The following is a 41,700-nucleotide window of genomic DNA, read 5'->3' as shown; positions in this document are numbered from 1 at the left end:
ATCGCGGCGGGGTATGACGGCGGGCGGCGCGGCGGCGACGTCCGGCGCAAATGGGGGCGACCAGATCGACGACTAAAACGCCCAGGTTCTGCGCTGGCTGGAGACGCACAAGCGGCACCCGGGCGGCGTCACGGGCCTGGTGACGGTGGCCTTCACATTGGATCGTCGCGGGCGGGTCAGCAACGAACGCATATTGTCGGGTAGCGGTCGAGCGCCCTTGGACGCCGCGACTTTGAGCCAGATCAGGGCCTCAGAGCCCTTCCCACGCCCGCCGGCGGACACGACCTGGCGCACGCGCGAGTTTCGGGTGCGGCTGGACTATCGCCCGCGCGACCGTGCCCGCGAAGCGCGTTGAAGTTCAGACCGCGACGGCGGTCGTGTCGCGGATGAAGCCGCCGCCTAGGACGCGGTCGGGGTCCGTGGGGTCGTACAGGGCGCAGGCCTGGCCGGGGGCGACGCCTTCCTCGCCTTCGTCGAAGACGACGCAAACCTGATCGTCGATCAAGGCGAGGCGGGCGGGCGAGGGCGGTCGGGTCGAGCGGACGCGGGCCAGGACGGGCAGGTTCGCCTGGGCCGCCTCCATGATGGTGGCTTCGTCGCCCAGCCAGTTGGTTTCTTCCAGCGTCAGGCGGGCGGTCAGCAGGGCCTCGCGCGGGCCGACAATGACGCGGCGCGCCTCGGGGTCCAGCTTGATGACGAACAGGGGTTCGCCCACGGCGACGTTCAGGCCCCGGCGCTGGCCGATGGTGTAGTCGGTGATGCCTGCGTGGGTTCCGAGAACCCGACCGTCCATATGCACGATCTCGCCGGCCTCGCGCCCCTGCGGACGCAGCCGGTCGATCAGGGTGCGATAGTCGCCCGAGGGGACAAAACAGATGTCCTGGCTGTCCGGCTTGGCGGCGATCTTCAGCCCCAGTTCGGCGGCGACGCCGCGCACCTGGGGCTTTTCCAGATCGGCCAGGGGGAAGCGCAGATAGTCCAACTGGTCCTGGGTGGTGGCGAAGAGGAAATAGGACTGGTCGCGCGAATGGTCGATCGCCTTGCGCATCTGCGAGCGATTGCCGACGGCGGCGCGGCGGACGTAGTGGCCCGTCGCCATGGCCTCGGCGCCCAGGTCGCGGGCGACGTCCAGCAGGTCGCGGAACTTCACGGTTTGATTGCAGCGGATACAGGGGACCGGGGTCTGGCCCTTCAGATAGGAGTCCGCGAACTGGTCGATCACCGCGTCCTTGAACCGGCTTTCGTAGTCCAGGACATAGTGGGGAATGCCGATCATCTCGGCGGCCAGGCGGGCGTCGTGAATGTCCTGGCCTGCGCAGCAGGCGCCCTTCTTCTTCAGGGCCGCGCCGTGGTCGTAGAGTTGAAGCGTCACGCCGACGACGTCATAGCCGGCCTTGTGCAGCAGGGCGGCGACGACGGTGGAGTCCACCCCGCCCGACATGGCCGCGACGACGCGCGCCCCGACCGGCAGGCCCACCGCCGCCCGCGCGCTCTCGACCGCCGCATCCATGTCGGTGCGGCGAATGTCTGGAACGGGGCAGATGTCTTCGACCAGGGTCATTGCGGCCATTTAGTGCGTAACCCGCGCGATTTCGAGGCCCGCAAACGAAAAGGGCCGCATCCGTTTCCGGATGCGGCCCAGGCCGTCTTCGGGGAGAACCGTCTTAGGAGCGGTAGCTCTGGATCCGCGTCGTGCGCAGACCCTGCATGCCCCAATTGTCTATGGCCTACTGCCAAGCAAGGAATTCTTCCGCCGTCAGTCGATACTTTGCCAGGGCGTCGTCCAGGCTGAGCAGGCCGCCGCGAACGGCGGCGACGACCTCAGCCTTGCGGCGGATCACCCACCGGTCCGTATTGGACGGCGGCAGATCGTTCAGGGTCAGGGGCGTGCCTGTCGGTCCGACCACGTATTGTTCGCCTTTGCTATTCAGGCGTCGCTCTTGCAACATGGGCTTATGCCTCTTTCACCAACACCGTAGTGTCATGAATGTAGGCGCGGCCCGCTAAGGTCGGTTTAAGGGTCGTGGTGAAGGAACTGATAAAACCCGTCCCTCCCCGAACCATTTCGTAAACCTTGCTTGAACGACGATTCATTGAGACTAACGCTTACTTACTCGCCGATCAGCGTTTGATGTTGATCAGTTCGGCGAGCATTTCGTCCGCCGTGGTGATGATCTTGGACGAGGCGGAATAGGCCCGTTGAGTGGTGATCAGGCCGGTGAACTCGGCCGACAGATCGACGGTGGACGATTCCAACTGCTGGGCCGCGATCGTGCCGGCGCCGCCGGTTCCGGCTGCCTTCAGGTTGAAAGTGCCGCTCTCAAGGCTGACCGCATAGGCGTTGCCGGAAACCTCCTTCAAACTGTCGGGGCTCGGGAAGGTGGCGATGGCGACTTGGGCGATGCGGCGCATTACGCCGTTGTCGAAGATTGCGGTGACGAAGCCGCTTTCATCAATGGTGATCTCGCTCAGATTGCCGAAGGCCGTGCCGTTGGTGACGGTCGATTGCACCACGGACGCGGTGTTCAACTGGCTGAGGCCGCCGGCGGAGGTGTTGAGGTCCAGGGTCACCGTCTGGGCGGCGATGCCCAGACCGTCGGCCCATTTCACCTTGCCGTTGTCCGACGGGTCGGCGGGATCGATCGTGTTATTGGGGTCTGACTCCAGGAAGGAGAGGGTGGCCTGGGTCGGGTCGTCGAATAGACCCGTGCCGGCCGGCCAGCTCTGCATGGTCTCGATATCAAGGCGACCGGAGGGGGTGAAGGCGATCAGGCCGGTCTTGATCTGGCCGTTCGAGTAGGGGGCGCCGGTCACGACGTCATCGGCAGGCACAGCGACGATTTCAGCATACCACTGGTTCGGTTCTGCGCTTTTCAGGAACCGAATCTCCAGATTGCGCTGACCACCCTTGGAGTCGGACACCGGGATGTTCATCTTGAAGTCCGGCTTGACGCCCACCGGCGTGTCGTCGTCGGCGTTGTACATCGCCATGGAGTTGACGGAGGGATCGTATTTCGTCTGGGCGATGCCGTTCGTCGCCATGCCGATTTCCGCGAAGTCGATCGCATAGGGCGTGCCGTTGACAGGCGGCGTGCCGCTGGTCGGGGTGATCGTCAGAGTGGTGGCCGTCGCGGTCGCCGATCCATTGGCGCTGGAAGCGGCGCTTGGAACGAAGCCGGTCAGGGCGCCGGCCGCGTCGTAGGTGGCCGTGCCGACGATCTTGGTGATGCCCGACTTCAAGGTGACTTCGAACGTATTGGCGCCGGTGCGCTCATAGGCGACGCTGATGTCGTGCGCGACCGGCGGAACGGCGGCGTCCTCGACCCCTTTGTAGGTGTTGGGGCCAGCGGCGCTGGATACGGTCTGGGTCGAGCGCAGGTTGGCGTTGATCTGGACGCGGGTGGTGGGTTCGGCCGTGCCGCCGACCGAACCGATATTGACCGAGCGCAGACGGGAGAGGTCCGACGGGTCGGTCGAGATATCGCCGTTGGAATCCACCGGCCAGCCCTGCAGGTAAAGGCCGGCGCTGTTCTGCAGATAACCCAGGTTATCGACACGGAAGGCGCCGGCGCGGGTGAACAGGCGGGTGTCCGTGGCGCCGACGTTCTCGGCCTGGGTCGTGGTGACGAAGAAGCCCTGACCGTTGACGGCGAGATCGGTGCTTGAGGTCGTGCGCTGGAGCTGACCTTCCTGGCTGACGAAGGACCGGGTGTTGGCCATCACGCCGCCGGCCGAATAGGAACCGCCAGCGCGAGTCTGGCTGTTGACCAGGGTCTGGAACTCGCCCTGGGACCGTTTGTAGCCGACGGTGTTGACGTTGGCGATGTTCTGGGAAATCGCCGCCAGGGCGGCGGAGTTGGCGGCCAGGCCGGACACGCCGGCCAGCATTGCGCTGTTCAAGCTCATGAAGACGCTCCTTGAATGGAATTCATCGGGAAGGCGGCGGAGCGCATCATGCGGCCGCCTCCTCGGGGGGGACGTTCGGATTCTCCGTATCGTCATTGTCTGCGTCGGCGGCCATCTCGTTCAGCGAGATGACGGTCGAAAGCGGGAGTATGGAGTCGCCGATCACCAGATAGGGGGCGCCGTCGTACATCTCGACGCCGGTGACGCGACCGCGGATCAGAGCCTGGCTGTCCACCTTGGCGCCCTTGGCGTCCGTCGCCGTGACCTTCAGCGTATAGACGCCGCCGTCCTCGGCCGTGTCGCCGTTGGTCATCTTGCCGTCCCAGGCAAAGTCGTGAAGGCCCATCGTCTTTTCCGGCCCGTCGCCTTCCCAGACGACCTTGCCGGTGCTGTCGACGACCTGCAGCTTCACCTTGTCGGCGCTGGCGCCCAGTTCGTAGCTCCAGTTCGCCTTGCCGTCTTCCAGCGAGGTGGCCGTCCAGGCGGCGGTCACCTGCCTGCCGATGTAGTTGGCGGCGTTGTCCAGACCGCCCGCCGACTGGGCGGCGACCAGGCTGGTCAGCAGGTCGTTGGTCAGCAGTTGCTGCTCCACCCCTGACATCTGGGTCAGCTGGGAAGTGAACTCGTTGGAGTCGAGCGGCGACAGCGGGTCCTGGTTCTTCATCTGGGTGGTCAGAAGGGTCAGGAAGGTCTCGAAGTTCGAGGCCAAGGTTTGGGTTCCACTGGTCAGGCGGCCTTGGGCGTCGACTGAGGAAACGGCGGTAGCCATGGGGTCAGACCCTCACATCGACGCGATCACGCGTCTGGGAATGGTTGGTCCAGGCGCCCTGTGGGGGCGTGATGGAAAGATCAGGCTGGGCGGTCAGGCGCGCGCCGCCTGCGAACAGGCTCTGGCGCTGCTGCTGCTGGCGGTCGAACCCGCCGCCGGACGAGGTGTCGCGTTGGGTGAAGTCGAGCGAGTCGCCCGTCAGCTGGAAACCGGCGTCCTGAAGTTGGCGACGCAGTTCGTCCGCGCGGCCCCGCAACTCGGCGGCGGCGGCGGGATTGTCGAAGGCCAGGCGTGCGGCAAGCTGGCCGTCGGCGCCGATCTCAAGGCTGACGTCCACCCGGCCCAGATCCTCTGGCGTCAGCACCATGTCGAAGCGGGTGGAGCGTCCCTCCAGCTTGCGGGCGATCTGTGCTGCGAGATGGGCCGTCGTCTCGATGGTGGCGCGCGACAGGGAGGAGGTGGTGGTCGCCTGAGTGGTGGTCGTGGCGGCATCGAGCGCGCGGGTTTCCGTCGCGCCTTCAACAGGCCTGGCGGGGTCAAGCGACGCCATCGCCGCATCAAGGGTTGGAACGGTCGTGGTGGGCGCGGCTTCGGCGGAGCCGGCGCCCTGGGCCAGGGTCTGGCCGGCGTCCGCCATGGCGATGTGGTCGGCGAGCGCGGGTTGCGCCACGTTCTGACCCAGGCTCGCCTCGGCAGGCGCGGTCTTGGTCGAGGCCGTGTGGGGCTGGGCGGCGGTCGTCACGGGCGTCGTGGCCGCCTTGGCTGGGGCGTTCTCAGTCGGTTGCGATGTCGCGATGACGGGTGCTGACTCTGTGTCAGACGCTTCAGCCGGGACTTCGACCTCTGCATCTATGGCCTGGATCGCTTCGGCGACTGCGAGGCTCGAGATTACTGCGACGGTCTGGACGGGCTGCGACGTGAAGTTCGCTGTTTGGATCGAGACTTTCACGTCCACCCTGGGCGCGACTGTCTCGACCTTGGGAGAAACGGCGTCGGCGCCGGTGGTTTGAGCGGGTTCCGAGACCGGCTTCGCCGCAGTCTTTTCGGCAGTCTTCGCCATGGGGGCAGCGGCCGCCACAGCCGAGGTGTCGGACGCAGCGAGCAAGGATGAGGCGTTCTTGACCTCAGCTGAAACCTGTCTCGTCGCATTGTCTTTGGCGACGGGCGGGGATGACGCTGCTGCGGGGATTTGCGGCGTCGTCAGAGGGGCGAGCGCCTTATCGGCGACATCCGAACTCTGGTCCATCGGGGGAGATGGAGGCGTGGATGCCTGGCCTGTCGGCACATCCGTGACGACGGGCGGTGGCGACGCCGCAGCCGTTTCGCTCTTCTGGGCGAGGCTCTGTTCGTTCGGGGAGGCCTCCGCCGTGATGGCGATCGACTTTTGCCCGGCTTCGTCCCGGATCGGCGATGAGGCAGGTCTTGTCTCGACCAGGGCCTTCTCGGCTTCGTTTGCGACGACCGCGCTCTGCTGAGCGGACATATCGGTGTCGCCTGCCACGACGCCTTGTTCAAGGTGCGCGGTTGTCTGACCCGGGCTTGCGCCGTCCGTAGCCGCTACTTCCAGCGATGGTTCGGACGGGGTCACAGCGACGGGGGCGACCACGGGAGCCGTTTGCGGGAGAGGAAGTGCAACCGCAGCCGCGAGGTCGGAAGGCGCGACGGCCGTGTCCGTCTGTTCGGCGTCTGACGCCGGAGCCTCAATTGCGACGAGTGCGTCAGGTGCGGCGTCGATCACTTCCGCCATGACGGGAGAAGCGTCAGGCGCACTCGCCGCTTCCAGATCTGTGTTGGAGATCACCGGCAGCGAGAGGCGGCCCGGCGTACGATGCGAAGTTTCGGTTTTCGCGACGTCTGATTTCACGCCCTGAATGGCGTCGGCCAGGTTTGAGGAGAACAGGCTGGCGGTCTCGCTGTCCGAACCGTTCGGCGCAGCGGCGACCGTTCCGGCGGAGGCCGGCGGTGCGGAGGCGAACATGGCGAATGCGGACGGCATGAGGGGGCAGGCGACTTTCAGGTGTGGGCGGCGCCTGCTGCGCCTGGTTCTTCCGGCAGCCCGTCGCAAGGGCCGGGCCAGTTGCCTCTCCATTGATTAGAAACAGAAAAATTGGAGTCGGTAGCAGGCGGGTCGTCGGGCGTGGGCCTTTCTTGCCGTGCGTTCGCTCTTTTTTGCCCGGCATGGAATGCGTCACATCTGTATCGAAATCGACGTCATCAGTCCCATGTCATGTCGTGAATGACATATTTGGCCCGGGGTTTGCGCACCTCACGGACCATGAAGACTGCGCGATCCGCGATGTCGTTTAAAAACAACGCTCTGGTTGAGCGGCGGCGGCGCGTGGCCGGGCAAGATCTGCGCATGGCAGGGCAGGGCTTGCCGGGTAGGGCGAGGGGAGCCGGTCCATGTCGCTGACGTCGATCATGAATATCGCGACCTCGGGCCTCCAGACGGCCCAGGCCCAGTTGCGCGTGACGTCGGACAATATCGCCAACGTCAATACGCCCGGCTATGTGCGCAAGACCGCCGATCAGACCGCCGCCGTAACCCAGGGCTATGGCTCCGGCGTCGATATCTCGCGGGTTCGGCTGGCGACCGATCGGTTCCTGCAGGCGGCGGGGATGAGCGCCAATGCGGACGCGGCGCGCGAGACCGTGCGGTATGAGCTGTACGACCAGATTCAGAACCAGTTCGGCGATCCCACCGGCGACGGCGGCTTCTTCGCGAAAATCGACAAGCTGTTCGCCAGCTATGCGACCCTGGGCGAAAGCCCCACCTCTTCAGCGGCGCGCCAGGACACGGTCTACAAGACCCAGGCCTTGTTCAATGAAGCCGCAGGAATCGCCGCCCAGATCCAGACGGCCCGCCAGGAAGCGGACGGGCGGCTTCAGAGCGCGGTCGAGACGATCAATCCGCTGCTGGAACAGATCGCCAAGCTCAACAAGACGATCGCCGCCGGTACGGTCATCAACCAGGATGTGACGGGCGCACAGAACGCCCAACAGACGCTGATCGACCAACTGTCCAAATATATGGACGTCAAGGTCGAGACCCGGGCGAACGGGGGCGTGACCTTGCGGACCGGGACGGGCACGACCCTGGTCGGCGAGGGGCATGCGACCCTGTCCTACAAGGCGGCGGGGACGGTGGACGCGACGACGGCCTTCTCCGACATCATGATCACCGAACCGAACGGCACGCGCTGGCCGCTGCTGGACGGGGTGTCGTCGGGCGAGATCCGCGGCCTGGTCGAACTGCGCGACATCGACGCCCCGGCCGCCGCCGCCCGTCTGGGCGAGCTGACGGCCAAGATGGCCGACGAATTGAACCGGGCCCACAACGCCAACAGCGCCGTGCCCGCGCCGACCAGCCTGACCGGCCGAAACACGGGCCAGTCGCTGACGAACGCCCTGACCGGTTTCACGGGCAGGACCACGATCACCGCGGTGGACAGTGCGGGCGTGATCCAGGCTTCGGCGGAGATTGTCTTCTCCGGCGCGACCATGACGGTCAACGGGGTGGCCGCCGATCCGACGACCTTCCTGGCTACGGTCAACGCCCAGCTGGGTGGTGCGGCGACGGTCAATTTCTCGAACGGAGAACTCAGGATCGAGGGCCAGGCCGGAAACGGAATCGCCATCGCCGACGACGCGACGACGCCCAGCAGCAAGGGCGGTCGGGGCTTCTCGCACTGGTTCGGGCTGAACGACCTGGTCAGCACCAAGACGCCGACCTTCTATGAGACCGGTCTGAGCCTGACGTCGCAGCACGGTTTCGATGCGGGCGAGAGCCTGACCTTCCGCATCGGCAGCGAGTCCGGCGCGCGGTTGCGGGACGTCACGGTGGCGGTGCCTGCCGGGACCGGGACCATGGGCGAACTGCTGTCGGCGCTGAACGATCCGGTCGCCGGCGTCGGCCGGTTCGGCGCCTTCAGCCTGAACGCCTCGGGCGCATTGAGTTTCAAGGCCTATGACGCCAGCGCCACGACCATGAGCGTGGTCAAGGACGGCACGACCCAGGATCCGTCGGGCGTCTCCATGTCGCAGCTGTTCGGCCTGGGCGGTACGGGCGCGACGCGGGCGGGCGCCTATAGCGTCCGCAGCGACATCCAGCAGGATCCGGGCAAGCTGGCCCTGGCCCAGTTGAACCTGTCGGCCGCCGCCGGAACGCCGGCCCTGAGCAAGAACGACGGTCGCGGCGGACTTCTGCTGGCGGACGCGGGCAAGAAAAACGTCAACTTCGCCTCCGCCGGCGGCAACAGCGGCGGGACCAGGACTCTGTCGTCCTATGCCGCGGACTTCGCCGGCGAAATCGGCGGCAAGGCCTCGGCGGCCAAGACGCGCAGCGAGACGGCGACGGCCCTGTCGCAAGAGGCCGACAGTCGCCGCACCTCGTCCGAAGGCGTCAACATGGACGAGGAACTGGTCAATATGACCACCTTCCAGCAAGCCTATAACGCCTCTGCCCGCCTGATCCAGGCGAGCAAGGACATGTACGACGTCCTGATCGGGATACTGTAATGACGCGTGTCGCCACCGCCGGAAACTATCAGTCCGCCCTCCTGAATCTGATGACGGCCCAAAGCCGCGCGGAACTGGCCCAGGAGCGGATCGGCAGCGAAAAGATCGCGACCGACATGTCCGGCTATGGCCGGGGCGCTGAACAGCTGACCAGCCTGACCTCGACCCAGGCCCGGCTGGAGGGATTCATCGGCGCCGGCGAAAGCGCGGCGGCGCGGCTGAGCGCCCAGGATCTGGCCATGGGCCGGATCTACGAAGGCGGCACGGGCGCCCGCGAAGCCATCGCCAATGGGCTGGCCGCCGGCAGCATCACCAATCTGATGACCGAACTTGAGCTGCACTATCAGAATGTTCAGGGCGGGTTGAACGCCGAGCATCAGGGCTCCTATCTGTTCTCCGGCGGGCGCGGCGACGTCGCGCCGGCGACGGCCAAGACCATGGCCGATCTGGCCGCCGCCCCCTCGACCGCCTCGACCTTTGCGAACGACAGCCTGAAGCAGAAGTCCCGCATCGACGAGAACACCATGGTCGAGACCGGCTTCCTGGCTGACGAGATCGGCGGGCCCCTGACCGAGGTGTTCCGCAACATGCAAGCCTATCAGAACGGCACGCCAGTCATCATAGATGGCGTGACCTATACGCCGACGGGCGTGGGGACCCTGACGGGCCAGCCGGGCGCGGGGGTCAAGGCCTTCCTGAACGCCCAGATGACCCAACTCGACAAGGCCAATCAGGGCGTGACCAATCAGAACGCCAAGAATGGGCTGGTGCAGAACCATGTCGAGACCGCCCTCGACGCGCACGAATCCCAGAAGATCGCGCTCGACAAGATGATGCTGGACAAGACGGGCTATGATCCGGCTCAGGCCGTGACCGACCTGCAGATGGCGCAGGTGGCGATCGAAGCCTCGGCCCAGGTGATCAATTCCCTACGCAGCACTTCGCTGCTGGATCTGCTGCGATAGTCTGACCTGCGGCGTCCTTGATGGCTGAGGCGTCGCCTTTCTGAAAACTAAATCTACGGCTCCGCTGGACGGCGGGCCGGATTGGAACGTACCATGAACAAATGGCGCGTCTCGATCTGCGGAAGAAGCTTTCGGTCCTGGCGGATGCGGCGAAATACGACGCCTCCTGTTCCTCGTCCGGCACGTCGAAACGAGACTCGGTCGGGGGCAAGGGGATCGGCTCGACCGAGGGCATGGGCATCTGCCACGCCTATACGCCGGACGGGCGGTGCATCAGCCTGTTGAAGATACTTCTGACCAACTTCTGCATCTATGACTGCGCCTATTGCATCAATCGGGCGTCGTCGAACGTGGAAAGGGCGCGGTTCGACGTGGACGAGGTCGTGGACCTGACTCTGAACTTCTATCGGCGAAACTATATCGAGGGGCTGTTCCTGTCGTCGGGCATCATTCGGTCCGGCGACTATACGATGGAGCAGCTGGTCCTGGTGGCCAAGACGCTGCGGGAGGTCCACGACTTCCGGGGCTATATCCATCTGAAGCTGATCCCCGAGGCGGATCCGAAGCTGGTGGAGATGGCGGGCCTGTACGCCGACCGGCTGTCGGCCAATATCGAACTGCCCCGCGACGAAGCCTTGGCGCGACTGGCGCCGCAAAAGGATGTCGCCGTCATCAAGAAGGCGATGAGCCAGGTGCGGCTGGGCGTCGAGGCGGCCAGGCCGGCCAAGCGCGACAAGATCAAGCCGCCGAAGTTCGCGCCGGGCGGCCAGAGCACCCAGTTGATCATCGGGGCCGACGGGGCGCCCGATACGGAAATCCTGGATCGCAGCGCCTCCCTGTACGGCGGCTATGGTTTGAGGCGGGTCTATTATTCGGCCTTCAGTCCGATCCCGGATTCCAGTTCGGTCCTGCCGCTGTCGAAACCACCGCTGATGCGCGAGCATCGCCTTTATCAGGCCGACTGGCTGATGCGTTTCTACGGCTTTTCCGCGCCAGAGATCGGGGAGGGGACGGCCGGGGGTATGCTGGATCTGGCGGTCGATCCGAAACTGGCCTGGGCCCTGAACAAGCGGGCGCAGTTTCCCGTCGATGTGAACCGGGCCCCGCGCGAAATGCTGCTGCGCGTGCCGGGGCTGGGGGTGAAGGCGGTCGACCGGATCGTGTCGGTGCGGCGGTATCGGACGCTGAGGCTGGAGGACGTCGGGCGGCTGACGCGGTCGGTGGCCAAGGTGAGGCCCTTCATCACCGCCCTGGACTGGACGCCGGGGGCGCTGACCGATGCGGCGGATCTGAAGGCGCGAGTGACGTCGCGGGCGCCAGAACAGTTGAGCCTGTTCTGATGAAGACGGCGGTGCTGGCGTCGGAGACGGATTTCGACGGGTGGCGGGTCGCGGCGCGGACGATGCGGCTGGCGGGTGTGGAGCCGGCCGCGGCGCGATTCATGGTCGCGGGCGCAGAGGGGCAGGGCGGGTTGTTTGACGCCCCACACTCCGCTCGTCCCCGCGAAAGGGAGGATGAGCGGAAAGAGAGAGAATTCACCGTTCCCGCCGCCTTTGTGGACCTGGCGCGAGACGTTATCCTGCATCGGTCCGCCGACCGGTTCGACTTGATGTATCGGTTGCTGTGGCGCCTCAGGGACGAGCCGGATCTGATCAAGGTGATCTCGGATCGGGACGTGGCCGAAGCGATGGAGCGGGCCAAGAACGTCAGCCGAGCGTCGCACAAGATGAAGGCCTTCGTGCGCTTTCGCCAGACGCACGACGCGCAGGGCGAGGCCTGGGTCGCCTGGTTCGAGCCGGCGCACCGGGTGGTGGCAAAGACCGCGCCCTTCTTTCAGCGGCGGTTCACGACCATGCGGTGGTCGATCCTGACGCCGGACGGCTCGGCCTATTGGAACACCGAGACCCTGAGTTTCGGCCCGCCGGCGACGCGCGACATGGCGCCGGCCGAGGACGAGGTCGAAGAGTTCTGGAAGACCTATTACGCCTCCACCTTCAATCCCGCGCGGCTGAAGCTGAAGACCATGCAGGGCGAGATGCCCAAGTCCTATTGGAAGAACCTGCCCGAGGCGGCGCTGATCCCGGGGTTGACCGCCGCATCCCAGGACCGGACCGAAGCCATGGTCGCAACCCCCGCGCCGGCGCCCAATGCGCGGTTCGTGCGGGCGGTGGCGCGGGACCTTCACGCCGCGCGGCCCGATGCGGAGGCGGTTCCGGCGGATGTGGCGGAGGTGGAGCGTGGGGTTCAGGCCTGTCGGCGCTGTCCCCTGTATCGCGACGCGACCCAGGGTGTGTGCGGCGAAGGGCCGAGGACGGCGCGCTTGATGATCGTGGGCGAACAGCCGGGCGATCAGGAGGATCTGGCGGGACAACCCTTCGTCGGGCCGGCGGGGCAGGTGCTGGATGAGGCGCTGGAAGAGGCGGGCGTCGACCGGGCCGACGTCTATGTCACCAACGCCGTCAAACATTTCAAACACGAGCCGCGCGGCAAGCGACGGCTGCACAGGACGCCGGATGCGGGCGAGGTGACGGCCTGTCGCTGGTGGCTGGACGCTGAGCGTCGCCTGATCAAGCCGAAGCTGGTGCTGGCCCTGGGGGCGACGGCGGGCCTGGCCTTGCTGGGCCGCAGGCCGGCGGTGACGAAGGAGAGGGGACAGGCCCTGGTGCTGGACGATGGATCGGTCGGGATGTTGACCGTTCATCCGGCCTATCTGCTGCGGCTGCCGGACAGGGCGGCCCAGGCCGAGGCGCGGCGGGCTTTCGTCGAGGATCTGACCGCCGCGCGACGCCTTATCGGTTGATAAACGAACGAATTCGGTCTGGCGGCGTTGCCGTTGTATCGCCAGCGTGGCGGTGAGGAATATCCCATGGGGGACGCAGGTCCGACACAGTGCGAAAGGAAAGCGCCGTGCAAATGTCATCGCGCGTTGACTTCCTCCATGGGCTTGACCATGAGGCGTGTCGGGTTTTCGGCTGTTCCTTGCTTAGGTTGGGAAAACGCTTGATTCCCGTTCTGACTTCCGGGGCGCGATGAGCCAGACCGATTACGAAATCACGGACGCGGGCGACGGGACGGCGAAGCTGCGCCTGGTCGGCGACTGGACGACGACGGCCCTGGGGCGCCTGCAGCAACGGCTGGAAAAGGATCTGGCCGGGCGCAAGGTCAAGAGCCTGGACACCCGCGATCTGGGTCGGTTCGATACGGCCGGCGCCCTGGCCCTGGTGCAGGCGTCGCATTGCGGCGTGCCGAAGTCGGCGTGGGCGGATCGGCCCGAGGCGGGCCGCATCTATACGATGATCGAAACGCTGGAGCGCAAGAGCGCGCCGCGCCCCAAACAACCCGACGCCTTCACGCGCTCCTTCGCCAAGATCGGCCGAGGCGTCTATGATTTCGGCGGCGAGGCCATGCTGTCGTTGGCCTTCCTCGGTCGGCTGATGGCCGCCGTGGTCGAGGCCGCCAAACATCCTCGCGGCATCCGCTGGCCCGCCTGGGTCAGCCAGGCCGAGCGCGCCGGTCTGGACGCCATCCCCATCGTGATGGTGACGAACTTCTTCATCGGCGCGGTCGTGGCCTTCATCGGCGTGGACCTGCTGACCGACTTCGGCGCCCAGGTGTTCGCGGTCCAACTGATCGGCGTGGCCATGTTCCGCGAGTTCGCGGTGGTGATCGCCTCGGTCCTGCTGGCGGGGCGGTCGGCCTCGGCCTTTGCGGCCGAGATCGGGTCTATGCGGATGAACCAGGAGGTCGACGCCATGCAGGTGATGGGCGTCAATCCGTTCCAGGCCCTGGTGGTGCCGCGGGTGGCGGCCCTGGTGCTGATGCTGCCGCTGCTGACCTTCATGGGCATGATCGGCGGCCTTCTGGGCGGTCTGGTCGTGTGCTGGAGTTCGCTGAACCTGGGACCGGCCTTCTTCTTCCAGCGGCTGGTCGAGGACGGGTCCATGGCCCAGCATATGATGGTCGGGCTGGTGAAGGCGCCGGTCTTCGCCCTGGTCATCGCCGCCATCGGCTGCCGCCAGGGGATGTCGGTCGCCGGGGATGTCGAAAGCCTGGGTCGGCGGGTGACGGCGGCGGTGGTGCAGGCGATCTTCGCCATCATCCTGCTGGACGCTGTCTTCGCCCTGATCTTCCTGGAGCTGGACATATGACCGACGCGACGCTGTCGGCCGCCGCGCCGAAAGAAAAGACCGAGAACCTGATCGAGGTGCGCGGCCTGCTGAGCCAGTTCGGCGACCGGACCATTCACGAGAACCTGGACATCGACCTGAAGCGGGGCGAGGTCATGGGGGTGGTCGGTGGATCGGGCGCGGGCAAGACCGTGCTGCTGAACACCATCATCGGCCTGAAGGAGCCGGAGGGCGGGTCCGTCAAGGTGCTGGGCTACGACCGCGCCACCCTGACTGGCGATCAGGCGGCGGACATCGAACAGAGGACGGGCATCCTGTTCCAGCAGGGGGCGCTGTTCTCATCCCTGACCGTTCTGGAAAATGTGGCCGCGCCCCTGGTCGAACACACCAAACTGCCGAAGTCGGTGATGTACGAACTGGCCGAGCTGAAGATCGCCATGGTCGGTCTGAAACCGGAGCATCATCACCTGAAGCCGGCCGAGCTGTCGGGGGGGATGAAGAAACGCGCCGGTTTGGCGCGGGCCCTGGCGCTGGATCCCGAACTGGTCTTCCTGGACGAACCGACGGCGGGCCTGGACCCGATCGGGGCGGCGGCGTTTGATGAACTGATCCGGCAACTGGCGGACGACCTGGGCCTGTCCGTCTTCATGATCACACACGACCTCGATAGCCTGTACGCCATCTGCGACAAGGTGGCGGTGCTGGCGGACAAGCGGGTTGTGGAAAAGGCCACGGTGCAGGAGCTGGAGCGCTCCGACCATCCGTGGATCAAGGAATACTTCCTGGGGCCGCGCGGTCGCGCAGCCACCAAGACCGCGGCCTGAGGAGAGCCGAGTATGGAAAGAGACGCACATTACGCCGCGGTCGGGATCGCCACTGTCTGCCTTCTGGCGGCGCTGGCGGTGTTCACCATCTGGTTGGCCCGGCTGCAGTTCAACAGCGACTATGACCTGTACGACATCGTCTTCTATGGGCCGGTCAACGGACTGTCGGAAGGCGGCGAGGTGCATTTCAACGGCATCCGCGTCGGCGAGGTGACGGACCTGAACATCGACACCAAGCGCGGCGACCAGGTCATCGCGCGGGTTCGCGTGGACGGTACGACGCCGGTGCGCGTGACCTCGCGCGCCCAGCTGGAGCCGCAGGGCATCACGGGCCTGAACTATATCCAGATCACCGCCGGTTCGCCCAACAGCGCCCTGCTGAAGGACCAGTATCCGGACAATGTCGTGCCGGTGCTGCAGAGCCAGCCGTCGCCCATCGCCGAACTGTTGAGCGGTTCGGGCACGGTGCTGGCGCAGACGGTGGACGCCCTGAACCGGATCAACCGCGTCATGTCCGACGACAATATCCGCAGCTTCTCGACCAGCGTGAAGAATGTCGAGGCGCTGACGACCGAACTGGAGGCGCGCAAGGCCATCTTCGCCGAGCTGGAAGCGGCGGTGAAGAACGCCAACGCCACCATCCTGGAGTATCAGGGTCTGGCGTCCGACATGCGCGCCGTCGTCAACACCGACGGCCGCGAGGCCATCGCCAATATCAATCAGGCCACGGCGGAGGCGCGCGTCGCCATCGCTTCGGCCAACCGCTCGATCACCGGGTTGGAGCAGCCGCTCGGTGATTTCACCACCAACAGCCTGCCGCAACTGAGCGGCACCATTGAAGAACTGCAGGAAGCGACCCAGTCGCTGCAGTCCCTGATCGACGACGTTCGCGCCAGCCCGCGCGACTTCATCGGACGTCCCCAATCCAAAGAGCTGGAGGTGCAGCCGTGATCCTTCGTCCTGTCCTTCAACTGGCGGCCGTCGCCGCGGCTGCAGCAGCCTTGAGCGGCTGTTCTCTGCTGTCCACGCCGGACCCGGTTCAGAACTATCGGTTCGGTCTGCCTCTGGACGCCCCCTCGGCCGAGGGCGACACGCCCGCGCCCCTGTCGGTGTCGATCCGGCGGATCGAATTTCCGGAAGCGACCGGCGATGACCGGATCCTGGGCGTCACGGGGACGGAAACCGCCTATATCGGCGGCGCCCGCTGGGTGTCGCCGGCCGCGACCCTGTTCGACGACAGCCTGAAGGCGGCCTTCGCCAATCGCGCCGATCAGATTCGCGTCCTGGGCCGCCGCGAGCCCGGTACGCCGCCGCTGGTGCTTCAGGTGTCGGTGACGACGTTCGAGGCGCGCTATTCGGCGCCCGGCGCGACGCCCGATGTGGTGATCACGGCCCGTGCCCAACTGCGCTCGACGCCGGAACGCCGCGCTGGCGGGAACGCCGCGATCCGGCCCGAGACGGCGCGGTCGGTCGAGCGGGTCTTCACCGTGACCCAGCCGGCGACGGAGAATCGGGTGGCGGCCATTGTGGCGGCCTTCGACACCGCGACGCGCGACATCAACACCCAGATCGCCGACTGGACGATTCAGTCGTCGAAGTAAGGCGGGCTGAGGCCAGGGCCTGACTCAGGTGACCCACTGAAGGGACTCGGCTTCGACCGGGTTCCTGTAGGGGGCGTCGTCGCGCTGGGCGCGGAGCAGGGCGGCCTTGGAGGCGAAGTAGAAGGCGGACGGGCGATCCGGGTCGCCGGCGAAGACCAGCGGCAGGTGCGGGCTGCGGCCTTCCAGCCGCTCCAGTATGGCCACGTCCTGACGCAGGAAGGTCCGGCCCCAGGCCGACAGCAGCGGGCTGCCGAACCGCAGCGCGGCGACCGAGCAGAGGATCAGGTTACGGATCATGACGTCGCCTTCCGCCTGGGGGGTGACGGTCGTCAGATTGATCAGCTCGAACCCGCGGGCGGTGACGCGCTCAAGCCGGATCGAGGGCAGGCGGAACTCGATGCTGACCTTGCGGTCCTCGGACACCAAATCATAGGCGGGGGTGGAGGCGAAGGCGTCCGCTGCGACGGCGGTGAAGCCGAAGGGCGAGGGGCTGTAGCTCTTGGTCTTGGTGCGTCGCGCCTGGCTGCGCCACCACCAGGCGTTATGGATCATCGGCACATGGGCCGGGTCCAGCAGGCCCAGGACCGCCTGGTCATAGTCGGCGCGCGCGGGGGCCTCGGAATAGGCTATGAGGACCAGAGGAGACTCGGGCGGCGAAGGCAGGTCAGGCGGCGTCGCTGATCCGGCAGGACAGGCCCAGACCAGTCCGAACCGGTTGATCAGCCGCCAACCGCCGCACGCCGTCGTCTGGACGGCGTCCAGCGCCACCGTGGCGGGCAAGTCGATCCATTCGCCGTGAAGCTGAGCCCGCGAGGCGGTTCGGGTCTGTGCGGCGCGCACGGGATACCAGGCGTGGATTGGTGCGCCGAAGCGGCGGTCGCCCGGCTGGCGCGCCGTCAAACGCGCGCCGAGGTCGAGCAGGGGGGCTGGCGAGTCTGGGCCGTCGGAGACTGCGGGCCGCGTCTGGAGCGAAGTGGCCATGTGACGGAGGTCGCCTGTTGTCGCCCTGGGGCGTCGGCGCCGGAGAGCGGGCGCTCGGGGTCGCTGTCCTTTCGGTCACGGAGGAACTTGGGACGAATCGACACTAGCGGGGCTGTGATCACCCAACAAGGTTCGATTAGGCGACCCCGAACGGGCGGAGATCAGGCCGCCTTCAGCCCCTCCGCCACGGTGTAGGCGGCCTCGGTCTTGGCGGCGACCTCGTCCAGGGTGACGCCATCGGCCAGCTCGATCAGCTCCAGCCCCGCGCCGTCGGGCTTGACGTCGAAGGTGGCCAGGTCGGTGATGATGCGGCTGACCACGCCCGTGCCCGTCAGGGGAAGGGTGCAGGATTTCAACACCTTGGACTGACCATGCTTGTTGGCGTGTTCCATGACCACGACCACACGCTTGACGCCCGCGACCAAGTCCATGGCGCCGCCCATGCCCTTCACCAGCTTACCGGGGATCATCCAGTTGGCGATGTCGCCGTTCTGGGCCACCTCCATCGCGCCCAGGATCGACAGGTTGATGTGGCCGCCGCGGATCATGGCGAAGCTGTCGGCGCTGCTGAAGTAGGAGGACTCCGGGATCTCGGTGATCGTCTGTTTGCCGGCGTTGATCAGGTCGGGGTCCTCGTCGCCCTCATAGGGGAAGGGGCCCATGCCCAACATGCCGTTCTCGGATTGCAGGGTCACGGTCATGCCGGCGGGGATGTAGTTGGCGACCAGGGTCGGAATGCCGATGCCCAGGTTCACGTAGAAGCCGTCCTGCAGTTCCTGGGCGGCGCGTTCGGCCAGTTGTTCGCGGGTGCGAGCCATTACGACACTCCTCCTTGGGCTACCGCTTCGCGACTTGAGCCCGGCTCCCTCTGACGCACCGTCCGCTGTTCGATACGCTTCTCGGACACGGTCTGGACCAGGCGGTCGACATAGACGCCCGGCGTGTGGATGTGGTCGGGGTCGAGCGAGCCGACGGGGACGATCTCCTCTACCTCGACCACGGTGACCTTGCCGGCTGTGGCCATCATCGGATTGAAGTTGCGGGCGGTCTTGCGGAAGACGAGGTTGCCGCGCTCGTCAGCCTTCCAGGCCTTGACGATGGACAGGTCGGCGATCAGGCCGGTCTCCATCACATAGTCGCGGCCGTTGAAGTTGCGGACCTCCTTACCCTCGGCGACCAGGGTGCCGACGCCGGTGGCGGTGAAGAAGGCGGGGATGCCGGCCCCGCCGGCGCGGATACGCTCGGCCAGGGTGCCTTGCGGGTTGAACTCCAGCTCCAGTTCGCCGGCCAGGTACTGGCGCTCGAACTCCTTGTTCTCGCCGACGTAGGACGAGATCATCTTGGCGATCTGGCGGGTGCCGAGCAGCTGGCCCAGGCCGAAACCGTCCACGCCCGCATTGTTGGAGATGACCGTCAGGCCTTTGACGCCGCTGTCGCGCAGGGCTGCGATCAGGTTTTCGGGGATGCCGCACAGGCCGAAGCCGCCGGACATGACCGTCATGCCGTCGAAGGTCAGCCCCTCCAGCGCGGACGTGACGTCAGCGTAGATCTTTCCCATCGCTCTCCCTTTTCACCGTCTGATGAATATCGCGGCGTCTTCCGCTCATAGTCCGGAAGCGATCTTGCGGGCAAGCGGTCGCTGCGGCAATCGCGTCGCATCCGAATGTCGCGTCAAAGCGTATCCCTCGTGATCTGACGGGAGCGCCTGCATGAACCTGACCAATGTCGCCATTCGCCAGTTGCAGGACGCCCCTTTCCCGGACTTCGTCACTCGCCCGGCGATCGACAGCCTGGTCACGGAGGCGCGCAAGCGGCTGGATCGCGACGGTCCCCACGACCAGGCGGCCTTTGCGCGCGAGATGGCCGAACGCGCCATCGCCGAACATACGGAGGCGGCGAACGAGCAGCATTACGAACTGCCGCCCGAGTTCTTCAGCCTGTGCCTGGGCGAACGGCTGAAATATTCGTGCTGCCTGTATCCGACCGGATCGGAAAGCCTGGACCAGGCCGAGGTCGCCGCCCTGCTGGAGACCTGCGCTCACGCCGATCTGCAGGACGGCCAGACCATTCTGGAAATGGGCTGCGGCTGGGGCTCGCTGTCGCTGTGGATGGCCGAGACCTATCCCCGGGCGCGGATCACGGCGGTGTCGAACAGCCACGGCCAGCGGGGCCATATCGAGGCCCAGGCCCGTTCGCGGGGGCTGAGCAATCTGACGGTCGTGACCCAGGACATGAATCTGTTCGACACCGACCAGAGGTTCGACCGCATCGTCTCGGTCGAGATGTTCGAGCATATGGCCAACTGGCGCGCCCTGCTGACCAAGGCGAAGTCCTGGCTGAAGCCGGACGGGCGGATGTTCATCCATGTCTTCACCCACCGCGACGCCCCGTATCGGTTCGACCACACCGACAGCGGCGACTTCATCGCCCAGCATTTCTTCACCGGCGGGGTCATGCCCAGCCACGGTCTGATCCGGCAGTTCCCCGACCTGTTCGCGGTCGAGCAGGAATGGACCTGGAACGGCGGCCATTACGCCCGCACCGCCAATGACTGGCTGGCCAATATGGATCGCAACGCGGCCCGGATCGCCGTGCTGATGCGCGAGACCTATGGGGCGGACGCGAAGCTGTGGACCCGGCGCTGGCGGCGTTTCTATCTGGCGACCGCCGGTCTGTTCGGCAACGACGAGGGCCGCACCTGGGCGGTCAGCCACTATCGCCTGAAACCCGCCTGAGGAGTTTGTCGTGATCAAATATGTCTTCGCCTATCTGGGCGCCGGGATCACCTTTGCAGTGATCGACGCCGTCTGGCTGACCACCATGACCGACCGGTTCTACAAGCCCGTGCTGGGGCCGATCCTGGCCGAGAAGCCGGATATGAAGGCGGCCGTGCTGTTCTATCTGATCTCCATCGCGGGGACGGTCTTCCTGGCTATCGCGCCGGCCCTGAAGGACGGAAGCTGGACGCGGGCGGCGATCAATGGGGCGGCGCTGGGTTTCGTCGCCTACGCCACCTACGACCTGACCAATCAGGCGACGCTGGAGATTTGGCAGACCAAGCTGACCGTCGTCGATCTGATCTGGGGCACGGTCCTGACCACAGTGTCGGCGACCGGCGGCTATTTCGCGGCGCGCTGGGCAGAGGGGCGGTTCGGCTGAGGTCGCTGTCGTCGGGCTGTCTTTCGCCTGACACGGGACCGGCATGGCGCAGGCTGGGGTCGTTAAGCTATAGCTAACCCTGTTTTCGACGGGGGCGGCCTTGCGCGCAGGCATCAACGGATTGACGGCGGCCCTGGTCGTCGGGGTCGTGATCGGCCTGATGCTGACGCCGGACGGGCGCGGCTGGCTGCGCCATCCGACCCTGATGCTGGGCGGATCGGCCAACGCCTCGGCCAGTCCGCCGGCGGCGACCGCGCCGGTCGAGGCCCCGGCGTCCGCCCCGGTCGCGAAGGCGATGGTGACGCCGCTGAAGGCGCGCGCGGCCAGCGGGGCCTTGAGGATCGGGGTGATCGGGGATTCGATGGCGGACGGTCTGTGGACCGCCCTGTACCGCGACCTGAACGGCAAGGACGGGGTGACGGTCGCCAAGTTCAGCGAGGTCTCCACCGGTCTGTCGCGCTACGACTATGTGGACATTCAGGCCAAGACGGCGCGCCAGTTGCGCGAGACGCCGGTGGATGCGGCGGTGGTGATGTTCGGGACCAATGACGCCCAGGGCATCAGTCTGGACGGGGTGATCCATGACTTCGGCACGCCGGGCTGGAAGGCGGCCTACGCCAAGCGGATCGACGATCTGGTCGGCCTGCTGCGGGCTAATGACGTGGCCGTCTATTGGGTCGGTCTGCCCAAGATGAAGCGGGCCGGGTTCGACGCCAAGATGACGATCATCAACGCCGTGGCGCGTGAGCGGATGACGGCCCTGGGCGTGCCCCTGATCGAGACGACCGGCGTCACCGCCGATACGGCGGGCGAGTACGCGGCCTATCTGCCCGGCGCCAACGGGCGGCCGCAGCTGATGCGGGCCAATGACGGGATTCACATGACCATGGCCGGCTATCGCCGCATCGGCGCGCCGGTGGCGGAGCGGCTGAAGCGCGACACGGGTCTGGATGCGGCGGCGGCTCAACCGCAGACGACCGGCTGACCATGAGCCTGGGGGCCGTGGGGGCGGCGGTGCTGATGCTGGGGATGCAGAGCGGGACCGAGGTTCCCTATGCGCCCATGCCCGCGCCGGCGCCGGGGGCGTCGATCTGTCCCGAGGGCGTCTGCGGCGTGGAGGCGCTGGAGGGGGTGTTCGAGGCCTTAGCGGCGACCGAGGCGGGAGAGCGAGACCGGCCCGTCCACATCCTGCAGATCGGCGACAGCCACACCGCCGGGGACCGGATCACCGGCGCCCTGCGCGCGCGGTTGCAGGCGCGGTTCGGGGCCGGCGGGCGCGGGATGTTGCCGCCCGGCGTGCCCTATGCCGGCTATGCGCCGATGCAGGTCGAGGCGACGGCCAGCGACTGGCCGGTAACGGTCGCGGCCCCTGGCGGGTCGGGGAGTACGCCAGGCTTGCAGGCCGGGCTGGCGGGGGCGGTTGCACGGCTGGGCGGGCAGGCGAGCCTGACCCTGAGTGCAGAGGGCGGCGCGGCCTTTGACCGGATCGGTGTGTGCGGCGACGGCGGACCCGAGGCGGGCGGGGTGACGATGACCACGCCGCACGAGACACAAGAGGCGGACTTCCGGGCACCTGAACGGGCGCCGTTGTGCTGGATGGGGCGTTTGGCGCAGCCGGTCCAGACGGTCACCCTGAGGCCGAGAGGGGAGGCGACCCTGTATGACGTCTGGACCGAGCGGCGAGGGACGGGGATCGTCGTGTCCAACCTGGGGGTGATCGGGGCGACGCTGCGGGATCTGGCGGTTCGGGATGACGCCGTCGTGGGCGTGGAACTGGCGGCGTGGCGACCGTCGCTGATCATCCTAGCCTATGGGGTCAATGATGGATTTGAGGAGGGTGTGGAGGCCGAGTCCTACGCCGCCCTGCTGCGGGGGCAGATCGCGCGGCTGCGGCGGCTGGCGCCGGGGGCGTCGCTGCTGATCCTGGGGGCGCCGGATGGATTGAAGTCCGGGCTGAAGTCCGGTCAGGCGAGCGGTTGCGGCGCGGACGGATCGCGCGCCGCCCCGGCCTCGCTGGCGGTGGTGCGGGATGTGCAGCGCCGGCTGGCGGGCGAGGCGGGCGTCGCCTTCTGGGACTGGTACGGACGCATGGGGGGCGACTGTTCGGCGGAGCGGCTGGCGACCAGCCCTGAGCCCTATATGCGGCCCGACCGGGTGCATTTCACCTCCCTCGGGGCGGAGTGGATCGGCGGGGTGTTGAGCGACGATTTGACCGGGGCTTATGATCGCTGGAAGGCGGCGAAGGGGGAGGGGGACTGATGCTGTTTCCGACCCTGGCCTTCGCGGTCTTCTTCCTGTTCGTCTATCTGGTCAGCTGGAGCCTGGATCGCGAGAACGGGCGGCGCAAACTGTTCCTGCTGCTGGCCAGCTGGTTCTTCTACGCCCAGTGGGACTGGCGGTTCGTCGGCCTGTTGATCGCCTCTGCCGTGCTGAACTGGGGTGTGGCGGCCTTGATCGCGCGGAGCGACCGGGCGGGGCGGCGCAAACTGTGGGTCGGCCTGGGCGTCGCGGCCAATCTGACCATCCTGGGCTTCTTCAAATATTACGGCTTCTTCGTCGAACAGGCCGTTGATCTGCTGGCGCAATTCGGGTGGGAGCGTGACCTGCCGCTGTTGCAGGTGGTGCTGCCGGTGGGGATTAGCTTCTTCACCTTCCAGGGCATCAGCTATGTGGTCGACGTCTATCGCGGCAAGACGGCGCCGGCCGAGAGCCTGTTGGACGTCATGCTGCTGATGAGCTTCTTCCCGCACCTGGTGGCGGGGCCCATCGTGCGGGCCTCGGACCTGTTGCCCCAGTTCGCGCGCGTGCCCCGTCTGACGCGCGAGATGGCGACCCATGGGCTGCTGCTGATCGTCTGGGGCCTGTTCAAGAAGACGGTGATCGCGTCCGAGCTGGCGACGCGGCTGGTGGATCCGGTCTTCTTCGATCCGTCAGCCTATGGGGCGATCGACATCGCGGCGGCGGTCTATGCCTATGCGGTCCAGATCTATTGCGACTTCTCGGCCTATTCGGACATGGCCATCGGGATCGCGGCCCTGCTGGGCTATTCCTTCCCGCGCAACTTCGACCAGCCGTACCGGGCGGCCTCGATGCAGGCCTTCTGGCGGCGGTGGCATATCAGCCTGTCCAGCTGGCTGCGCGACTATCTGTATGTGCCGCTGGGCGGGGGACGGAAGGGGCTGTGGTCGTCGTGCCTCAATGTGATGATCACCATGCTGCTGGGCGGGCTGTGGCACGGGGCGGCCTGGACCTTCGTGGCCTGGGGCGCGCTGCACGGCGGGGCGCAGGTGGTGGAGCGGTTGGGGCGGGCGGTGGTCAAGGATCGCAAGGTCATACCCACCTGGCTGGGCGTCCTGATCACCTTCCACGTTGTCTGTCTGGGGTGGATTCTGTTCCGGGCTGAGACCTTTGACCTGGCCATGCAGATGCTGGTCGGACTGGGGCGGTTCGAAGCGTTCCGCCTGGTGACGCCCTTCGTGCTTGTGCTGATCGTCGGCGGGCTGGCCATGCATTGGCTGCCGCCGCGCGCGGTCGAGGGCCTGGCCGAGCGGCTGAAGACGGCGCCGTCGCCGACCCTGGGCGTGCTGATCGGGGTGGCGATCCTGCTGGTCGAGGCGATGCGGCCCGAGGGCGTGGCGCCCTTTATCTATTTCCAGTTCTGAGGCGTTGATCCGACGATGAGCGATCCCACGGACCCGGTCGATCCCTTCCCGACGCAGGCGCACCCGCCGGTGTCGCCGTTTCCGCCTCTGGATCAACCGGCGGCGGCTGATCCGTCCAGCGACTGGATCGGCGGCGCCGACGCCCATGATCTGCCGACGCGCGAGAACGCCCTGGTCGCCCTGGGCCGGTTCGCCTTTCCCCCGGCGCCGGCTCTGGACGAAGAAGGCGAGGCGTCGCGGGCGCGACGCTGGACCAGCCAGACCCTGTTCGTGGTCTGCGCCTTCCTGATGATCTTCAATGCGGGGTCTTTGCAGAACTGGGCGCGACAGCAGCCGCCGGGCTGGGGCCAGTCCACGGTCGATAAGCTCGCGACAGTCTGGGTGGATCAGCTGGCGCTGCTGGGCGCGAACCTGCCGGTGCAGGGCCTGCGAGACGCCTGGCGCGACGCGCAGGCGGTTCAGTTCGACGGCGTGGCCGAGGATCGCTCCTAGGCCGCAGGCCTCGAAACCGCACCGGCCGAGCCGATACGGTTTCGAGGGTGGGACGAGTCTTAGTTGACCGTCGCCTTGACGATCTTGCCCGGCGCGCGGGGCGGCTCGCCCTTGGGCAGGGCGTCGACGTGTTCCATGCCGGATTCGACTTCGCCCCAGACCGTGTACTGGCGGTCCAGGAAGGTGGCGTCGTCCAGGCAGATGAAGAACTGCGAGTTGGCGCTGTTGGGATCCGAGGTGCGGGCCATCGAGCAGACGCCGCGCTTGTGCGGCTCGGCCGAGAACTCGGCCTTCAGGTTCGGCTTCTTGGAGCCCGAGGTGCCGGTGCCGGTCGGGTCGCCGCCCTGGGCCATGAAGCCGGCGATCACGCGGTGGAAGACGACGCCGTCATAAAAGCCTTCCGAGGCCAGTTCGGTGATGCGTTCGACGTGGCCGGGGGCCAGGTCGGAGCGCAGCTTGATGACCACGTCGCGGGCTTCGCCGTCGCCGGTGTCCAGGGTGAAGGTCAGGGTTTCGGCCATTTCGGTCGTCCTTTTGGGGGTTGATTTGAGGCGGGACATAGCCCGCAACGCCGGTCGGGGCTATGTGGGAACGATGAGTGAAGACGAAAAGCCCCAAGAACGCCGCCGGATGGTCAAACCGCCTACGGGCGGCACCGCCGCCGGGCGCGGCATGGGCACCAAAATGAAGACGGCCGACACCAAGTCGATGTCGAGCCAGCAATGGATCAAGCGCCAGCTGGCCGATAAATGGTCCGAGAAGGCGCGGGCCGAGGGTTGGCGTTCGCGCGCGGCCTTCAAGCTGATCGAGATCGACGACAAATTCCACCTGATCAAGCGCGGCAGCAAGGTCATCGACCTGGGCGCGGCGCCGGGCGGCTGGATCCAGGTGGCGGTCAATCGCGGAGCCGGCGCCGTGGCGGGCGTGGACCTGCTGATGATCGAGCCGATCCCGGGCTCGACCCTGTTACAGGCCGACTTCACCCATCCGGGCGTGGACCAGCAGCTGATTGACGCCATCGGCGGGGCGCCGGACCTGGTGCTGTCGGACATGGCGCACAATACGGTCGGCCACCGCCAGACGGACCACCTGAAGATCATCGCCCTGATCGAGATCGCCGCCGACTTCGCCATCCGTACCCTGAAGCCGGGCGGGAATTTCGTGTCAAAGAACTTCCAGGGCGGCGACGCCGGCGGGGTTCTGGCGCGACTGCGCGAGGAGTTCGAGACGGTCAAATACGTCAAGCCGGCGTCCAGCCGGAAGGACAGCGCCGAGGTGTTTCTGGTGGCGCTGAACAAGCGTTGAGGCGGTTGCGGGGCGGAGGACTGAGCGTTTGTCCGAACACCCCGCAAGCGTAGCCATAAAGCCACTTTGAACGACCATCTGCATGTCAAATGTTGCTGTCATGAAATCCGGATGAAGCGGTAGCAGCGCCGTCATGGCGCGCCGTTAGCGGGGCCTCGGCGCAATCTGCGCTGACAGCGGGGCTGACATGATTTCCAATCGCTTCCTTTCGGGCGCGTCGCTTCTGACGCTGGCCCTCTTCATGGTTCCGGGCGTCGCCGCTGCGCAAGACGCCGCCGTCGCCATGGCCACGGCCGACACCCAGGTTTCCGAGATCGACGAGATCGTCGTCTTCGGTCGCGGCCAGACGCGCCAGCAGGCCTCGGTCAACGCCGACGCCATCGCCATCGAGGCGCCCGGCAGCAGCCCGCTGAAGGCGATCGAACGCCTGCCCGGCGTCAGCTTCCAATCGGCCGACGCCTTCGGCGCCTATGAATGGTCGGCGCGCATCACCCTGCGCAGCTTCAACCAGAACCAGCTCGGCTTCACCCTGGACGGCGTGCCGTTGGGCGACATGAGCTACGGCAACCACAACGGCCTGCATATTTCGCGCGCCATCATCTCCGAAAACGTCGCCCGTGTGGACGTGGCCCAGGGATCGGGCGCGCTGGGCACCGCCTCGAGCAGCAATTTGGGCGGCACGGTCCAGTTCATCAGCCGGGCCCCGACGACCGACTTCGGCGTCGATGTCTCGGGCGCCTTCGGCAGCGACGACACCCTGCGCGGCTTCGTGCGTCTGGACAGCGGAGCCCTGGGTTCGGCCGGCACGCGCCTGTCGGTGTCCTACGCCGACCAAAGCGCCGACAAGTGGAAGGGCGTGGGCGAGCAGAAGCAGCAGCAGATCAACGCCAGCTTCCTCCAACCGCTCGGCGCCGGCGAACTGCGCGGCTTCATCAATCATTCCGAGCGTCGTGAGAACGACTACCAGGACATGTCGCTGGGCATGATCGACCGCCTGGGTCGTGACTGGGACAATATCTCGGGCGACTACGCCCTGGCGGTCCGGGTCGCCGACATCTACCAGGCCAATCCGGCCGGCGACTGCACCACCAACGCCTATCCCAGCCCGATCGCCTGCGTCGATGACGCCTATTATGACGCCGCGGGCCTGCGCGACGACACCATCGGCGCCGTGACGCTGGACTATCCGATCACCGACATGCTGCGCGTCTCGCTGACCGGCTATGGCCACACGAACAAGGGGCAGGGCCTGTGGTGGACGCCCTATGTGCCGACGCCCGTCGGCGCCAAGGGACAGGACGGTGCAACCATCGCCAGCCCCGGCCCCATCGCTGTCCGCACCACCGAATATGACATCGACCGCAAGGGCGCGATCGGTTCGGTGACGCTGGACCTGGCCGCGCACAGCATCGAGGCCGGCTTCTGGGTCGAGGATAACGACTTCAACCAGGCTCGCCGTTACTACGGCCTGAGCCGCAGCGGCGACGGCGGCCGGGACTCGCTCGAGTTCCAGGAGAACCCCTTCTTCACCGAGTGGGAATACAGCTACAACACCAAGACGACCAACCTGTACCTGCAGGATACCTGGTCGATCACCGAAGCCCTGACGGTGAACGCCGGCTTCAAGTCGCTGAAGGTCGAAAACGAAGCCAGCACCGTCGTCGGCGCCAACAAGACTGGCTCGATCAAGGCGGAAGACAACTTCCTGCCGCAGGTCGGGGTCAGCTATGACCTGAACGCTGACCATCAGCTGTTCGCCTCCTATGCCGAGAATATGCGGGCGTTCGAGTCCTCGAACACCGGCGGACCTTTCTCGGCATCCGCTGCCGGTTTCAGCGCGCTGAAGAATACGCTGGAGCCGGAAAGCTCGCGCACGATCGAGGCCGGCTGGCGTTTCCGCTTCGACGGGGGGCTGCAAGGCTCGGTGGCGGCCTATGACGTCGAGTTCGAGAACCGTCTGCTGACCGTCGCCCTGGGCGCCCCGATCCTGGGCCTGGGCAACGGCATCCAGAACGTCGGCGCTGTGAAGAGCCGTGGGTTCGAGGCCGCCGCCCTGTGGAACTTCGCCTCCGACTGGTCGGCCTTCGGCTCCTACAGCTACAACGACTCGACCTATCAGGACGATGTCCGCGACGGCGCCGGCGTCCTGGTCGCTGCGACGGCCGGCAAGCGCACCGTCGCCACGCCGGAAAACCTGTTCCGCGCCGAGCTGTCCTATGACAACGGCGCGGTGTTCGGGACCCTGGCCGCCGCCTACACCGGCGAGCGTTTCTCGTCCTATCTGAACGACGAGAAGGCCGACGCCTACACCACGGTCGAACTGACCGCCGGTTATCGCTTCGACGGCATGGGCGGTTGGCTGGACGGGACGCAGGTCCAGGTCAACGTCGTCAACCTGATGGACGAGGACTATATCTCGACGGTCGGGTCCGGCGGCTTCCAGAACAGCGCGGGTCGTCAGACCTTCCTGCCGGGCGCACCCCGTCAGGTGTTCGCCAGCATCCGTCGCCGCTTCTAAGTCCTATAGGGAAGGGGATGCGCCTTCGGGCGCGTCCCCCGATCCTGTATTTACGCCGTCGCCGGCTGCCGGCTCGCGCGGCGTTGTTCGATACGCGTCCAGATGCGGTCGTGGACGGTGAAGAAGACAGTCTGGACCAGGGGTTCGATGGTGCCGATGGCCAGGGCCGTGCGGAGGTCCTGGGTCAGGGCGTAGGCCACCGCCACCGCGACGGCGAAATGCATGACGCCATAGGTCACGGTCTTGACCGCCACCTGTTTGAACGACCGGGGCAGGGCGTGGCTGTGGCCGTGCCCATGGCCGTGGTGGTCGTGGACGCGGGTCTGTTCGTCCGGCGACATGATGTCGAGCCGGGCGGTGAAGGCCTCGGCCGCCTCTTCGATGTTCGACGCCATGCGGCGGCGTTCGACCCTGTGCCAGACGCGGTCGTGGATCGAATAGGCGATGGTCTGGAAGAAGGGTTCGACCATGCCGACCGCCAAGGCGATGCGCCAGTCGCGGGTGATGGCGAAGGCCACTAGGACGGCCACCACAAGGTGCATGACGCCATAGCTGGCGATCTTCAAAGCCAGTTTGCGCGCGGTGCTGAGGATGACGCCGACCATGTTGCAAGAATGGTCATTGGCCCTCTCGGTTGCAAACCAATAAAATCTATCGGGTCCATAAGCCGCAAGACCCTTGCCGTAGCCCCCCGCACCCCGTTATACGCGGCCCGCAAAACGGAGACTCCCTATGGAGATACGCGAAGGACTGACCTTCGATGATGTTTTGCTCGAACCCGGCCCGTCCGAGTTCATGCCGGCGATGGTCGATGTCTCGACCCAGCTGACACGCGACATCAAACTGAACATCCCGCTGCTGTCGTCCGCCATGGACACGGTGACGGAACACCGCCTGGCCATCGCCATGGCCCAGTCCGGCGGCCTGGGCGTGCTTCACCGCAACATGACCATCGAGGAGCAGGCCGATCAGGTCCGCGCCGTGAAGCGTTATGAAAGCGGCATGGTGGTCAATCCTGTGACCGTCGGCCCGCAGACGACCCTGGGCGAGGTCCGCGAGATCGTCGCCGCCAAAAAGATCACCGGCTTCCCCGTCGTCGATCCGGCCACCGGCAAGCTGGTCGGCATGCTGACCCACCGGGACATGCGGTTCGAGAACGACCTGAACCTGTCGGCCGCCTCGCTGATGACCACGGGCGACCTGATCACGGTGCGCGAGGGCGCCGGCAAGGAAGAGGCGCGCCAACTGCTGAAGACCCGCAAGATCGAACGGGTCATCGTGGTGGACGAGGATTATCGGGCCGTCGGCTTGATCACCATGAAGGACATCGAGAAGGCCCAGGCCTTCCCCCATGCGGCCAAGGACGACCAGGGTCGTCTGCTGGTCGGCGCCGCCTCGACCGTCGGCGACGCCGGCTATGAGCGGGCCATGGCCCTGGCCGACGCGGGCGTGGACGTGGTGGTGATCGACACCGCCCACGGCCACTCGGCCTCGGTCGCCCAGGTGGTCGAGCGGATCAAGCGCGAGAACAACCGGCTGCAGATCATCGCCGGCAACGTCGCCACCTATGACGCGACGCGGGCCCTGATCGACGCGGGCGCGGATGCGGTCAAGGTCGGCATCGGCCCGGGCTCCATCTGCACCACCCGGATCGTCGCGGGCGTGGGCGTGCCGCAGCTGACGGCCGTGATGGACTCCGCTCGGGCCGCGCGCGGCACGGGCGCCTCGGTCATCGCCGACGGCGGGATCAAATATTCGGGCGACCTTGCCAAGGCCATCGCGGCCGGCGCGAACGTGGCCATGATGGGCTCGATGTTCGCCGGCACCGACGAAAGTCCCGGCGAGGTCTTCCTGTACCAGGGCCGGTCCTACAAGTCGTATCGCGGCATGGGTTCGGTCGGCGCCATGGCGCGCGGCTCGGCCGATCGCTACTTCCAGAAGGAAGTCTCGTCCGAGAAGCTGGTGCCCGAGGGCATCGAGGGCCAGACGCCGTACAAGGGGCCGATTTCACCGGTCCTGCACCAACTGATCGGGGGGCTGCGCGCCTCGATGGGCTATGTGGGGGCCGGCACCATCGCCGACTTCCAGGAGCGCGCCCGCTTCGTGCGCATCACCGGCGCCGGCCTGCGGGAGAGCCACGTCCATGACGTGATGATCACGCGCGAGGCGCCGAACTACAGACAGGGATAAGGGCCATGACGACCGAACTGACCTATCTGGCGCTGACGCTGGTTCTGGCCCTGGTGCAGATCTTCCTGCCCGCCGGGGCCCGGACGGCCGAGTTCGGTTCGAAATGGAATGCAGGGCCGCGCGACCAGACGCCGACATCGGTTCGACCGCTGACCGGTCGTCTGGAGCGCGCCCAGGCCAATCTGTATGAAACCCTGCCGCTGTTCATCGGCGCCGTCCTGGTCGCCCATCTGATCCAGGCCTCCGGTCCCCTGACCGTGTGGGGGACGGCCCTCTATTTCTGGGCGCGCGTCGTCTATCTGCCCCTCTACGCCCTTGGCGTTCCCTATATCCGGTCGCTGGTCTGGCTGGTCTCGCTCGCGGGACTGGTCATGGTGCTGGCGGCCCTGTTCCTGACCTGAAAGTCCGCATTGACCCCAGCTGCCCGTCTCGCCGCCGCCGCCTCCGTCCTGGACTCCATGGCCCAGGGCCGCCAACCGGCGGAAACCGTCCTGAAGGCCTGGGGGGCCGCCAACCGATACGCCGGGTCCAAGGATCGGCGGGCCATCGCCGATCATGTCTACAAGGTGCTGCGCGCACGCGGCCGACTGTCGTGGATCATGGGCGGTCGCGAGGATGGCCGGGCTCTGGTGATCGGTTCGCTGCACGCCATTGACGGCCTGTCGGTGGAAGAGATCGAGGCCCTGCACTCGGGCGACGGCTATGGCCCCCGGCCTCTTTCGAAGCAGGAACGCAGCCGCATCACCGCCGCGCCGGGTGAACTGCCCGGCTGGGTCGCGGCCGGGCTGCCCGAGTTCGTGGTCGAGGATTTCAAGGCCACGTTCGGCGACCGCTGGGCCGAAGAGGCCCACGCCCTGATGGCGCCCCGCGCGCCCATCGACCTGCGGGTCAATGGCGCGACCGCCACCGTGGACGATGTCGAGGCCGAACTGCGGGCCGCCGGTCTGGAGGTTTTGCGCGCGCCCTGGTCGATCTGGGGCCTGCGCGTGCCGTCGGAGCCGCCGCCCAATATCCAGGCCCTGGACGGGTTCAAGGCCGGCAAGTTCGAGATTCAGGACGAAGGCAGCCAGGTTGTCTGCTGGCTGGCCGGGGCTGAACCGGGCACGACCGTTGTGGACTATTGCGCCGGCGGCGGCGGCAAGACCCTGGGTCTGGCCCAGGCCATGACGGGGCAGGGTAAGCTGATCGCCTCCGATGTGGTCAACAAGCGGCTGGAGAACATCCGCCCCCGCCTGCAACGCGCGGGCGTTGAGGCCGAGCTGGTGCTGATCGGCCAGAACGGCGGCGGGCTGGAAGCCGTCAACGGCCAGGCCGATCTGGTCTTCGTCGACGCCCCCTGCTCGGGTTCGGGCACCTGGCGGCGTCGGCCGGAGGACGCCTGGCGGCTGACGACCGAAGAGGTCGAGAAGCTGCACGCCCTTCAGGTCCGTATCCTGAGCCAGGCGACCAAGCTGGTGAAGCCGGGCGGCCGTCTGGTCTATGTCACCTGTTCGATGCTGGCGCGCGAGAACGAGGCCAGCGCCGACGCCTTCGAGGCCGCCAACCCCGACTTCCGCCCGGTCGCCGTCGCCGATGTCCTGTCGGCCCCGCAACTGACCGAGGCCGCGCGGGCCAAGTTCGCCGAACTGGCGTCCGGCGCGCGTCTGCGTCTGTCGCCGGCGACCGCAGACACCGACGGCTTCTTCGCCGCCGTCTATCAGCGCGCCGCCTGATGGGGTCTGGGCTGGCGCGGCACGGCGAGGTTTCAGTCCTCTACGTCATGGCTGCGCCCGCCGAGTATGGCGACCATCTGCGCGCCCGCATACAGCCCCTGATGACCGGCGTCGGCCCGGTGGAAGCCGCCGTCGCCCTGACCGCCGCCCTGGCGCGGCTGGAGGCGGCCGGTCGTCTGCCGGACCTGATCGTGTCGCTGGGCTCGTGCGGGTCGCGGGTGCTGGAGCACGCCTGCGTCTATCAGGCCGCGTCGGTCGCCTATCGCGATATGGACGCCAGCGCCCTGGGCTTCCCCAAGGGCGTGACGCCGCTGCTGGACCAGCCTGCGGTCCTGCCCCTGCCGTGCCCCATCCCCGGCGTGCCGACCGCCACTCTGTCGACCGGGGCCAATGTCGTCTCCGGCGCCGCCTATGACGCCATCGAGGCCGAGATGGTGGACATGGAGACCTGGGCCCTGGTCCGGTCGGCCCAGACCTTCGGTGTGCCCCTGGTCGCTCTACGCGGCGTGTCGGACGGCCGCGCCGAGCTGAAGGCGCTGGAGGACTGGACCTCGACCCTGCATCACGTGGACGAGAACTTGGCCGCCGCCCTGGACCGTCTGATCGTCGTGCTGGAGGCCGACGGCCTCGCCGCCCTTGAAATCCCGGCCGCACAAGGCCAAGACCCCGCGCAACTCTCCCCGGATTCGATCACGCCATGACCACGCCTCAAGACCACCAGAAGGTCCTCATCGTCGACTTCGGCAGCCAGGTGACGCAGCTGATCGCGCGCCGCCTGCGCGAGGCCAGCGTCTATTGCGAGATCCATCCGTTCCAGAAGGCCGAGGCGGCGCTGGTGGGGATGAAGCCGGCGGCCATCATCCTGTCGGGCGGTCCCGAGAGCGTGCACGAAGAGGGCAGCCCCCGGGCGCCCCAGGCCGTGTTTGAGGCCGGGGTGCCGGTCCTGGGCATCTGCTACGGCGAGATGACCATGTGCGAACAGCTGGGCGGCAAGGTCGAGGGCGGCCATACCCGCGAGTTCGGCCGCGCCGAGATCACCGTCGAGAAGGCCTCGCCCCTGCTGGCCGACCTGGCCCCGGTCGGCGCGGAGGAGACGGTCTGGATGAGCCACGGCGACAAGATCGTCGCCATCCCCGAGGGCTTCGACGTCGTGGCCTCGTCCGCCGGTTCGCCCTATGCCGTCATCGCCGACGAGACCCGCCGTTTTTACGGCGTGCAGTTCCACCCCGAGGTGATGCACACCCCGCGCGGCCACCAGATGCTGAAGAACTTCACCCACGGCATCGCGGGCTTGAAGGGCGACTGGACCATGGCCGCCTATCGCGACGAGAAGATCGCCCAGATCCGCGAACAGGTCGGTTCGGCCAAGGTCATCTGCGGCCTGTCCGGCGGGGTCGATTCCTCGGTCGCGGCCGTGCTGATCCACGAGGCTATCGGCGACCAGCTGACCTGCGTCTTCGTGGACACCGGCCTGCTGCGCAAGGACGAGGCGAAACAGGTGACCACCCTGTTCCGCGAGCACTACAATATCCCGCTGATCCACGTGGACGCCTCGCAGGACTTCCTGGGCGAGTTGGCCGGAATCTCGGATCCGGAGACCAAGCGCAAGACCATCGGCCGACTGTTCATCGAGGTGTTCGACCGCGAGTCCGCCAAGATCGAAGGCGCCGAATTCCTGGCCCAGGGCACCCTCTATCCCGACGTCATCGAGAGCGTCTCCTCATCCAGCGGCAAGGCCCACGTCATCAAGAGCCACCATAATGTCGGCGGCCTGCCCGACTATATGAAGTTGAAACTGGTCGAGCCCCTGCGCGAACTGTTCAAGGACGAGGTCCGCGCCCTGGGCCGCGAGCTGGGCCTGACCGACGCTTTCGTAGGACGCCACCCCTTCCCCGGACCGGGCCTGGCCATCCGCATCCCCGGCGAGATCACGCCCGAGGCCGTCGAGACCCTGCAACAGGCCGACGCCATCTATCTGGACGAGATCCGCAAGGCGGGCCTGTACGACCAGATCTGGCAGGCCTTCGCCGTCCTGCTGCCGGTCAAGACCGTCGGCGTCATGGGCGACGCTCGCACTTACGAAAAGGTCCTGGCCCTGCGCGCCGTCTCCTCCACCGACGGCATGACCGCCGACTTCTACCAATTCCCCTGGGACGTCCTGGCAAAGACCGCGACGCGGATCATCAACGAGGTCCGCGGCGTGAACCGGGTCGTCTATGACGTGACGTCGAAACCGCCGGGGACCATCGAGTGGGAATAGTCCGGACCTTTCGGCAGCATTCGGGATCGCTTCCGAAACGTCCTCTAAGCCGCTGACAACATTGTGAATTCTGTCGAGACCCTTCGAAGCCATTCGGTGGGTCTTTCTTCGTTTTGTCGGACTGGCCGACGGTATGCCGCTGCATTGATCTGGCGGACTCGGGCTCATACCGTCCTGACATCCGGCCACGCCCTGACGGTATTCATTCTCAGCAAGTCATTGAAGATTTGAGAGAAAGTTCGTGGTGGCGCGGTCGATTTTAAGGACCCACAGCCGAAGGCGATTGTACCGTGCTAACTGACACTGCACTGAAGAATTTACGTCCAAAAGCAAGGGCTTACAAGAGTACCGACAGGGACGGCATGTACGTCTACGTCTCGACGGGCGGCGCAGTCTCATTCCGCTACGACTATCGGTTCAACGGCCGTCGGGAGACGGTGACGCTTGGCCGATACGGCCGGGCCGGACTGACGCTGGCGCAGGCCCGCGAGCGGCTCATCGAGGTGAAGAAGGCGATCGCCGACGGGGTATCCCCCGCCGTTGAAAAGCAGCGCGCCAAACGTCGCCTCAAGGAGGCACGCGATTTCGCACAGGTCGCCCAGGGCTGGATGGACCGCGCGCCGATGGCGGACAGCACCCGCGACATGCGCCGGGCGATTTTCAATCGGGACATCCTTCCGAAGTGGAAGAACCGCCTGCTGAGCGAGATCACGCCTGACGACTTGCGGGCGCACTGCAAGGCGATCGTGGACCGCGGGGCGCCTGCGACGGCGATCCACGTCCGGGATATCGTCAAGCAGATCTACGGCTGGGCCATCCTCCACGGCGAGAAGATCGACAACCCGGCAGATGACGTGGGCCCGGCGTCCATCGCGACCTTCCGACCGCGCGACCGCTCGCTCACCCCCGCCGAAATCCGGATCATGCTGATGCTTCTGGGTGAGGTGGCGACCCTGCCGACCATCAGGCTCGGCCTGAAGTTCATCCTGCTCAGCATGGTTCGAAAGAGCGAACTCCAGGACGGAGTGTGGACCGAGGTCGATTTCGACAATGCGGTCTGGTCGATCCCGGCGGCGCGCATGAAGCGCTCACGCCCTCACAACGTCTACCTCTCCACCCAAATGCTGGACATCCTGGTCGCCCTGAAGACCTGCGCCGGCAACTCGAAATACATCCTGCCGTCGCGCTACGACGCCGATGCGCCGATGTCGCGGGCGACCTTCAACCGCGTCACCAGTGCGATCGCTGAGAAGGCCGGTAAGGGTGATCTCCCGCTCGAACCCTTCACCGTCCACGACCTGCGGCGGACGGCCTCGACCCTGCTGCATGAGATGGGTTTCAACTCGGACTGGATCGAGAAAGGGTTGGCTCACGAAGAACGATCCTCGCGCGGCGTCTACAACAAGGCGGAGTTCGAGACCCAGCGTCGGCACATGGCTCAGGAATGGTCGAACGCCGTCGACGCGTGGGAAGCGGGACGCGCCTATACCCCGGCGCTCGCCGCACCAGAGGTCAGCGCGCCGCGGTTCGATCCGAAATTCTGAAACGCATCCCAGAGATGCGAAGAGAAAATTGGTGGACCCGTGGACGCCGACGACCAGGGGGTGTTGTACTCCAATAGCGTCATGCGACACGGCGTCCTGAAACGCGCGGCGTGCTTATTCGCGGGACAGTGGCGACCGGGGCGGAGGGACGATGGCGTCCGGGGGTATGGGCGCCTATGTCCAGGGGAGAGGCGGGCCCGAACCATTCCGTTCAACGGTTTGAAGGTCCATTGTATCGGCTCAATCGATGAGATCAACCATGAGCGAAACCACCAACAAGGTCGTCCCCCTCCGTCCCGCCGCCACGCCTGAGACCTCGCGCAAGGTTCTGGAGAAGCGGTGGACCAAGGGCGTGATCGACCCGGGCTTCACCTTCGTCCCCTCGGTCCTGCTCCGAGCCCAGGCTCGCCTGCACATCAACGCCACCGAACTCGCGGTGCTGATGCACCTGATCGACCACTGGTGGGAGGACGAGGAGATGCCGTTCCCCTCGAAGCGCAGGCTGGCTGAACGCCTCAGCGTGTCGGACAAGACCGTCCAGCGCGCCATCAAACGCCTCGAAGACGAAGGTCTGGTCCGTCGGATCGTGCGTCGCCATTCCAGTGGAGGGCAGGCCAGCAACATCTATGACCTCAAGCCCCTGGTCGAGAAGCTGAAGCCGATCGCCAAGGACATGATCGACGCGCGCGACAAGGCCGCGGCCACCAAGCGCGCGGCCGTTCGGCCGGGACTGCGCAAGCGGTCGCCGGACCTGACCGGACTGTAGATCATGGCCGGGCCGTACTTTCCGCCGCTGGAGGTCGCGGGGCAGACGCTCGCGTTCGACCATCTCGAGCCCTTCGTGCTCGAGATGGCGACCCAGTCGCGTCCGAACGGCGTGAAGATCGATGTCCGGTTCAGCAACCACTGCTTCAGCGAAACCTTCGATGCCGCCCGGCACGACGACAACGCGGTGGCGGTCTGGGACGGCCCGAGGCGGCGCGTCTTCTGTCCGATCCGCTACGGGCTGTCGCAAGCGCTGCCGCATATCCTGAAAGGTCTGCCGACCGCGCATGTCTATCAGACCCCGGAGGCGAACTTCCTGCGGATCGGTGTGCGCAACGACGGCGGAGCAGGGGACTACAGGGTCTTCTTCAGGGTTAAGCGCGGCGCCGGCGCCGGCATCGATCTCAAGCTCTTCGTGGAAAGCGCCTACAGCCCTGAACCGGCGCAGGCGCTCGCCATCGCCCACATGAGCAAGGTTCGCTTCGCCGTGCTGGTCGACAAGACGCTGAAGGGCGAGAAGCTGAAGTTTCACCGGAAAAGATAAGGGCGCCCGGAGGCGCCCTTATCAGAAGTCACTCGGTAGCCGCTTCCGGGACCGAAATCCCTATCTCGCTCACGCGTGGACCTCCGAAGAGGCGGGTGAGGCTGTTTCAACCGATCTGGCCTCGGGAGGACATATAAGCCCCGGGGGTGAAGAAATCAATGATCAGCCCTGGACGCCGCTGTCCCGGTCTCCGGGTCAGAACCGTCCCCGGATGAAGCATTCTATGACCATCTCGCTGATTTCTGAAGCGCACCCCGGCTCACAGGTGCGGCCGGGCCGCGCCCGGCCCGTCGTGGACCGGGCGTGTTCGGCGCAGGCGCACATCCGGGGCCTTGGCCGCCGTGACGGGGGTGCGGCGGCGTTTCTCCAGCCAGGCCTGCACCTCCGACAGATCCCAGACCACGCATCGCGGCGTCAGCCGGAAGCGTTTGGGGAACTCCCCGCGCTGCTCCATTTCCCAGATGGTGCTGTCTGCGAGCGGCACCATCTGGCGCAGTTCCGGCTTTTTGATCGTTCGCGGCAGGGGCGAATGGGTCTGTCCCATGGAGCATCTCCTTGTTCCGGCCGATTCGAACCGAAAGATGCTGGAGGGTGAACACGCAGGCCTGCGGTGGCAGGCTTACGTGTACTCAGCGCCGGTTTCGCAGGCGCTGGCCGACGGAGCTCGCTCGCTTGAAGGCCTGGAAGTAGACCTTGGCCATGCCCTTGAGGGGGTCGGCTCCAAGCGCCGCGCGGCCCGCGAGGTGACGCAGGACGAACATATTGGCTTGCTTCTCGACCGCGGTCATCTGCGAGTCCCCCGCCGTCTCCGGCAGGATGTGATCCTCATGCAGATGGCGCTCCAGGTCGGCCTTGAGAGGCTGAAGTTCGGCAGGCGGGTTGCGGCCATAGAGCTGCGCGGCGAGGCCGGCGATCAGGTCGGCGATTTGAAGCGTCGGATTGTCATGCGACTGGCCGAACCGGATCGGCCCCCCGAGATTGAGCCTGGCGCTGACCACGCGGTTGCCGCCATGCAGGGGGAATGCCTCATCGCGACCGATGAAGCCGTCGAACGTCGAGGCGATGCCCTGCAGCGGCTTGGAGTCGTCGCATAGCACCTCGATCTGCTGATGCTTGGGGCCGAAACCGTTGACGAGGAGCGACATCAGCGCGGTCGAAGTCAGGTCCAGCACCCATTTGGCGTACTCGGCGTCGTCCTTCAGGTGCTCGGTGCGCGCCTTGATCCGCTCGGAATAGCCCCGCGCGAACCGCAACACCTCGCCAAGGACCCGCGCATCCGCCGGCGCCTCTCCGGTCGCGGCGAAGACCGCAGGGGCGTCTGCGGGATCGAAACTCCGCATGAACGTCTCGAGCTGCAAGGCGAGATCCTCGGCCGGTCCACCGGCGGTCGCGATGCTTCGATAGACGGCTCCCGCAACCAGCCGATGAAGCCCGTGACGGTAAAAGAGCAGGCTGTTGTCCTCGAGCACAGGCTCCATGAGGTACTCGAACACCTTGCCCGCGAACGCCAGCCGCTTGTCCGCGACGAGGAAGCTGTAACGGCCCTCCATCCGGGACAGCACGAGGCCGGCGATCTCGGGCCAGTCCTTCCGCTTCCTGAGTCCGGACGCCTTCAGTTCGGCGGCCTGGATGACCGGCTTGCGACCGTCGCGGATCTCCGCGATCAGCTGATTGGCCTCCTCGATGGACAGTTCGACCGCCGCATAGGCGAAGACCGGCTGGTCGTCCCGTAGCAGATTGGGGCCGGTGAAGCCGGACTCATCGAAGGATATCAGGGTGGGGGATGACAGGGCGTGGTCCTCGAAGTTCGCGCCGCCGCTTTCCGCCTGCAAGCGGAGGCGAGAGCCTCAATGTGCGAGTGAAGCTCTGCTTTGGTCGGAAGTCGAGAGCGTGTCATGCCTCCGGACCCGTCCGGCCATCGACGCGAGAGGACGAGACATGACGATCACCTTCGACGCCGATGATGTCGCCTATTTCGATGAGGTCCACGGGCGCCGCTCCGAAGCGCTTTGCCCGAAGCCGCTCCAGGTCGTGTTTCGCGATGGTGATGCGGCGCGCCCCAACGACTGTCATGCCAACGCTGTGCGCTGGGCGGCGCAGACGCCGGACGCGATCCCGGTCCACGGCTGGTTGATCGAGGCGCAGGACGCGTTCCAGCTCCACATCGTCGCCCATTCCGTCGTTGCAGACGAGCATGGACGACTGATCGACGTGACGCCGATGCCGATCGCTTCGCCGCGGTTCATTCCTCACCGCGGGACAGGCGACGCCTTCTTCAGGCTCCTTCCTCGCTGCAACAGGGTGTCGTGGCCAGTGATCGACACGCTCACGTTCATGACGGTCGACCTTGACGACGGAACGCACGGTCCCGCGGGCGTCCAGAGCTAAGGGCTCCGCCCTCGCGCCGGCCAGGGTGAAGCGGCTGCGCCGCCGGACCGGCCGGTCTCCCCGACCTTCCGCGCCGGCGACGGGTGGCATGTTCCAATGACGGACAGGCTTGTGCAGGTCGGGCGATCCCCCTCCGGCCGGTCCGCCCTGGCCCTTGCTACCCCGGTCTCGCCGACGGGCAGGGTTTCAGGCGCGCAGTTCGCGTGCCTGCAACCCATGCCCAAAGGAGGCAGAGACATGACTGCTCAATCCATCGAAACCGCCGCGACCGAGGCGAATGTGCCGGTGCACGGTGCGGAGGTGATCGTGCCGTTGAACCGGCTCAAGGCCTCGCCGAAGAATGCGAGGAAGACGCCGCACAGCCCCTCGACCATCGAGGCCTTCGCGGCCTCCATCAAGGCCAAGGGGGTGTTGCAGCCTCCTGTGGTCGAGGTCGAGCGGGACGGGGAGGGCGCGCCGACCGGGAACTACCTCGTCACCATCGGCGAGGGGCGGCGGCAGGCGCTGCGCCTGCTAGCCAAGCGCAAGGCGATCAAACGCACCCATCCGGTCCGGGTCATCGTGGACTCCGACAACGACGCCCATGAGATCAGTCTCGACGAGAACGTCACCCGCGAGGCCATGCATCCCGCCGACCAGTTCGAGGCCTTTCAGCGGCTGGCCGCCGAGAAGGGCTACGGACCGGAGGAGATCGGCGCCCGGTTCGGGGTGTCCGCTCACGTGGTGCGCCAGCGGCTGCGGCTCGGGTCGGCGGCGCCGGAACTGATGGCGGCCTACCGGGAGGGCGCCTTGGCGCTGGACCAGCTGACCGCCTTCTGCGTCAGCGAGGACCGGGACCGGCAGCGGCAGGTGCTGGAGCAGATCGGGCCGCACACCCCGGCCTACGCCATCCGCCGCGCCATGACCGAGGCCAAGGTCCGGGTCGATGACCGGCGGGTCCGTTTCGTCGGCGTCGAGGCCTATGAGGCCGAAGGCGGGGCGGTGCTGCGTGACCTGTTCACCGAAGACGGCGGCGGCTGGCTGGAGGACGCCGCCCTGCTCGACCGGCTGGTCGCCGACAAGCTGGCCGGGCTGGCCGACGAGGCGCGCGAGCGCGAGGGCTGGAAATGGTCCGAGGCCTGTCTGGACTATCCCGACGTGTCGGCGTTCGGGCGGGTCTATCCGGTCGCGGTCGAGCGGTCCGAGGCGGACGCCGCAGAGATCGCGGTCCTGTCCGAGGAATACGACCGTCTCGTTTCGGAAACCGACGCGGCGGAGATGCTGCCGCCGGAGGTGGACGCCCGGCTGGAGGAACTCGACAAGGCCTTGCAGGCCTTCGGCCCGGACTTCGACTACACGCCCGAGGCCAGGGCGCGGGCCGGGGTCGTGGTCCTGCTCGGCCACTACGGTCTGGCCCGCTTCGAGCGCGGGCTGGTGCGGGCCGAGGACGCGGTGGTGGTCGCCGAGCCGCCGCCGCCGTTCGAGGATGGC

General features: G+C 66.6%; 38 protein-coding genes and 1 pseudogene. 27 read left to right on the top strand and 12 right to left on the bottom strand.

What is annotated here, in order from left to right; genetic code table 11:
- Positions 1-88 precede the first annotated feature (88 nt).
- The gene (locus Q7J26_RS17075; protein ID WP_370651888.1) at positions 89-355 is read left to right on the top strand and encodes an energy transducer TonB; all 267 of its coding nucleotides are present in this window, start codon (positions 89-91) and stop codon (positions 353-355) included.
- 3 nt (positions 356-358) lie between these two features.
- On the opposite strand, the gene mnmA is transcribed toward Q7J26_RS17075, so the two are convergent.
- The 5 genes and pseudogenes from mnmA to Q7J26_RS01300 form a co-directional block, all read right to left on the bottom strand.
- The gene (gene mnmA / locus Q7J26_RS01320) at positions 359-1,570 is read right to left on the bottom strand and encodes a tRNA 2-thiouridine(34) synthase MnmA (RefSeq protein ID WP_304934714.1); all 1,212 of its coding nucleotides are present in this window, start codon (positions 1,568-1,570) and stop codon (positions 359-361) included.
- Positions 1,571-1,730: 160 nt separating this feature from the next.
- A pseudogene (locus Q7J26_RS01315) lies at positions 1,731-1,949 on the bottom strand (DUF1153 domain-containing protein); the annotation flags it as partial.
- 172 nt (positions 1,950-2,121) lie between these two features.
- Positions 2,122-3,906 (bottom strand): flagellar hook protein FlgE, encoded by a 1,785-nt coding sequence (gene flgE, locus Q7J26_RS01310; protein WP_304934712.1) that lies wholly within the window; start codon positions 3,904-3,906, stop codon positions 2,122-2,124.
- A gap of 46 nt (positions 3,907-3,952) precedes the next feature.
- Positions 3,953-4,675 carry a flagellar hook assembly protein FlgD gene (locus tag Q7J26_RS01305; protein WP_304934711.1) on the bottom strand — a complete coding sequence of 241 codons (723 nt, stop codon included), beginning with the start codon at positions 4,673-4,675 and terminating at the stop codon, positions 3,953-3,955.
- Positions 4,676-4,679: 4 nt separating this feature from the next.
- Positions 4,680-6,671 carry a flagellar hook-length control protein FliK gene (locus Q7J26_RS01300; RefSeq protein ID WP_304934710.1) on the bottom strand — a complete coding sequence of 664 codons (1,992 nt, stop codon included), beginning with the start codon at positions 6,669-6,671 and terminating at the stop codon, positions 4,680-4,682.
- Between the two features lie 407 nt (positions 6,672-7,078).
- On the opposite strand from Q7J26_RS01300, the gene flgK reads away from it, so the two are divergent.
- From flgK to Q7J26_RS01260, 8 genes are all read left to right on the top strand, one after another.
- Positions 7,079-9,193: a flagellar hook-associated protein FlgK gene (flgK, locus tag Q7J26_RS01295; RefSeq protein WP_304934709.1), complete on the top strand. Its 2,115-nt coding sequence runs from the start codon at positions 7,079-7,081 to the stop codon at positions 9,191-9,193.
- Complete coding sequence (locus Q7J26_RS01290) at positions 9,193-10,158, top strand: flagellin (RefSeq protein ID WP_304934708.1); 966 nt, start codon at positions 9,193-9,195, stop codon at positions 10,156-10,158. Before flgK ends, Q7J26_RS01290 begins: the two co-directional genes overlap by 1 nt.
- A 101-nt stretch (positions 10,159-10,259) precedes the next feature.
- Positions 10,260-11,498 (top strand): putative DNA modification/repair radical SAM protein, encoded by a 1,239-nt coding sequence (locus Q7J26_RS01285; RefSeq protein ID WP_304934707.1) that lies wholly within the window; start codon positions 10,260-10,262, stop codon positions 11,496-11,498.
- On the top strand, positions 11,498-12,958 hold the full coding sequence (locus Q7J26_RS01280; protein WP_304934706.1) for a UdgX family uracil-DNA binding protein: 1,461 nt from the start codon (positions 11,498-11,500) through the stop codon (positions 12,956-12,958). Before Q7J26_RS01285 ends, Q7J26_RS01280 begins: the two co-directional genes overlap by 1 nt.
- 229 nt (positions 12,959-13,187) lie before the next feature.
- A complete protein-coding gene (locus Q7J26_RS01275) occupies positions 13,188-14,306 on the top strand; it encodes an ABC transporter permease (RefSeq protein WP_304934705.1) in 1,119 nt (372 codons plus the stop codon).
- On the top strand, positions 14,303-15,109 hold the full coding sequence (locus tag Q7J26_RS01270) for an ABC transporter ATP-binding protein (RefSeq protein ID WP_304934704.1): 807 nt from the start codon (positions 14,303-14,305) through the stop codon (positions 15,107-15,109). Before Q7J26_RS01275 ends, Q7J26_RS01270 begins: the two co-directional genes overlap by 4 nt.
- A gap of 12 nt (positions 15,110-15,121) precedes the next feature.
- Positions 15,122-16,060 carry an MlaD family protein gene (locus Q7J26_RS01265; RefSeq protein ID WP_304934703.1) on the top strand — a complete coding sequence of 313 codons (939 nt, stop codon included), beginning with the start codon at positions 15,122-15,124 and terminating at the stop codon, positions 16,058-16,060.
- The gene (locus tag Q7J26_RS01260; RefSeq protein ID WP_304934702.1) at positions 16,057-16,710 is read left to right on the top strand and encodes an ABC-type transport auxiliary lipoprotein family protein; all 654 of its coding nucleotides are present in this window, start codon (positions 16,057-16,059) and stop codon (positions 16,708-16,710) included. Before Q7J26_RS01265 ends, Q7J26_RS01260 begins: the two co-directional genes overlap by 4 nt.
- A 24-nt stretch (positions 16,711-16,734) precedes the next feature.
- Here the strand turns inward: Q7J26_RS01260 and Q7J26_RS01255 are convergent, their stop codons facing one another.
- The 3 genes from Q7J26_RS01255 to Q7J26_RS01245 form a co-directional block, all read right to left on the bottom strand.
- Positions 16,735-17,691, bottom strand: a complete 957-nt coding sequence (locus Q7J26_RS01255; protein ID WP_304934701.1) for a hypothetical protein — start codon at positions 17,689-17,691, stop codon at positions 16,735-16,737.
- Between the two features lie 161 nt (positions 17,692-17,852).
- Positions 17,853-18,509: a 3-oxoacid CoA-transferase subunit B gene (locus tag Q7J26_RS01250; RefSeq protein WP_271164097.1), complete on the bottom strand. Its 657-nt coding sequence runs from the start codon at positions 18,507-18,509 to the stop codon at positions 17,853-17,855.
- Positions 18,509-19,249 carry a CoA transferase subunit A gene (locus Q7J26_RS01245; RefSeq protein ID WP_304934700.1) on the bottom strand — a complete coding sequence of 247 codons (741 nt, stop codon included), beginning with the start codon at positions 19,247-19,249 and terminating at the stop codon, positions 18,509-18,511. Before Q7J26_RS01245 ends, Q7J26_RS01250 begins: the two co-directional genes overlap by 1 nt.
- A gap of 151 nt (positions 19,250-19,400) precedes the next feature.
- On the opposite strand from Q7J26_RS01245, the gene Q7J26_RS01240 reads away from it, so the two are divergent.
- The 6 genes from Q7J26_RS01240 (at position 19,401) to Q7J26_RS01215 (ending at position 25,004) form a co-directional block, all read left to right on the top strand.
- Positions 19,401-20,426 (top strand): cyclopropane-fatty-acyl-phospholipid synthase family protein, encoded by a 1,026-nt coding sequence (locus Q7J26_RS01240; RefSeq protein WP_304934699.1) that lies wholly within the window; start codon positions 19,401-19,403, stop codon positions 20,424-20,426.
- A gap of 10 nt (positions 20,427-20,436) precedes the next feature.
- Positions 20,437-20,850: a DUF2177 family protein gene (locus Q7J26_RS01235; protein WP_304934698.1), complete on the top strand. Its 414-nt coding sequence runs from the start codon at positions 20,437-20,439 to the stop codon at positions 20,848-20,850.
- Between the two features lie 100 nt (positions 20,851-20,950).
- Positions 20,951-21,835, top strand: a complete 885-nt coding sequence (locus Q7J26_RS01230) for a DUF459 domain-containing protein (protein ID WP_304934697.1) — start codon at positions 20,951-20,953, stop codon at positions 21,833-21,835.
- A 2-nt stretch (positions 21,836-21,837) separates the two neighbouring features.
- Positions 21,838-23,109, top strand: coding sequence for a GDSL-type esterase/lipase family protein (locus Q7J26_RS01225; RefSeq protein WP_304934696.1), 1,272 nt, complete (start codon positions 21,838-21,840; stop codon positions 23,107-23,109).
- Positions 23,109-24,512, top strand: a complete 1,404-nt coding sequence (locus Q7J26_RS01220; RefSeq protein WP_304934695.1) for an MBOAT family protein — start codon at positions 23,109-23,111, stop codon at positions 24,510-24,512. The genes Q7J26_RS01225 and Q7J26_RS01220 overlap by 1 nt, the downstream gene beginning before the upstream one ends.
- Before the next feature lie 15 nt (positions 24,513-24,527).
- The gene (locus tag Q7J26_RS01215; protein ID WP_304934694.1) at positions 24,528-25,004 is read left to right on the top strand and encodes a hypothetical protein; all 477 of its coding nucleotides are present in this window, start codon (positions 24,528-24,530) and stop codon (positions 25,002-25,004) included.
- Positions 25,005-25,063: 59 nt separating this feature from the next.
- On the opposite strand, the gene Q7J26_RS01210 is transcribed toward Q7J26_RS01215, so the two are convergent.
- Positions 25,064-25,525 carry a peptidylprolyl isomerase gene (locus Q7J26_RS01210; RefSeq protein WP_135193159.1) on the bottom strand — a complete coding sequence of 154 codons (462 nt, stop codon included), beginning with the start codon at positions 25,523-25,525 and terminating at the stop codon, positions 25,064-25,066.
- A 73-nt stretch (positions 25,526-25,598) separates the two neighbouring features.
- Between Q7J26_RS01210 and Q7J26_RS01205 the strand changes: the two genes are divergently transcribed.
- Both Q7J26_RS01205 and Q7J26_RS01200 read left to right on the top strand, forming a co-directional pair.
- Positions 25,599-26,309 carry an RlmE family RNA methyltransferase gene (locus tag Q7J26_RS01205; RefSeq protein ID WP_304934693.1) on the top strand — a complete coding sequence of 237 codons (711 nt, stop codon included), beginning with the start codon at positions 25,599-25,601 and terminating at the stop codon, positions 26,307-26,309.
- 187 nt (positions 26,310-26,496) lie between these two features.
- A complete protein-coding gene (locus Q7J26_RS01200) occupies positions 26,497-28,827 on the top strand; it encodes a TonB-dependent receptor domain-containing protein (RefSeq protein WP_304934692.1) in 2,331 nt (776 codons plus the stop codon).
- Positions 28,828-28,877: 50 nt separating this feature from the next.
- Here the strand turns inward: Q7J26_RS01200 and Q7J26_RS01195 are convergent, their stop codons facing one another.
- Complete coding sequence (locus tag Q7J26_RS01195) at positions 28,878-29,432, bottom strand: DUF2061 domain-containing protein (protein ID WP_304934691.1); 555 nt, start codon at positions 29,430-29,432, stop codon at positions 28,878-28,880.
- A 127-nt stretch (positions 29,433-29,559) separates the two neighbouring features.
- Between Q7J26_RS01195 and guaB the strand changes: the two genes are divergently transcribed.
- The 8 genes from guaB (at position 29,560) to Q7J26_RS01155 (ending at position 37,842) form a co-directional block, all read left to right on the top strand.
- The gene (gene guaB / locus Q7J26_RS01190; protein ID WP_304934690.1) at positions 29,560-31,017 is read left to right on the top strand and encodes an IMP dehydrogenase; all 1,458 of its coding nucleotides are present in this window, start codon (positions 29,560-29,562) and stop codon (positions 31,015-31,017) included.
- A gap of 5 nt (positions 31,018-31,022) precedes the next feature.
- On the top strand, positions 31,023-31,418 hold the full coding sequence (locus Q7J26_RS01185; RefSeq protein WP_304934689.1) for an MAPEG family protein: 396 nt from the start codon (positions 31,023-31,025) through the stop codon (positions 31,416-31,418).
- A gap of 9 nt (positions 31,419-31,427) precedes the next feature.
- The gene (locus Q7J26_RS01180; protein WP_304934688.1) at positions 31,428-32,729 is read left to right on the top strand and encodes an RsmB/NOP family class I SAM-dependent RNA methyltransferase; all 1,302 of its coding nucleotides are present in this window, start codon (positions 31,428-31,430) and stop codon (positions 32,727-32,729) included.
- On the top strand, positions 32,729-33,430 hold the full coding sequence (locus tag Q7J26_RS01175) for a 5'-methylthioadenosine/S-adenosylhomocysteine nucleosidase (RefSeq protein WP_304934687.1): 702 nt from the start codon (positions 32,729-32,731) through the stop codon (positions 33,428-33,430). The genes Q7J26_RS01180 and Q7J26_RS01175 overlap by 1 nt, the downstream gene beginning before the upstream one ends.
- Positions 33,427-34,989, top strand: a complete 1,563-nt coding sequence (guaA, locus tag Q7J26_RS01170; RefSeq protein WP_304934686.1) for a glutamine-hydrolyzing GMP synthase — start codon at positions 33,427-33,429, stop codon at positions 34,987-34,989. Before Q7J26_RS01175 ends, guaA begins: the two co-directional genes overlap by 4 nt.
- A gap of 290 nt (positions 34,990-35,279) precedes the next feature.
- Positions 35,280-36,533 carry a tyrosine-type recombinase/integrase gene (locus tag Q7J26_RS01165; RefSeq protein WP_287902274.1) on the top strand — a complete coding sequence of 418 codons (1,254 nt, stop codon included), beginning with the start codon at positions 35,280-35,282 and terminating at the stop codon, positions 36,531-36,533.
- A 259-nt stretch (positions 36,534-36,792) separates the two neighbouring features.
- Positions 36,793-37,299, top strand: a complete 507-nt coding sequence (locus Q7J26_RS01160; protein WP_287902272.1) for a helix-turn-helix domain-containing protein — start codon at positions 36,793-36,795, stop codon at positions 37,297-37,299.
- Between the two features lie 3 nt (positions 37,300-37,302).
- Entirely contained in the window at positions 37,303-37,842 is a 540-nt protein-coding gene (locus tag Q7J26_RS01155; protein ID WP_013269055.1) for a hypothetical protein, read from the top strand.
- Between the two features lie 259 nt (positions 37,843-38,101).
- Here Q7J26_RS01155 and Q7J26_RS01150 read toward each other — a convergent pair whose 3' ends face one another.
- Both Q7J26_RS01150 and Q7J26_RS01145 read right to left on the bottom strand, forming a co-directional pair.
- A complete protein-coding gene (locus tag Q7J26_RS01150) occupies positions 38,102-38,386 on the bottom strand; it encodes an AlpA family transcriptional regulator (RefSeq protein WP_288757432.1) in 285 nt (94 codons plus the stop codon).
- Between the two features lie 85 nt (positions 38,387-38,471).
- On the bottom strand, positions 38,472-39,674 hold the full coding sequence (locus Q7J26_RS01145; RefSeq protein ID WP_288757430.1) for a DUF3800 domain-containing protein: 1,203 nt from the start codon (positions 39,672-39,674) through the stop codon (positions 38,472-38,474).
- Between the two features lie 106 nt (positions 39,675-39,780).
- Between Q7J26_RS01145 and Q7J26_RS01140 the strand changes: the two genes are divergently transcribed.
- A complete protein-coding gene (locus Q7J26_RS01140; RefSeq protein ID WP_288757428.1) occupies positions 39,781-40,230 on the top strand; it encodes a hypothetical protein in 450 nt (149 codons plus the stop codon).
- A gap of 237 nt (positions 40,231-40,467) precedes the next feature.
- The coding region (locus Q7J26_RS01135) for a ParB/RepB/Spo0J family partition protein (RefSeq protein ID WP_304934685.1) at positions 40,468-41,700 on the top strand (1,233 nt) is incomplete at its 3' end.

The sequence above is a fragment of the Brevundimonas sp. genome (assembly GCF_030656255.1).
GTDB lineage: Bacteria > Pseudomonadota > Alphaproteobacteria > Caulobacterales > Caulobacteraceae > Brevundimonas.
This window is presented reverse-complemented; position numbering and strand designations above follow the sequence as displayed.

What these genes read in the sequence shown, in the direction of transcription:
- mnmA (WP_304934714.1), bottom strand. Translation starts at nt 1,570, where the DNA reads ATGGCCGCAATGACCCTGGTCGAAGACATCTGCCCCGTTCCAGACATT.
- flgE (WP_304934712.1), bottom strand. Translation starts at nt 3,906, where the DNA reads ATGAGCTTGAACAGCGCAATGCTGGCCGGCGTGTCCGGCCTGGCCGCC.
- Q7J26_RS01305 (WP_304934711.1), bottom strand. Translation starts at nt 4,675, where the DNA reads ATGGCTACCGCCGTTTCCTCAGTCGACGCCCAAGGCCGCCTGACCAGT.
- Q7J26_RS01300 (WP_304934710.1), bottom strand. Translation starts at nt 6,671, where the DNA reads ATGCCGTCCGCATTCGCCATGTTCGCCTCCGCACCGCCGGCCTCCGCC.
- flgK (WP_304934709.1), top strand. Translation starts at nt 7,079, where the DNA reads ATGTCGCTGACGTCGATCATGAATATCGCGACCTCGGGCCTCCAGACG.
- Q7J26_RS01290 (WP_304934708.1), top strand. Translation starts at nt 9,193, where the DNA reads ATGACGCGTGTCGCCACCGCCGGAAACTATCAGTCCGCCCTCCTGAAT.
- Q7J26_RS01285 (WP_304934707.1), top strand. Translation starts at nt 10,260, where the DNA reads ATGGCGCGTCTCGATCTGCGGAAGAAGCTTTCGGTCCTGGCGGATGCG.
- Q7J26_RS01280 (WP_304934706.1), top strand. Translation starts at nt 11,498, where the DNA reads ATGAAGACGGCGGTGCTGGCGTCGGAGACGGATTTCGACGGGTGGCGG.
- Q7J26_RS01275 (WP_304934705.1), top strand. Translation starts at nt 13,188, where the DNA reads ATGAGCCAGACCGATTACGAAATCACGGACGCGGGCGACGGGACGGCG.
- Q7J26_RS01270 (WP_304934704.1), top strand. Translation starts at nt 14,303, where the DNA reads ATGACCGACGCGACGCTGTCGGCCGCCGCGCCGAAAGAAAAGACCGAG.
- Q7J26_RS01265 (WP_304934703.1), top strand. Translation starts at nt 15,122, where the DNA reads ATGGAAAGAGACGCACATTACGCCGCGGTCGGGATCGCCACTGTCTGC.
- Q7J26_RS01255 (WP_304934701.1), bottom strand. Translation starts at nt 17,691, where the DNA reads ATGGCCACTTCGCTCCAGACGCGGCCCGCAGTCTCCGACGGCCCAGAC.
- Q7J26_RS01250 (WP_271164097.1), bottom strand. Translation starts at nt 18,509, where the DNA reads ATGGCTCGCACCCGCGAACAACTGGCCGAACGCGCCGCCCAGGAACTG.
- Q7J26_RS01245 (WP_304934700.1), bottom strand. Translation starts at nt 19,249, where the DNA reads ATGGGAAAGATCTACGCTGACGTCACGTCCGCGCTGGAGGGGCTGACC.
- Q7J26_RS01240 (WP_304934699.1), top strand. Translation starts at nt 19,401, where the DNA reads ATGAACCTGACCAATGTCGCCATTCGCCAGTTGCAGGACGCCCCTTTC.
- Q7J26_RS01225 (WP_304934696.1), top strand. Translation starts at nt 21,838, where the DNA reads ATGAGCCTGGGGGCCGTGGGGGCGGCGGTGCTGATGCTGGGGATGCAG.
- Q7J26_RS01220 (WP_304934695.1), top strand. Translation starts at nt 23,109, where the DNA reads ATGCTGTTTCCGACCCTGGCCTTCGCGGTCTTCTTCCTGTTCGTCTAT.
- Q7J26_RS01215 (WP_304934694.1), top strand. Translation starts at nt 24,528, where the DNA reads ATGAGCGATCCCACGGACCCGGTCGATCCCTTCCCGACGCAGGCGCAC.
- Q7J26_RS01210 (WP_135193159.1), bottom strand. Translation starts at nt 25,525, where the DNA reads ATGGCCGAAACCCTGACCTTCACCCTGGACACCGGCGACGGCGAAGCC.
- Q7J26_RS01205 (WP_304934693.1), top strand. Translation starts at nt 25,599, where the DNA reads ATGAGTGAAGACGAAAAGCCCCAAGAACGCCGCCGGATGGTCAAACCG.
- Q7J26_RS01200 (WP_304934692.1), top strand. Translation starts at nt 26,497, where the DNA reads ATGATTTCCAATCGCTTCCTTTCGGGCGCGTCGCTTCTGACGCTGGCC.
- Q7J26_RS01195 (WP_304934691.1), bottom strand. Translation starts at nt 29,432, where the DNA reads ATGGTCGGCGTCATCCTCAGCACCGCGCGCAAACTGGCTTTGAAGATC.
- guaB (WP_304934690.1), top strand. Translation starts at nt 29,560, where the DNA reads ATGGAGATACGCGAAGGACTGACCTTCGATGATGTTTTGCTCGAACCC.
- Q7J26_RS01185 (WP_304934689.1), top strand. Translation starts at nt 31,023, where the DNA reads ATGACGACCGAACTGACCTATCTGGCGCTGACGCTGGTTCTGGCCCTG.
- Q7J26_RS01175 (WP_304934687.1), top strand. Translation starts at nt 32,729, where the DNA reads ATGGGGTCTGGGCTGGCGCGGCACGGCGAGGTTTCAGTCCTCTACGTC.
- guaA (WP_304934686.1), top strand. Translation starts at nt 33,427, where the DNA reads ATGACCACGCCTCAAGACCACCAGAAGGTCCTCATCGTCGACTTCGGC.
- Q7J26_RS01160 (WP_287902272.1), top strand. Translation starts at nt 36,793, where the DNA reads ATGAGCGAAACCACCAACAAGGTCGTCCCCCTCCGTCCCGCCGCCACG.
- Q7J26_RS01155 (WP_013269055.1), top strand. Translation starts at nt 37,303, where the DNA reads ATGGCCGGGCCGTACTTTCCGCCGCTGGAGGTCGCGGGGCAGACGCTC.
- Q7J26_RS01150 (WP_288757432.1), bottom strand. Translation starts at nt 38,386, where the DNA reads ATGGGACAGACCCATTCGCCCCTGCCGCGAACGATCAAAAAGCCGGAA.
- Q7J26_RS01140 (WP_288757428.1), top strand. Translation starts at nt 39,781, where the DNA reads ATGACGATCACCTTCGACGCCGATGATGTCGCCTATTTCGATGAGGTC.